Here is a 57671-nt window from a genome sequence, read left to right as displayed (position 1 = left end):
CGAACCCCGAGGCCCGTGACTTCCTGTGGTCGCGCGTGAAGGACAACTACCTCGATCCGTACGGCATCTCGGCCTTCTGGCTGGACGCCTGCGAGCCGGAGCTGAAGCCGGGCTTCCAGGAGAACCTGCGCTACCACGCGGGCCCGGGTCTGGAGGTCGGCAACCTCTACCCCCGCGAGAACGCCCGCACCTTCCACGAGGGCATGCTCGCGGCGGGCGAGACCGAGATCGTCACCCTCAACCGCTCGGCGTGGGCGGGCAGTCAGCGCTACGGCGCCGCCCTGTGGTCCGGCGACATCGGCACCGACTTCGCGACCCTGCGCCGCCAGATCGCCGCGGGCCTCAACACCGCGCTCTCCGGCATCCCCTGGTGGAACACCGACATCGGCGGCTTCCACGGCGGCGACCCCGACGACCCGGCGTACCGCGAGGTGATGGTCCGCTGGTTCCAGTTCGGCGCGCTCTCCCCGCTGATGCGCCTGCACGGCTTCCGCGACCCCGGTATGGCGCTGGGCCCCGACATGACCGGCGGCCCGAACGAGGTCTGGTCGTACGGCGAGGAGGCCGGCGCGATCCTGGAGAAGTACCTGCGGCTGCGCGAGCGTCTGAAGCCCTATGTGCTGGACGTCATGCGGGAGGCCCACGAGGAGGGGCTGCCGGTGATGCGCCCGCTGTTCCTGGAGTTCCCCGAGGACCACACGGCCTGGTCGGTCGACGACTCCTACCTCTTCGGCTCCGACCTCCTGGTCGCGCCGGTGCTCACGGCGGGCGCGACGGTGCGTACGGCGTACCTTCCGGCGGGCGCCCGGTGGACCGACGCGTGGACCGGTGAGACGTACGAGGGCGGCACGGCCGTCACCGTCGACGCCCCGCTGGACCGCATCCCGCTGTTCCTGCGGGACGGCGCTCGGCTGCCGGTGACGGAGTAGCCACGCGCGGGTGCGGGGGGCCGGGCGGGCCTCCCCCACCGCCCGTGACGACACTGTTGCCGGAACTGTGGGTTCCATCACAGCCAAGGCGGCCTTGGGCTGCTGGAGTCACCGGATGGTGTACCTGCTCCTGCTACTCGTCCCGGGGGGACTGGTCGCGGCCTTCGCCTTCGTCGGGTACTGCTTCGGCACCCTCGGCCGGATCGGCCTGCGGCGGGCCGACCGCATGGTGTGGCTGCGCGTCCTCGCCGCCCTCATGGGAGCCGCCACGGCCGTCCTGTACGTGTGGGGCCTGGTCCATCTGGTCGGCGCGGTCATGGACGTGGGGGAGAACGGCGCCGACTCGGCACTGCTGCGGCCCTGTCGTGCGCCGGACTGGGAGGAGCGGGCGCAGGACTCCGGCACCGTCGACTACACGGTGCGCTACCTGCCCATCCGGTTCGTCTGTGCGACGGAGGACGGTGACAGCCGTGTCACCGACGCCGTTCCCGACTACCTGAACCCCAGCGTGCTGGGGTTCGCGCTGGCCGGCGCCGGGTGCGCCGGTGCCGCGCGACTCGTATCGCGACGACCCGGCCCCCGCGCGACGCGGGAACCGAGCCACTGATACCCCTGGGGCGTCGGCACCCCTGGGGCGTCGGTCAACTACTGCTGACCGACAGGCTGTTGGTCGCGAAGTCCAGACCGCCGGACGAGGACGTGATCTCGAAGCCGAACTGGAGGTCGCCGATGGTCACGTTGCCGAACCATCCCTTGGTGTCCTTGATCCACTTGAGGATCGGCAGGACGTCGACGGTGCCGGAGCTGGAGTTCGAGGTGCGCACGAAGGAGAAGACGTCGTTGGATCCGTTGTTGCCCTTGTAGACGGTCCAGGTGTGGCCGCCGAGGGTGAGGGTGCCCTGCGAGGTGCCGAGCGGACCGACGGCTCCGGTCTTGTTCACCCAGAGCATGACCTCGTACTTGTAGCCGGTGTCCCAGATGTCGTACGACGTGTTGTACGCGCCGGACGACGGGACCGTGACGTTGTAGCCGCTGCTGAGCGAGCCGAGCGAGGTGATCGACTTGTTGATCACCTTCTTGGCGTTCGGGTACGACTTGATGCCGCCGGTGTTGGGGTGGTTGGCCCAAACTCCCCAGTTTGTACCGGAGTTGGCCCAGATGCACTGGCTGCCCGCGCCGGAGCCCCAGATGTTGTTGTAGAGCGTGTACCCGTTGAGGCTGGTGTTCCCGTACTGCTCGCAGGAGCTCCAGACGGCCGCCTGGGCGGGGGCGGAGGCGAGGCCGACGGTGGCGCCGAGCGCGAGCGCGGGGGCCAGCAGGGCCTTGGCGGCCCTGCCGAGTGTCCGTGTTGCCATGGTGTCCCTTCCATGGGTGGGGGGAACTGCGGGTGCTACTGCGGCCCCAGGGTGAGGACGCAGTCTTCGCCGGCGCTCAGGGAGAGCGGTCGCGCGCCGGCGGAAGTCCTGAGATCGATCCGAGTGGTGCGGGTGGGGCGGATGACGGCCGTGCGCTCCTGGGGGCTCCAGGTCAGGTCGATCTCGGCGCCGAACCGGGTGCGGATGCCGTGGAGCCGGCCGCTCGGGTACGCCGCGGGGAGCGCGGGGAAGAGGACCAGCCGTCCGGGCGTGGACTGGACGAGCATCTCGATGAGCACGGCGGGGAGCGTGTGGGCGGCGTCCGCGTTGTAGACGTGCCGGTTCGGGTAGTGGCCGCTCATCAGGGAGACATGGAAGAAGTCCCCGGTCAGGACGTTGTCGAGGGCCCCCGCCACCCGCTGGGCGTCCCGCAGCCGGGCCGCCACCAGGGCGTGGTGGAGGTGGCCGTGCGCGGAGTCGTTCTCGGCGCCGCGCAGTACGAGGGCGCGGTGGGCCGCCGCGGCGAGCTCGGGGGTGTCGTACGGGTTGATCTCGTCGAGCGGCCAGACGCCGTAGAGGTGGCTGAGGTGCCGGTGGTCGTAGGTGTCGTCGAGACCGGGCCGGGCCCACTCGGCGAGCGCCCCGTCGGCGTTGACGCGGTGCGGCGGCAGCCGGTCGGCGAGCGCGCGCCAGCGCTCGGCGTCGGGTCCGGGGTGGTGGTCGGCGGCCGTGCGCAGGGCGTGTCGCGCCGCGGAGAGGTCCATGGCGGCGTTGAGGGTGATCCAGCCCGCGCCCGCGGGCCGGTTCTCCGGTGAGTACGACGGCACGATCACGACGTGGCCGTTCTCGTCGGTCCGGGTGAGGAAGTCCTCGTAGAAGTACGCCACTTCGGCGAGCGCAGCGGCCAGGCGCGGGTCGCGTGCGCCGCGCGTCTCGTCGTGGTCCAGGAGGGGTTTCAGCAGCCAGTCGGCGCCCGCGGTCCACACGTGCAGCGGGTACTCGCGGCTGAGGTGGTAGATGTGCCCGGACTCGCCGTCGGTGTGCGCGGGGGCGACGACACCCCGGGTGCCGAAGATCGCCCGGGCGTTGTCGCGCCAGTGCGGCAACTGGCCGTGGACCAGGGCGGCGTGGGCCTCGGACACCTCCGGGAGCGCCGCCGCGGCGGCCGACGCCGTCTGGAGATTGACGTTGGCGTCGGTGGTGAAGGCCCCCGACCAGGCGGTGTCCCAGTCGCCGGTCCACAGCCCGGTCAGCCGTGGCGGCAGCATTCCGGCGGCGGACAGCAGGTGGTGACGACCGGCCGCGAAGAGCCGTTCGAGCAGGGCGGAGCTCTTCGGACGACGGACCAACTCCGAGCCGGCCAGCGCCCGTTCGGTCGGATCGGCGCCCAGCTCCAGTCCCGCCCGGAGGTAGGCGGGGCGGTGCAGGGCGGTGTGCCGGGCGAGGAGACGGGCGTACGCGTCCTCGTCGCCGTCGGGCAGCAGGGCGCGCAGCTCACGGGCCTCGGCGAGCGCGTCCCACTCCCCCGTGTGCCGCCGTACCCGCGTGAGCAGCAGCACCGAACGTGCGCCCTCGGCCCGCATCCCGGGCGGCGCGGTGCGCGTCCGGCCCCCGGTGACCACGGCGAGCGTCACCCCGGTGTATGCCCGCTCGCTGCCCGGATAGCGGGCCCGCAGGGTGAGGAGGGCGCCTTCGGGCGTGCGGACGCAACCGTGCCCCACCGCCAAGTCGGCGGGCACACCCGGCAATCGGTGGTCGAGCGTCACGTCGACGGTGAGGCCGGCCTCGGTCACGTACTGGACGATGACGTCGTCCGCGCGCGACACGAAGACCTCGCTGCGTCGGCCCCCGCACTCGGCGCGGACGACACCGGTGGTGAAGTCGACCTCGCGCCGGTACGCGCGCGACTCCCTTGGCGCCCGGCGCAGCCGCACCTGGAAGGCCGGGTGGAAGGGCTGCACCCACAGCAGCGGTCGCCCGTCGGTGAAGTCCTCCCCGGCGGTGACGTCGCCGGCCAGCAACCGGTCCTGGACGCTCCTCAGCCGTTCGGCCAGCTCGGGCGGCCGGGCGTCCTCACTGCCGTTCGGGCGGACCAGGCTGTGGTGGTTGACGATGACCTGGTCGTCGTTCGGATCACCGAACACCATGACGCCGTGTCGGCCGTTCCCGCTCAGGAAGGCGTCCTCCCAGCGGGCGGCGGGGGCGGGCTCCCAGGTGCCGTGGACGGGAGCGTCGGTGGAGCCGTGGACGGGAGCGTCCGAGGGGCCGCCCGCGGGCTCGCTCATGGCGCCGCCTCCAGTACGACGACCCCGTACCGCCCCAGCTCCACGGCATCGACGACGTCCTCGCCGGTCAGCAGGTCGCGGTGGTGTCCCGGCACCGGCACGGTCACCGTGTCCCGCCCGTGGTGGAGCAGGAAGAGCAGTTCGCCCCGGCGTACCGCCTCCACGTCGGCCGGGAGGTGGTCGAGCGGCGGCCGTACGCCCGCGTCCTCGGCGATCCCGGCGAGCAGCGGCCACAGCGCCTCGGGTTCGGGGAGGGTGGACAGGTACCAGGCGCGGCCCTTGCGCAGTACGGCCGGAAGACCGTCCAGTTCACCGCCCTTGTACGGGACGACCGCGTAGGTGTCGTCCGCGGCCTCGATCTCCTCGGACCACAGCGTGCCGCGAAAGCCCTCGGCCTCGACCTTCTCGTCGGCGTCCAGCGGCCACCACTCGTGCAGGGTGCGGATGCCGAAGAGTTCGCGCAGCCGCTCGTCCATGCCGCCGGGCCGCACCCGGTCGTCCTGGTCGGCGACGCCGGTCAGGAAGCCGGAGACGAGGGTGCCACCGCCGCGTACGTACCCGACGAGGTTGTCGATCGCCCTGTCCGTCAGCAGGTACAGCTGCGGGACGACGACCAGCTTGTACGCGGACAGGTCGTGCTCGGGGTGGGCGAAGGAGGCGGTGGTGTTCGCCTCCCACAGGGCGCGGTGCCAGGCGCGCACGACGCCGTGGTGGTCGGCCTCGCAGGACAGCCGCCCGTCCTGCTGACTCGCCCACCAGGCGTTCCAGTCCAGCAGTACGGCGACGTCGGCGCCGGTGACCCGGGTGCCCGTCACCTTGGCGCTCAGCAGGGCGAGTTCCGCCCCGATCCGTTTGACCTCCTGGAAGGTGCGGCCCCGCTCCCCCGCGTGGCTGACCATCCCGGAGTGGAACTTCTCGGCCCCCTGCCGGGACTGCCGCCACTGGAAATAGCAGACGGCGTCCGCGCCGCGCGCGACGGCCTGGAGGGACCAGAGCCGGTTGAGCCCGCGGGGCTTCGGGTGGTTCACGCCACGCCAGTTCACGGGCCCCGCCGCCTGCTCCATGACCATCCAGGGGCCGCCGCGGGCCTGCGAGCGCGTCATGTCGTGGATGAGGGCGCCGTACTGGGCGCCGAGCGGGTCGCGCGGGTCCGGATAGATGTCGACGGAGACCACGTCTTCCCGCTCGGCCCACGCCCAGGCGTCCTGGCCCTGCCAGAACGGCATGAAGTTGGTGGTCACGGGGATGTGCGGGGTGTGCCGGGCGACGATGTCGCGTTCGGCGAGGAAGCACTCCAGGAGGGCGTCGGAGGTGAAGCGTTTGAAGTCGAGTACCTGGGTGGGGTTGTTCATGTAGTGGGCGTGGCGCGGCGGGAGGACGCCCTCCCAGTCGTCGTAGCCCTGGCTCCAGAAGGCGGTGCCCCAGCCGGTGTTGAGGGCGTCGAGCGTGCCGTACTTGTCCTGGAGCCAGCAGCGGAAGGCGGCGGCCGCCTCGTCGCCCCAGTCGTAGGTGCAGTACTCGTTGTTGATGTGCCACATCGTGAGGGCGGGATGGGCGCCGTAGCGGGCGGCGAGGTCCTCGGTGATGGCGGCGGCGTAGCGCCGGTAGACGGCGCTGGAGTGGGCGAAGTGCTGGCGGCCGCCCCACCACTCGACACGGCCGTCCGCGTCGCGGGGCAGGGTCTCCGGGTGGAGCCGGCCCATCCAGGGCGGGGGCGAGGAGGTGGGGGTGGCGAGGACGACCCCGATGCCGTTCTCGTGCAGCAGGTCCATGAGCCGGTCGAGCCAGCCGAACTCCCGTGCGCCTGGCGTCGGTTCGAGCTTGGCCCAGGAGAAGACGCCGACGGTGACGGAGTTGACGCCGGCCTCCTTCATGAGCCGTACGTCCTCCTGCCAGAGCTCCTGCGGCCACTGCTCGGGGTTGTAGTCACCGCCGAAGAGGATGCGGCCGCGGGTGGCGTCGCCGAGGCTGGGTCCCTGGCGGGTCGGCGTCGGGTTCTTGTGTGCCGGCATCAGACCGGCTCCCCGTACTGGATGCCGCGCCCGTTCGTACCGAGGTACACACGGCCGTACACGCGCGGGTCTCCGGTGATGACCTCGCCGATCCAGCCCCACTGGTGGGCGTCGTCGTTGATCCGCACCCAGGTCCCGGCCGCGTCGTCGGAGCGGTAGACGGCGGTGATCGTCTCCGTGGAGCCGACCTGATAGACGGCCGGGTAGTCGGCGCCGTCGGCCGCCTTGCCGAAGCCGAGGGTGTACGAGGCCCAGCAACTGGCGACCTTGGCGAAGGTGACTCCACCGTCGGTGGACCGGTAGAGCCCGTTCCACTTCACGCTCAGCCACAGGTCACCGCTGCGCCCGGGCGCGGCGGCCAGCTGGAACTGGTCGTCCCCGGAGGGCAGTCCACCGGCACGGGCGATGAAGGACCGGCCACTGTCAGTGCTGGCGTACAGCGTTCCTGTGTCGGTGTCGTACGCGTAGAAGAGCGTCGGGTCGGCCGGGTCGGCGACGGGCGTGGCGCCCTTCGGGAAGGAGGGGACCTCTGACCAGGTCGCGCCGTTGTCCGCCGAGCGGTGCGCCGCGTACTTCGTGCCGTCCCAGTGCACGAAGGACCACAGCAGCGTGCCGCCGTCGGCGCTGGTGGCGATCGGCCCCGGTGCGTTCTTGGCGATATCGGGCTGGGCCGTGAAGGGCGCCCAGGTCCGCCCGCCGTCGTGGGAGTACGCGCCGTTGCCGTGGTCGCCCCAGCCCGCCCGGACGACGTACGACGGCTTGGCCGCGGCCTGCGCGAGTCCCGTCGCCGACCCGAACACGGGGTTCGTCGCCATGCCGCGTGACGGAGACGCCGTGAGCCGCTCGTGGTACATCACCCCGATGTCCCCGAGTCCGCTGATCAGATGCGCCTCCCCGGCCGGGGGCGAGATCAGCCGGCGCACGGCCGTCTCCTCCAGACCACGGATCCGTGGCGCCCAGCGTCTGAGGTCGCGGGTGCCGTAGAGGGTCGCGCCGGTCCCGTACACGAGGTGCTTCGAGTCGTACGGGTCGAGTGCGAGCGCCTGGATCCACCAGCCGAACTTCGGCTGGTCCTCACCCCAATCGAGGAAAGGAGTCTCGGACACGTCGAAGACCGCCACGTCCTTGAGGGACGCCCAGGTACGGCCACCGTCGGTGGACCGGAACACGGTGTCGCCGTCGGACCACCGGTTGTTGGTGGAGACGACGACGGTGCCCGCGCGGCGGGCGTCGACGGCGACACCGCCGTAGCCGAAGGTGTCGCCGCCGCCGGGCTGGACGGGGGTGACGTCCGTCCACCGGTCGGTGGCGGCGGCGAGCTTGTGCACGCTGCCGGCCGCCTGGCCGTTGGGCCCGGGGGCGTCGGCGTACGTCACGTACAACTCGCGGGTGTGCCGGTCGTGGGCGGCGCGGATCGGGACCTTGGCGGAAGTACCGGTGGGCTGCCCGGGGACGGGTTCCCAGGTGGTGCCGTCCGTGGTGCGGTAGAGGTTGACGGCGGTCGCGGTCCCGTCGCCGTCACCCCACCCGGCGTAGACGGCACGGCCGACGGCGACGAGGAAGGTGACACCCTGCCCGGAGGCGCTCGCGGTGGCCGGGAAGCCGCTCACGACCGCCCAAGTGGCGCCCCGGTCGGACGACTTGAGCAGTCCGTCGTGCCGGGAGCCGAGCCAGAGAGTGCCACTGTCACGCGGGTCGACGAGCAGCCGTTCCCCCGCCCCGCGTCCGTCCTCGTTGCCGCCCAGCTTCACGGTGAGATCGGTGCGGGTCCAGGTGACGCCGCGGTCCTCGGAGCGCAGGACCGCGCCGTTGCCCGCCCACGACTGGGCGTAGGTGCCGAGGGCGAGGTAGAGCCGGTCCGGATGCGCGGGGTCGACGGCGAGCGACTCCACACCGAGCAGGTTCCAGTCGTCCCAGCCGAGGTGGTCGGTGAGCGGGGTCCAGCGGGCGGCGCGCTCGTCCCAGCGGTAGGCGCCGCCGATGTCGGTCCGGGCGTAGGCGAGTCCTCGTACGGCCGGATGGAACAGCACACCGGTGATGAATCCGGTACCGCCGATGACGGCGTTGCGCCAGCGGTAGGAGGGGGTGGCGGCGGTGACCTCGGCGGCGTGCGCGCGGGCCTGGAGGGGCGCCACGGTGGTGAGAGCGGCGGCGGCCGCGGTCCCGGCGAGAACGGCCCGGCGGCTCAGTCGGGACGCATGCATGACATACCTCGTTCTACGGAGAGACGGTCAGGGTCAGGGGAGTTGCCTGAGGGGCGCGGGACTGCATCGACATGCGGCTCCGCCGCGTGGGCACGGCCGGCCACGGACGGCCCGCGGTCGCCGGACCACCGGAAAGCCCTCTTCAACAGGCGCGGGTCAGCCCTTCACCGCGCCCGTCAACATGCCCTTCTTGAAATGCCGCTGCACGAACGGCGACAACACGGCCACCGGCAGCAACGCCATCACCATGACCGCCATCTGTACGGCCAGGCCCGACAGTTGGCCGGTCTTGATGGCCTGGCCGAGGCCCACGGGGGCCTCCTGCTTCTGCACGAGCTGGATCATGACGTTCTGCAGCGGCATCATGTCCTGGTCGTTGAGGTAGAGCGAGGCGTTGAACCAGGCGCTCCAGTACCCGACGGCGTAGAAGAGGGTGATCACCGCGAGGACCGCGCGGGAGAGCGGCATGACGATCCGCACCAGAATGCGGAGGTCACCTGCGCCGTCGATGCGGGCGCTGTCGATGAGTTCCTGCGAGATGCCCATGAAGAAGCCGCGCAGCACGAGGATGTTGAAGACACTGATCGCGCTCGGGAGGATCAGCGCGAGATAGCTGTCGGTCAGGCCCAGTGACTGCACCAGCAGATAGGTCGGGATGAGACCGGCGCTGAAGAACATGGTCGCCAGCAGCGCCAGCAGGATCCAGCGGTGGCCGAGCGAGCCGATGCGGGAGAGGCCGTAGGCGCACAGGACGGACACGGTCATGGAGAACAGCGTGCCGACGAGGGTGACCAGGATGCTGATGACCGAGGCGCGGGTGACCTGACCGCCGCTGAGGAGTTCCTTGTAGGCGACGAAGGTGATGCCCTTGGGCACCATCACCAGACCGCCGGCCTCGTCGATGGTCCTCCGTGAGGAGAGGCTGGTGACGATGACGATCCACAGCGGGAAGAAGATCCCCAGGCAGGCGAGGGTCAGCACGAGTCCCTTGCCCGCGAGGCCGGCCTTGCTGGGCTCTTCCTCCCACACCGGCCGGGGCGGCGCGGCCAGGCGCCCGGGGCCGCGCACGGGTTTGTCGATGACGGCGGTCACTTCTTGTACACCCCCTGCTCGCCCATGAGATGGGCCACCTTGTTCGCGGCGAGGACCAGGCCGAGGCTGACCACGCCCTTGATCAGTCCGGCGGCCGCCGCGTAGCCGAAGTCCTGATTGCGGACGCCGTTCCACCAGACGAAGGTGTCGAGGACCTCCGCCGCTCCTGGTCCGACGGCGTCGCGTTGGAGCAGGATCTGTTCGAAGCCGACGGTGAGGGCGTCACCGACGCGCAGCACCAACAGCAGGGCGATCACCGGGCGCAGCGCGGGCAGCGTGACGTGCCACATGCGGCGCCAGCGACCCGCGCCGTCCATCGCGGCGGCCTCGTACAGGTCCGGGCTGACGGAGGACAGCGCGGCGAGGAAGACGATGATCCCCCAGCCGGCGTCCTTCCACACACTCTGCGCGGTGATCAGGAACTTGAAGGTGTTGGGGTCGGTCATGATGTCGAGACCGTCGTACCCGTGCTGTCGCAGCAGCTGCGAGAGGATTCCGGCGCCGCCGAAGAGCTGCTGGAAGACGGCGATGACCAGCACCCAGGAGAAGAAGTGCGGCAGGTAGAGGATCGCCTGCGAGAGCGCCCGGACCCTGGGCCTGACCACGCTGTTGATGAGCAGCGCGAGCGCGATCGGGATCGGGAAGTACAAGGCGAGCTGGAGGAAGAACAGCACGAGGGTGTTCTGCACGGCATCCCAGAACGCCGAGTCCGCGAAGACCCGTTGGAAGTTCTCGATGCCCACCCAGGGACTGTGCAGCATGGAGACGATGCCGTTGTCACTGATGTACGGGTCGTAGTCCTGGAAGGCGACGACGTTGCCGAGGATCGGCACATAGTTGAAGAGCAGGACCAGCAGGACCGCCGGCAGCGTCATCAGGAGCAGGACGCGGTCGCGTCTGAACCTGAGCCGCAGGCTCACCTTCCCGGAGGGGCGTTTCTCCCGGGAGCCGGTGGCGCCGCCGGACGCCACCGGGGTCTTCCCTGTCGTGTCGGCCTCGGTCCCGCTCCGAGGCACCGTGCTGTGGGACACGGCCGTTCTCCTTGCCTCGGTGCCCGGTCAGCTCGCCGCCGGGCCGTTCTCGTCGAGCAGCTTCTTGTACCAGTCGCGGAGTTTGTCGCCGCCCTTGCTCTTCCAGTCGGAGACGGCCTGCTGCATGTCGCTGATCTTCTTGCGGCCGCGGACGACGTCGTCCTCCAGCTGCTCGAAGTCGTTGGAGAGGTTGGTGTACCGACTGGGCTCGGTGATCTGCATGCCGTAGAAGGAGGACTTCTTGGTGAAGGCGCCCATCCGCTGCTGCCACTCGACCTGCGCCTTGGCGACCTCGGGGAAGTCGGGGTGGGCGATGGTCGCGGTGGGGCTCGCGACCATGACGTAGGCGTTGATGACCTCGTTGTTGCCCTGGTCGGTCTTGGTGGGAACGCCGTTCTTGACGGTGTAGTGGGTGCCCTCGACGCCGTAGTTGGTGAGCATGTACTCCTTGGTGCCGTACGGCGCGGCGGTGACGTTGGCGACGGCCAGCACGTCACGGATGACGGACTCGGAGGCCTTCTTGCTGACGAAGGCGAAGATGCCGGCCGGCTGCTCGGCCCAGAGGGTCGGGGAACCGCCGTCGTGGCCGAAGATGTCCATGCCCCAGATCTTGTAGTCCGGGTTCTGGGTGGCCTGTTCGGCGGTGCGGCTCCACCACTGCGAGATGTTCTGGGCGTAGATGAGGAACTCGCCCGCCGCGAACTTGGGACCCGGGTCGGTGGCCGCGCTCTTGCCCAGCTTGGCGTCCGGGTGGACGTATCCGGCGGCGAAGAGCTTGCGGGTCCACTCCAGCGCTTCGAGATACTCCTGGGTCTCGATGCGGTAGACCATCTTGCCGTCGACGAGGTTCCAGCCGAGCGGCTTCTCACTGCCCGAGAGCACACCGAAGGACTGGAAGGCGGTCCACTTCATGTCGAGGCAGGCCCACCGCTTGGCCCTGGCGTTGGTGATCTCCTTGCACAACGCCGTGAACTCGTCGGCCGAGGTGGGGACTTCGTACCCCTCCTTGTCGAAGATGTCCTTGCGGTACAGGGGCACGATGCCGGTGACGTACGGGGCCGGCTGCGGCAGGCCGCGCAGCTTGCCGCCGAAGAGGGAGCGCTGCCAGGCGTCCGTCGGGATCGCCGCGAGGTTCGGGTACTGCTTGATCGCGTCCCCGGAGAGGTACGGGCCGAGGTCCGCGAACTTGCCGATGATGGCGCTGGGTATCTTGCCGCCCATGTTCCAGCCGGGGATGACCACGACGTCCGGGATGTCGCTGGAGGCCAGGACCGCGCCGAGCTTCTGGTCGTAGGTGTTGCCGTCCTGGTTCTGCCACTGGACGTCGACACCGATCAGGTCGTTCATCGCCTTGTAGTAGGCGTTGTCGCCCTTCGGCGGGGAACCCCAGAACGGCGACATGATGCTGACCTTGCCGCCCTTGCCGAGCTTCTTCGGCACCGAGGTCTTCAGGGAGGCGATGTCGAGCTTGCTGGTGAAGCCGACCGCGGAGCCGTTCTTGGCGGCGATGTCAGGGGTCACCACGTTGGTCGCGACGTAGGCCGGCAGCAGCTTCTTGGCGCCCTTGCCCGCCGACGTGCCCCCGCCCGAGCCGCTGTCCGAGCCGCCGCAGGCGGCGAGCAGCGGCATTCCTCCCGCGACCGCCGCGGCGGCGACCGCCGTGGAGGCGAGGAAGCTTCTCCGGCTGGGAGCGGAGGGGGCGGAGGTGGCGGAGTTCGGCGTCATTGCGTCAACCCTTCATGGCGCACAGCAGGACACCCGGCGGTGGAGCCGTCGGCTGCGGTGTCTTGAGTGGAACTGGCTGAGCCGAAGCGGTCCTCGGGGGACTGCGTGGAGGACTGCGTGCCTCGAGGGAGCAGTCCACTAGTCGAAGCGCTTCGATGTTGCTGCGAGGTTAAGTGAACACCTGGGGGCGCACAAGAGCCGATTCCAAGATTCCTCGGACGTGTGAAGGACTGGAGCGGACTCGGTGGGCGCTTGAAATGCCAATGAGTAAACGGAGTTGTTGCGTTGAGGTGTCTTGACACCCACCCCTCGGGCGAACCAGCATCGAAGCGCTTCGAAAGTGCCCCGTCGCTCCACCGCAAAGGGATCACCACGTGACCGCACAAACGCCGCCTACGCCCCCTTTTCGCGATCAGCGACTGCCGTTCGCGAAGCGCATCGACGATCTGCTGGCGCGGCTCACGCTCGACGAGCGCATCGCGTTCCTGCACCAGTACGCGCCCGCCGTGGAACGGCTCGGGGTGGCCGCGTTCCGCACCGGCCAGGAGGCGCTGCACGGTGTGGCCTGGATGGGCCCGGCGACGGTCTTCCCACAGGCCGTCGGCCTCGGCGCGACCTGGAACGACGAACTCGTGCGCCGCGTCGGCGAGGCGGTCTCGGCCGAGGTCCGCGCGATGCGCGCCCGCGACGACCGGGTGGGCCTCAACGTCTGGTCCCCCACGGTCAATCTGCTGCGCCACCCGCTGTGGGGCCGCAACGAGGAGGGCTACTCGGAGGACCCGAAGCTCACCTCCGCGATCGCCACGGCGTACACCCGGGGCCTGCGCGGCGACCACCCCGACTACTGGCGCACGGCCCCCGTCCTCAAGCACTGGCTCGCCCACAACAACGAGACGAACAGGGACACCACCTCCTCCTCGGTCCGCCCGCGCGTGCTGCACGAGTACGACCTGCGGGCCTTTCACGCGACCGTCGAGGCGGGCGCGGTGGCGGGTGTGATGCCGGCGTACAACCTCGTCAACGGCCGCCCCAACCACGTCTCCCCGTACCTCCGGGAACACCTGCGCACCTGGACGGACCAGGACCTCCTGGTCTGCTCCGACGCGGGCGCCCCCTCCAACCTGGTCGACTCCGAGCACTACTTCGACACCCACGAGGAGGCCACCGCCGCCGCGATCCTCGCCGGGGTCGACAGCTTCACGGACCACGGCACGGACGGTTCGAAGATCGTGGAACGGGTCCGAGGGGCCTTGGAGAAGGGCCTGTTGAGCGAGGCGGACATCGACGCGGCGGTCCGCCGCCAGCTCGCGATCCGCTTCCGGCTCGGCGAGTTCGACCCGCACGCGGACCCCCATGCCGGCGCCTCGGACTTCGACACCCCGGCCCACCGCGCGCTCGCCCGGGAGGCGGCCGAGCAGGCGATCGTCCTCCTCAAGAACGACGGCCTGCTGCCACTGCGCCCAGGCGTGCGCGTCGCCGTCGTGGGCCTCCTCGCCGACGAGTGCAAGCTCGACTGGTACAGCGGCACGCTCATCCACCGCTCCACACCGCTGGAGGGCCTGTACGAGCGCTTCGGCGCCGAGCACGTCGACTTCGCCGAGGGCGTGGACCGCGTACGCCTGCGGACCTCCTCCGGTACGTATCTGTCGGTGCCCCTCGCCGGGGACGCGGCCGACGAGACGCGCGGCGCCGAGGGTGCGCTGGACCCGGCCCTGCTCGCGGGCCGCACGGACCTGCCGCCCCTCACCACCGACGCCACCGGCACCGACCTCGCGCTGATCGACTGGGGCGAGGGCCTGCTGACCCTGCGGGCCCCCGACGGCCGCTACCTCTCGGTCGCCGAGGACGGTTACCTCCGCGCGTCCGCCGACCAGCCGGGTGGCTGGGTCGTCCAGGAGACCTTCCGCCTCGAACCGGCGGGTTCCCGCTCCGGATCCCATGGGAGCGGCCACCTCCTGAGACACGTCGGGACGGGTGGGCATCTCTCTGTCGCCGCCGACGGCGTCAGGGTTGCCGACGACGCCCCGGAGATTTTCGAGCTGGACTTCACCGAGCGCGGCGAGGACGCCGTGGCACGCGCGGCGGAGGCGGCCGATGTCGTCGTGGTCGTGGCGGGCAACGACCCGCACATCAACGGCCGCGAAACGGAGGACCGCACCACCCTGCGGCTCCCCGCCCACCAGGAGCGCCTGCTGCGCGCCGCCCGCGCCGCGAACCCGGACACCGTCCTCGCCCTGGTCTCGGCGTACCCCTACGCGGTGGACCCCATCGGCCTGGCCGCCGTCCTGTGGACCGCGCACGGCGGTCAGGCGGCGGGCACCGCCCTGGCCCGTGTCCTGGCAGGCGACGTCTCCCCCGCGGGCCGCCTCCCGCAGACCTGGTACGCCTCCGACGCGGACCTGCCCGATCCGCTGGACTACGACGTGATCGGCGCCCGCCAGACGTATCTGTACTTCGAGGGCACCCCGCTGTTCCCGTTCGGCCACGGCCTCGCGTACACGACGTTCGGGTACGAGGATCTGGAGGTCACCGAGGCGCAGGGCGTGCTGAAGGTCTCCTTCACCGTCACCAACACGGGCGAGGCGCCCGCGGACGAGGTGGCCCAGCTCTACGCGCGCGCCGTGGACCCGTCGGTGCCGCGCCCCCGCCGCGAGCTGCTGGCCCACCGGCGCCTCCACCTCACTCCCGGCGCCTCCGAGCGGCTGACCTTCGAACTCCCTCTCTCCGCGCTGGAGTTCTGGGACGTGGCAGTCGGCCGACCCCGTCTGGAGCCGGGCGCGTACGAACTTCTCGCGGGCGCGTCCAGCGAGGACATCCGTCTGCGCACCACGATCGGCCTCGCCGGCGAGCCCGCCACTCCCCGCCCGGTGCGCGAACCGGGCCTGAGCGCGGTCGACTTCGACGAACAGCGGGACATCGACATCGTCGACCGTACGAAGGTGTCGGGCGACGCGGTGACGCCGCGGGCCGGCGCGACGGGCGAACTCGTCTACCGGGGCTGCGACTTCGCGGCCGGTGTCACGCGCATCGACGTCGAGGCGTCGGGCGAGGGAGTCGTCGAGGTGTCGCTGGACGGGGGCCCGTCACTCGCGACGGTCACCTTCGGCGGGACGAAGGACCCGTACGACTACAGCACCACTGGCGTCGAGTTCGCGGCCGACGGTGTGCACGACCTGCGTCTCAGGCTGCGCGGCCCGCTGCGGCTCGCGCGGGTCGGCTTCTCCGGTTGAGGGTCCGGACAGCCGACCAGCAGGGCCCGGCACCGGAAGGCATCGGTGCCGGGCCTTTCGTGCGAATTCCTACGCGGACAGCGGCCCACCCTGTGCAACCTCTGTACGGCGGGAACGCCCTGCGATAGCTTCACGTCGCCCCCCGAGATTGAATCGTTTCAATCAATGGCGACGAGAGATGAGGCAGCATGAGCCCGAGCGACGAGCAGGCTTCGCGGCCAGGCCCCGGCCGGCGCGCAGTGGTGGTGGCGGGAGCCAGTGCCGTGGCACTGTCCGTCACTGTTTCCGGAACGGCCGCTGCGTCGGTCGCCGGGACTCCCCCGGAAAAGGCCATGCCCGGGGCGGCCGGGGGGAGCAGATCCTGGCACCGCTATGTGCAGGCACCCTCCTCCCCCACCGTGCGGCCGGTCCGGATCGTCGCCACCACCGGCGATGTACGACGGCCCGAAGCCCTGCTGCGAGCGGGCGGCGCCGCGGCCGTCCTGCACCGCGAGAAGCCGGCGGTCCCGCCCAGGTGGCCCGGGGGAACGGTTGCCGAGGCGTCCTCCGCCCACGCCGGCAACAACGGCAACGACGGGAAGCCGCGCACCTACGTGGCCGACAACGCCATCGACGGAGACCCGGACACGTTCTGGAACGACGACACGATCGCCGCCGGACCCGACACGCTGACCATCAAACTGCCTGCCCCGAAGGAGCTGTCCGGTCTCACGCTCGTCTCCGACAGCGATGGCGTGCCGACCGATTTCACTGTCGAGGCCTGGCAGGACGAGCAGTGGCGGACCGTCGCCACGATCGCGGACAACGATGTCGTCCAGTGCGCGGTGCCGTTCGCGGCGGCGGTGACCACCACCCGCGTCCGTATCACGGTGACCGCGGTGCAGGACACGCCGCACGGTGCTTTCACCCGTGTCAACGAGGTGTGGCCCGAGCCGATCGCGGTGGTCGCCGCGCCGAGTGTGACGCTCGACTTCGGCAAGGTCGTCGTGGGGTATCCGCGTCTCCGCTTCGCCTCGGCCTCCGACAACTCTCCCGGGGTGCGCCTGGCCTTTTCGGAGACGAAGCAGTTCCTGACCGACCGCTCCGACTTCACGCGCTCCGACCAGGCCGGCGGAGCGGGCCAGGGGACCGACCAGTTCGCCGTTCCCGCCCAGGGCGCCGACTGGCTCGACCGCAAGGGCTTCCAGGCCGGGGACAAGGTCTACGCGGACGGACTGCACGGATTCCGGTACCTGAAGATCACTCTGGACGCCCTGGCCGCCGACGCCCCCGCGGCGCAGCCCTGGGGCACGGTCGCGGTCGATTCCGTCGCCCTGGAGTTCAGCGCCTATCTGGGGACACCGGATACCTACCGTGGCTGGTTCGAGTGCTCCGAGGAGGACCTGAACCGCTACTGGTACGGCGCGTCGTACACCAACGAGCTTGTCACCGACACGTTCCGCCGTGACGACGTCGATCCTCGCAACGCCTGGAGCGAGTCGCTCGAGGGAAGGCTGGTTCTGCAGGACGGCGCCAAGCGGGACCGCGACCCCTACGTCGGCGACCTCGCGGTGTCCGCGCGGACCCTCTACCTCACGCACGACGACGCCGCGGTCGCGGCGCGCAACGTCCTGGCGGACCTCGCCGACCACCAGCGCGCCGACGGCTGGATCCCCCCGGCATCCATCGCCCATTACGACCTTCACCTGTTCGACTATCCCCTGTGGTGGGTGACCTGCAGCTGGGACTACGTCCTGTACACCGGGGACCGGGCCTACGCCGCCCGCTACTACCCGAACCTGCTGAAGGTCCTGGACGCGTGGTACCCCAGCGTCACCGACACGGCCGGACTGCTCAGCAAGGGACTCAACGACACCGCGAGCTATGGCGACTACGCCTTCCTGGACCGCACCGGCCGGATCACCTACTACAACGCTCTCTACGTCCAGGCCCTCAACGACGCGGCACGTCTGGCACGGTGGCTCGGGCACGAAGCGGACGCGACACGATGGGCACGACGTGCCGACGACGTCACCCAGGCCGTCAACACCTGTCTGTGGGACGAGTCGGCGGGCGCCTACCTCGACTCCGCGACCGGCCCGGTCCGGCACGCCCAGGACGGCAACGCCATCGCCATCACCGCGGGGGTCGCCGACTCCGAGCGTGCCACCAGCGCTCTCGTGCATCTCGATGCCACCACACAGCTGCGTTACGGCAACGCGTTCATGGACAACGACACCATTTTCGGCGGCGCCTCGCAGCGCGTGTACGCGTTCACCTCATACCCGGAGATCGTCGCCCGCTTCCTGACCGGGCGCGCGGACTCCGCACTGGACCAGATCCGGCGCACCTACGGCTGGATGGACAGCCATGACCCGGGCGTCACCAACTGGGAGGGCATCGGTCCCAACGGGTCGCTCTACGAGGGCGGTTTCACCAGCATGGCCCACGGGTGGTCGACGGGTGTGCTGCCGGCTTTGACGCACGAGCTGCTGGGCGGCCGCCCGACCTCGCCGGGATACACCGAATGGAAGGTGCGTCCCCAGCCGGGGAGCGTTGCCTGGGCGCAAGGTGAACTGCCCACTCCGCACGGTCCGCTGGGGGTCGCGTGGACGAACTCCCGCGCACGGTTCAGGCTGACCGTCCATGCTCCGAAGCACACCGTCGGTGTGGTCGTGCTCCCTCAATCGGCCAAGGACGTGGTGGTGCGCGTCAACGGGGACAAGGTGTGGGACGGACATCGCGCCGCACGTGGTGACGTGAAGGTCGTCGACGGCTTGTTGACGATCACCGCTCTGCACGCCGGTGCTCACCACTTCACCGTGACGCCTCGGTAGCCGGCGGTCTGCTGTGCCGGGCGGATGAGGATGCCGACACCGACGGCCAAAACCCCCGCACAGTGGGTTCCGGCCGTCGGCTGTCGCGCCTGTGAAACTCTTTGTGTCCTTAGAGCGCGAGGCCCGTCAGCACGAGGACCCGCTCGTAGGTGTAGTCGTCCATCGCGAACTTGACGCCCTCGCGGCCGACACCGGACTGCTTGACACCGCCGTACGGCATCTGGTCGGCGCGGTAGGACGGCACGTCGCCGACGACCACGCCGCCGACCTCCAGCGCGCGGTGGGCGCGGAAGGCGACCTGCAGGTCGTGCGTGAACACGCCTGCCTGGAGGCCGTACTTGGAGTCGTTGACGGCGGCGAAGGCCTCCGCCTCCCCGTCCACCCTGCGCACGGTGAGGACCGGTCCGAAGACCTCCTCGCAGGAGATCGTCGCCTCGGCCGGTACGTCGGCGAGCACGGTCGGCGCGTAGGAGGCACCGTCGCGCTTGCCGCCGGTGAGGAGGGTGGCGCCGGACCGGACGGCCTCGTCGACCCAGGACTCCACGCGCTGGGCGGCGTCCTCGCTGACCAGCGGGCCGACGTCCGTCTTGTCGTCGGACGGGTCGCCGGTGACCTGGGCCTCGACGGCGGCGACGATGCGCGGCAGCAGCCGGTCGTACACCGACGCGTCCGCGATCACGCGCTGCACGGAGATGCAGGACTGGCCGCCCTGGTAGTTGGAGAAGGTGGCGATGCGGGTCGCGGCCCAGTCCAGGTCCTCGTCACTCGCCCAGTCGGCGAGGACGACGGCCGCGCCGTTGCCGCCGAGCTCCAGGGTGCAGTGCTTGCGCGGCACCGAGTCCATGATCGCGTAGCCGACCTTCTCGGACCCGGTGAAGGAGATGACCGGGAGCCGCTCGTCCTGGACGAGCGCGGGCATGCGGTCGTTGGAGACCGGGAGGATCGACCAGGAGCCGGCCGGCAGCTCCGTCTCGGCGAGCAGGTCACCGATGATCAGGCCGGAGAGCGGGGTCGCGGGCGCCGGCTTCAGGATGATCGGCGCGCCGGCGGCGATGGCCGGGGCGATCTTGTGGGCGCACAGGTTGAGGGGGAAGTTGAAGGGCGCGATGCCGAGGACGACGCCCTTCGGGAAGCGGCGGGTGAGGGCCAGGCGGCCCTGGCCGCCGAGGTCGGTGTCGAGGCGCTGGGCCTCGCCGCCGTTGAAGCGGCGGGCCTCCTCGGCGGCGAACCGGAAGACGGACACCGCGCGGCCGACCTCGCCGCGGGCCCACTTGATCGGCTTGCCGTTCTCGGCGGAGATGAGCTGCGCGATCTCCTCGGTGCGCTCGACGAGGCGCTTGCTGACGTGGTCGAGGGCGGCGGCGCGGACGTGGGCGGGGGTGGCGGCGAACTCGTCACGTACGGCGTACGCGGCGGCGACGGCCTCCTCGACCTGTGCCTCGGTCGGGACGCTGACCTGTCCGACGACCCGGCCGTCCCACGGCGAGGTGACATCGAAGGTGGTCTCACCGGTGGCCTGGCGGCCGGCGAGCCAGAAGGCGTGGGTGGAAGTCATGTCGAGTCCCGGCCCTTCCGAGGTTGAGGAGTCCTTGGCTTTCGTGGTCCACGGTAGGGCCGGGGTGGCGGGAGGTCGTTTGTCCGGGACGTACCAGTGCCGGGGCGTAGCACTCCGCTTTGGCACGATCGTGGTGGGCGCCCGTTTTCCCTCGCCCCCGCCGCCCCTACCCGTTCCATCCCCGGGTGCTCCGCCCCCGGACCCCCCAAAAGACCGCGCGGTTCCCCGCGCCCCTGAAGAGTGGGCGCGCGGGGAAACCCGGGGCGCGGGGAACCGCGCGACCAGCCACAGACGGCCCGCGGACGAAGAACCCACCAAGGGGGTCTGGGAGCGGAGCACCCAGGTCGGCGTGACAGCTCCCGCCGGCCCCCACCGCCCCGCGGAAGAAGAACTCACCCGACGTTCCTACTCCCCCGTCGCCGTCGCCTTCAGCGCCAGCCAGAGTTCCATGCGGACGTCGGGGTCGTCGAGGGAGCGTCCGAGGATCTCCTCGACGCGTCGCATCCGGTAACGCAGGGTGTGCCGGTGCACACCCAGGTCCGCGGCGGCGGCGTCCCACTGCCCGTGCCGGGACAGCCACGCCCGCAGCGAGGCGACCAGATCCCCCCGCCCGGTGGCGTCGTGCTCGTGCAGCGCGCGGAGCAACCCGTCCGCGAACGCCCGCACCGCGTCGTCGGCGAGCAACGGCAGCACGGACCCCGCGGCCAGCTCCTCGTGCTCGACCAGCGACCGCCCCCGCCGCCGGGCCACGGACAGCGCCTGCTCGGCCTGTTTGTAGGCGGCGGCCGCGGCGATCGGCCCGGCGGGGGCCGACAACCCGACGACCAGTTCGTCCTCGTCGCCCACGGGCCGCTCCCGGGTGGCGATCCGCGCGGCGTCCAGCGCGGCCGCGTACTCCCCGCACGCCGTCACCGCCGCGCCTCCGTCCACGGCGAGCACGACCAGCCGCTCCCCGTCGGGCACGACGAGCACGGACTCGCCGGAGCGGGCGGCGGCGGACTCGACGATCTCGGCGAGGCCGCCGAGCGGGTCGCCGTTCGTCGGGTCCGGGACCACGACGGGGGCCGTGGACGGTTTCGCGGCGGCCACGCGCGCGTGCCCGTCCGCGTGCGCCCGCGACGCCGACGCGGACGCCGACTCGGCGAGGATCAGCCGGAAGGGCGCGTCGAGCAGGTCCCCGTAGAGGTCTCCGGCCACGGTCCGCGCGTGCTCGGGCTGCCCGGCGAGCAGCATGCGCAGCACCGCCGCCCCGATGCGCTGCTCGGCGGCGTGCAGCGACCGTGAGCGTTCGGTGGTGAGGGTCAGCAGTGCGATCGCGGAGTGCACGGCGTAGCGCTCGGCGGTGCCGAGGGCGGCGGCCGTTCCGACGGCGAGCGCGGCGCGGGGGCGGCGGCCGGTGCCGAGGGAGTGGAGTTCCACGCGGTCCTCGCCGCCGACGACGGAGCTGGCGGGCGCGGGGCGCTCCCGCAGCCGTTCCACGTCGGGGGTGAGCCGCGCGGCCCGCCGCCCGGCCCACTCGGGCGCGGTGGCGACGACGGCGCCGGACGCGTCGTACAGGGCCGCCCAGCCGTCCACCTGTCCCGCGAGCGCCGACAGCAGCCCCTCGGGGCCGTCGGTCAGGGCCTGCTTCGTCAGTTCGCGCTGCGCGGCGAAGCCCGCCGTCACGGCCCGGTACTGGTCCGCGGCGATCGCGGCCGACACCGCCTTGCTGATGGCCAGGAAGGGGGTGCGGCGGGGTACCTCCAGGAGCGGCAGGCCCTCTTCCTCCGCCGCGTCGACCAGAGCCTTCGGGATCTCGTCGTAGTTGACCCCGACGGCGAAACCGAGCCCGACGACTCCGGCTCCCACCAGCCGCTTCACATAGCGCCGCATGACGTCCGGATCCTCCGCGTCCAGCTGGAGGGCGGTGATCAGCAGCAGTTCCCCGCCCTCCATGTACGGCACGGGGTCGGCGAGCTCGCTGACGTGGGCCCAGCGGACGGGTACGTCCAGACGGTCCTCGCCCGCCCGCACGGTCAGTTTGAGCGCGGAGTGGTGGACGATCGAGGCGAGCGTGGGGCGCATGGGACCTTCAGGTCTTCACAGGATCTTCGACGGTCACGGGCAGTGTGATCTTTTGGCCGCTACGTATGAACGACCTATGTCGATTCTGCCTCACCGTACGGTAAGCCGGTGACCTTGTGTCCGGACGCCTAGCTCCGCAGATCCACCAGCAACGGCGGCGCGTGTTCTCCCCCCACCGTGGTGAGCGACAGCACCGCGTGCCCCGGCGGCACCTCGTGCGCCAGCTCGGACGCCGACCACCGCTCCCGCTCGACCTTCCTTATGGTCACCGCGTCCGTGGTGACGGCCTTTCCGGTGACCAGCTTGCGCAGGGCGTGGATGGCCCGGGTCATCGGCTGGTCCGCGAAGACGGTGTGCTTGGCCACGTCACGGGTCTCGACCCACTCCGTGCCCCAGGCGTGGGCGAAACGGCTGCCGTCCCAGGTCGTGACGCCGGAGAACGCCATCCGGCAGCCCACGGCTCCGTACAGCGGCCCGTGCAGCGCCTCGGGGATGTCGCCGATCGTGCGCAGGGCGAGTACCACCCCCGCGTTCTGGGAGCGCAGACGCTGGATGCGGCGTACGGAGTCGGAGGTCAGCGTTCCGGTGGCGTCGTCGAGGACCAGGCAGGCGAAGTGCGGGCGCTCGCCGCCGCGTACGACGGCGGTGAACTGGGCCAGTACGAGCCGGGCGAGCAGCCGGGCGGCCTCCTCGTGTCCGTGCTCGGGCAGGTCGATCCGCACCCGCAGCGGATGGTGGGCCACGGCGCGCAGCGAGAAGGCGCGGGTGGTGCCGCCCGCGCCGAAGAAGTCGGCGAAGGCCGGCCGGTCCAGAAGCGCCAGCCGGTCGGCGAGCGCCGGGCCCGCGTCGGCCGGGCTGCCGGCCTGCCGCATGCGGGCCTCCAGTTCGCGTCGCATCCCGGCGTGCTGCGGTCCCGAGAGGTCTTCGTGCAGGGCGGTCAGGGCCGTCGGTACGCCTTCCAGGAGTTCCCGCAGGACGGGCATGGGCGGGAACGTGCCGTGCACCGCCCGGTAGGGGCCGAGGAGTTGGACGAGCGCGGTGGTGGCCCGCTGGCCGGCCACCGCGTCGAGGTCCCCGGCCAGCCCTTCGGCGAGGAAGGAGGCCGCTTCGTCGGGGTCGTCGGAGTCCGCGTACAGATCGAGGTCGTGGACGGAGGCGGGGTCGCCGATCTTCACCACGACGTCGAAGGCCGAGTCCGGGCCGAGCGGCGTCCCGGCGGCGGCGACCGCGACGACGGCGCACCGCCCGGTGAGCGCCTGCAGGGCGAGCGACTCGACGACGGGTCCGACCAGGTGCCGGGTCTTCCCGGAGCCGGAAGGACCGACGGCGAGCAGGGAGGTGCCCAGGGCCTCCGGGTCGAGGGCCGCGCCCCCGCCGTCGTAGGCCTCCGGGGTACGGTCCCCGGTCGTCCACCGTCCGATGCGCACCTGTCCCACGAGCACGTCGTGCGCCGCGGTGCGCGCGGGCAGGTCCCGGGCCCCGGAGGGATGTGTCCAGGCCGCGCCGCCCCGTCGCAGCACGGTGTCGACGAAGGCGGCCAGGCGCGTGGCGTCCCACTTCGCCGTGGTCCACGCGCGCCGCACCCGGGCGCAGTCCACGTCGTTCATCCGGCCGCCGAGCACTTCGGCGGTGAGCAGCTCCGCCGCCTCGTGCTGTCCGGCGTCACGGAGTTCGGGCCACTGGGCGGCGGGCAGGTCCGGCGCGAACTTCGCGGTGCCGGCCCCCTGTGCCTCGTTGCGCGCGGCCCGGGCGGCGAGCCACTCCCTGGCGTATCCGCGCCAGGCGCCGATCCGGGCGAACGGCCACAGCACGAGCAGGGTGATCAGCGTGTAGAGCCCGTCGGTGATCAGCTGCGACTGGAACAGGTCGTAGCCGCCGGAGACCAGGGCGACGAGGGAGAACAGCGGGGCGACGACCGGCAGGGCGTCCCAGCCGACTCCGGGGAAGGCGTTCGGGAAGACGAACGTCAGGGCGATCAGTGCGCCCAGCGCGGCGAGGGTGGCGCGCAGGGGCTGGGGCCGGGCGGTGACGTAGTGGCGGACGACCTCGGGCCAGCTCCCCAGCCGGCCCATGGTGTACACCAGCACGCCGAAGAAGACCCCGTTGTAGACCTCGATGGCCTCCGCCCCCTGCCACACCTTGGGCGAGGTGGTGCCGCTCCACCACCAGTCGTCCGGTGTGAACACCTTCAGCACGACCCACATGTACGGGACGCTGCCGTGGCGCCACAGCGACCAGACGACGAGTGCCACCACGAGCGGGACGGCGAGCCCGACGATCGTGACCGGCGAGAGCCGCTCCCGCCCCTTCGACGGGCGACGCACCCGGTATCCGTATCGCCAGATCCCGGGTCCGGCGGCGGGTCGCGGCTTGTTGAGCCAGTCGACGACGGTGGGCCGGGGAGCCGGGGACTGCTCCGGTACGGACGGCAGACCCGCAGGCCGCGGCGGTGTCCCCCTCGGCACGGGGGGTACTCCGAGTGGCGGAGGCGCGGGTGCCGTACCGGGTGGCGGCGGCACGGCGGGTCCCGGCACGGCACCGGTATGCCCGCCCCGCGCGTCCTGCGTCCCGTCGCTGTCCATCGCCCTGCCCCCTGACCAGCCGCTCCGTGCTTCGTCCGCGAGTCAATCTAGTGCCCCTGCGTGGGGAGTTCACCGTTTACGCGGCCGGGTCCGCGCCTTGCCCGGGCGGAGCGGCGGCCGACCGGCGGCGGCACGCGACCAGCGGCCTCTCGCCCCTCTATGTCCACCGCGGACAACGGAATCCTCCGACAACGCCCACATGGAGCATGCCGACCCTCCGTTCCCGGCCCTAGCCTGCGAAGAAAGAAGTCAAGAGTCCGAAAACACCCCGCCCGGCGCACCCCGTCCGCCGCGGGGACCGTCCGGTTCGCAAGATCATCAGGGAGCCCCTCATGACCGCACTTCCGCAGGAGCGCCGCGTCGTCACCGCCATCCCCGGCCCGAAGTCGCAGGAACTGCAGGCCCGACGCATCGCCGCGGTCGCGGCCGGTGTGGGTTCGGTGCTCCCTGTCTTCACCACGCGCGCCGGCGGCGGCATCATCGAGGACGTCGACGGCAACCGTCTGATCGACTTCGGCTCCGGCATCGCCGTGACCTCCGTCGGCGCGAGCGCCGAGGCCGTCGTACGCCGCGCCTCCGCGCAGCTCCAGGACTTCACCCACACCTGTTTCATGGTCACGCCGTACGAGGGCTACGTCGCCGTCGCCGAGGCGCTGGCCGAGCTGACCCCGGGTGACCACGCCAAGAAGTCGGCCCTGTTCAACTCGGGCGCCGAGGCCGTCGAGAACGCCGTCAAGATCGCCCGTGCGTACACCAAGCGCCAGGCCGTCGTCGTCTTCGACCACGGCTACCACGGCCGCACGAACCTCACGATGGCGCTCACCGCCAAGAACATGCCGTACAAGAACGGCTTCGGTCCGTTCGCTCCCGAGGTCTACCGCGTGCCGGTCGCCTACGGCTACCGCTGGCTGACCGGCCCGGAGAACGCCGGCGCCGAGGCCTCCGCCCAGGCGATCGACATGATCAACAAGCAGATCGGCGCCGACAACGTCGCCGCGATCATCATCGAGCCGGTGCTCGGCGAGGGCGGCTTCATCGAGCCCGCCAAGGGCTTCCTTCCCGCCATCAGCAAGTTCGCCAAGGACAACGGCATCGTCTTCGTCGCGGACGAGATCCAGTCCGGCTTCTGCCGCACCGGCCAGTGGTTCGCGTGCGAGGACGAGGGCATCGTCCCGGACCTGATCACCACCGCCAAGGGCATCGCGGGCGGTCTGCCGCTCGCCGCCGTGACCGGCCGCGCCGAGATCATGGACGCCGCGCACGCGGGCGGCCTGGGCGGCACCTACGGCGGCAACCCCGTGGCCTGCGCGGGCGCCCTCGGCGCCATCGAGACGATGAAGGAGCTCGACCTCAACGCCAAGGCGAAGAACATCGAGGCCGTCATGAAGGCCCGCCTCGGCGCGATGGCCGAGAAGTTCGACGTCATCGGCGACGTCCGTGGCCGTGGCGCCATGATCGCCATCGAGCTGGTCAAGGACCGCGCGACCAAGGAGCCCAACCCGGAGGCGGCCGCCGCGCTCGCCAAGGCCTGCCACCAGGAGGGCCTGCTGGTCCTGACCTGTGGCACCTACGGCAACGTCCTCCGCTTCCTGCCGCCGCTGGTCATCGGCGAGGACCTGCTGAACGAGGGCCTCGACATCATCGAGCAGGCCTTCGCCCGTATCTGACGCCCCACCCGTCCCAGCCCCGGACTCCGGACGACCGCCCCGAGCGGATTCCGCTTGGTTCCGGGGCTGCGGCAACCGGGGTCAGAGGGTGTGAAGAACGTGTGCGAGGTGCATGACGGGACGCGATTGCGTCTGTCGGAGCCGGATCCCCTGCCGTAGGTTCTACCCAGATGAGAGATACACCCCGCCCACAGGGGACTGTGGGTGACACCGGGTCGAGGCCTCCCCAGCTTCGCCCTGGTCGTGCCCTCGCGCACACACCCGGAGCTTCCGGCTCCGGATCTCCTCACCGATCGGACAGTCGCTCGCCCCAAACCCCCCGGGGCGCGCGACGACCCGGTCTGGACGGCCGCCTCGGAACTACCCCCCCTGTTCCGGGGCGGCCGACCTTCCTCCTCGGGCGTCACGGACTTCTCGGCCTTCCGGCCCTCCTCTTCGCGCTGATCACCTGGCAGGTCGCGGCCCACGGCCCCCTCGCCCGCGCGGACGAACGCCTCAGTGACCGTCTCGTCCATCCCGACCGCGTCTGGGAACTGCTGGCCGACCTGGGCAATGTCACCGTCGCGGTGCCGGTCCTGGCCGTCGTGCTCGGGTATGTGGCGTGGCGGGCCCGCGCGGCCGGGCGGGAGCGCTGGTGGCTGCCGTCCCTCGCGGCGGCGGCCTTGATGGCGGTCGTACCGGCATTGATCGTGCCTTTGAAAGAACTGGTCGCCCGGCCGGGCCCACCGGTCATGGGCCCGGGCACGGGTTTCTATCCCTCGGGTCACACCGCCACCGCCGTCATCGCGTACGGCGGTGCGGCCCTGGTGCTGATGCCGTGGCTGCGGCGCGCCGGGGCCCGCCGCGCTCTGCTCGTCGGCTGTCTCGCCCTCAACCTGGGCGTCGCCTTCGGCCTGGTCCGGCGGGGCTACCACTGGCCGCTGGACGTGGCGGCCAGTTGGTGCCTCTGCACGGTGCTGCTGCGCACGCTGTGGCTCCTCCTCCGCCGAAACAGCCGTCAGCCGAAACAGCCGCTGGCCGAAACCGCCGTCAGCCGAAACCGCCGTCGAAGGTCCGCTGGAACTCCCAGCTCCCATAGCGGTCCCAGTTGATCGACCAAGTCATCAGGCCGCGCAGTCCCGGCCAGATGCCGTGGGTGGTGTACGAGCCGCAGTTGGTCTTTTTGGTCAGCCAGTCCAGGGTCTTGGTGGCCTCGGACGGCGCCACGTATCCGTGATCTTCGAGACGGAGGACACGAAGGTGTCGCGGGCGGCCGTCGTGGTCAGCTGCACCTGGCCGTTCTGGCCGCCGATCGAGATCAGCACCTTCTTGCCCGCGGCCTGCTTGGCCTTGATCGCGGCCTTGAAGTCGGCGTCGCTCTCGACGGTCGGACACTCGGTGACGGGGCAGCGGGTGAAGCGGATGTCGCCGGAGGTGGTGGAGGTCGGCTCGCCGAAGGCCAGGTCGATGATGTCCCAGCTGTCGGGGACGTCGGCCATACGGGTGTAGCCGGAGCCGTTGGCGAAGCTCGCGTGGAGGTAGCCGACGAGGGCGTGCCCGGTGGAGCCTCCCGAGCCCGTGGACGTCGTCGCCGTGACCGTCGCCGACTTCGCCGACTCCCCCGCGTCGTTCACCGCCGCGACCTGGAAGGCGTACGCCGTCGAGGGCGCGAGCCCGCTCACGGTGGTCGAGGTGCCGGTGGCCGTCTGGACCTTCGCCCCGTCGCGGTAGACGGCGTAACCCGTCGCGCCGGTGACCGGTGACCAGGACAGGGCGACGGTGCAGGACGTGACCGTGCCGGCGGCCAGGCCGGTGGGCGCGGCCGGGGGCTGTCCCGGGTCGGCGCCGGGGCCGACGAGGGAGACGTCGTCGGCGTAGTACGCGCCGGTGCCGTACCAACCGAGGGTGTAGAGGGTGACCTTGGTGGTGGAAGGGCCGGTGCGGAAGGTGGAGCTGAGCTGCTGCCAGTCGGGAGCGGACTGGGTCCAGGTGGAGACGTCGGTGGTGCCGGTGCCGCTCGCACCGAGGTAGACCTAACTGCCCCGGACGTGTCCGGCGAGGGTGTATTGGGAGTCGGGTTTGACGGTCACCGTCTGGGAGCACTGCGCGAGTCGCTGCCGGCCGGGGTCGCCCGCAACGCCGAACTGCCGCTCCGTACCGGTGAGTTGACGACGGCGCCCGCCGTACAGGTCCAGCCGTCGAGGCCCGCCTCGAATCCGCCGTTCCTGACCAGGTCCGCGTCGGCCGCGCGGGCGGCCGAAGAGAGCGCGGCGAGGCCGAGTACGGCCAGCACGGTGGCCGTGCACACGGCGAGCAGCCTTTGCCGCGTGGACGGTCTGGTGCGTTCGGTGCGCTCCACAACTGCCTCCGGGCATGGGGGGATTCAGGAGGGTGGAGCGCGCCAACTTGGTCCAGACCAATCCTGTTGGTCAAGACCTTTGGCCGTGACCGGGGTCCGTCCCCGGGGCGGCTATCGGCCCTCACTTCCGGCGATGCCCGCCGCCGCCTCGTGCATGGCCAGTTCCAGCAGCGCCGGATCGGTGAGCGTGCCGGTGCCGTCCGGCGGGATCAGCCAGCGGGCCCCGCCGGTGGTCCGTCCCGGGTACGGCACCACGATCCACGTACCGCGCCCCGCCGTGCGCACGCCCGTGCCGAGCCAGCGCGCCGCGGTGCCGGGCGGCACGAAGAAACCCATCCGGGCGTCGCCGAAGTCGACGAGCACCGGGCCGAGTCGGTCGATCACCCGGGTCAGCACGTCGAGCGTGGGAAAGCCGAGGTCGCCCGGCAGGATCAGTACGTCCCAGAGCCTGCCGGCCGGCAGCAGCGCGACCCCCAGCGGATTGCGCTCCCATTCCCAGCGGCAGGCCTCGGGATCCGGTGCCACGGATGCCAGCCACTCGACCGCCGTCTTGGCCCCTGTCATGGCGGAACCTCCCTCTCTCCTCGTGTCGACGCTGGTCGCGTCACAGAGGGGAGGGAGGTTCGGGCCGGGCGTTACGCGGGTTCCGCCACTTCTTGGTGGTGAGCCGGCTCACAGTGGATGAGCTGGGCGTACGCCTGTGGATCAGCCACTGCGGCGCACGCCCCGGCAACTCGGCTCAGCTGTCGAAGCCCAGTCCCAGCTTGTCCATCGTCTTCAGCCAGAGATTGCGCCGCCCGCCGTGGGCGTCCGCCCGTGCCAGCGACCACTTGGTGAGCGCGATGCCGGTCCAGGCGAAGGGCTCGGGCGGGAACGGCAGGGGCTTCTTGCGGACCATCTCCAGTTCCGTGCGCTCGGTGCGCTCCCCCGCCAGCAGGTCGAGCATCACGTCCGCGCCGAACCGGGTCGCGCCCACGCCCAGACCCGTGTACCCGGCCGCGTACGCGACCCTCCCCTGGTGCGCCGTGCCGAAGAAGGCCGAGAAGCGCGAGCAGGTGTCGATCGCGCCGCCCCAGGCGTGGGTGAAGCGGACGCCCTCCAGCTGTGGGAAGCAGGTGAAGAAGTGCCCGGCGAGCTTCGCGTACGTCTCCGGGCGGTCGTCGTACTCGGCGCGCACCCGGCCGCCGTACGGGTAGATCGCGTCGTAACCGCCCCACAGGATGCGGTTGTCGGCGGAGATCCGGAAGTAGTGGAACTGGTTCGCCGAGTCCCCTAGGCCCTGCCGGTTCTTCCAGCCGACGGACGCCAGCTGGTCGGCGGTCAGGGGTTCGGTCATCAGCGCGTAGTCGTAGACCGGGACGGTGTACGCGCGCACCCGCTTGACCAGGTTCGGGAAGATGTTGGTGGCGAGTGCCACCTTGCGGGCGCGGACGGAACCGTACGGGGTGCGTACGGCCATGCCGGCGCCGTACGCCTTCAGGGCGAGCGCGGGCGTGTGCTCGTGCACCCGCACCCCGAGCCGCAGGCAGGCCCGCTTGAGACCCCAGGCGAGTTTGGCGGGGTGGAGCATGGCGACGCCGCGGCGGTCGTGCAGGCCCGCGAGGAAGGTCGGCGAGTCGACTTGTTCGCGGACCGCGTCGGCGTCCAGGAACTCGATGCCGTCCGCCAGGCCCCGGTCCCGCAGCTCCTCGTGCCACTCGCGGAGTTCGGCCGCCTGGTGCGGCTCGGTGGCGACGTCGATCTCGCCGGAGCGCTCGAAGTCGCAGTCGAGGGAGTAGCGGGCGACGGCCGCCTCGATCTCGTCGAGGTTGCGGGCGCCCAGCTCCTCCAGCTTCCTGATCTCGTCCGGCCAGCGGGTGAGTCCGTTGGCCAGGCCGTGGGTCAAGGACGCGGCGCAGAAGCCGCCGTTGCGGCCCGAGGCGGCCCAGCCCACCTCGCGGCCCTCCAGGAGCACCACCTCACGCTGCGGGTCGCGCTCCTTGGCGATCAGCGCGGTCCACAGTCCGCTGTAGCCGCCGCCGACGACGAGCAGGTCGCAGGTCTCGGCGCCGGTGAGGGCGGGCTCGGGGTGGGGCTTGCCGGGGTCGTCCAGCCAGTACGGAACCGGCTGGGCTTCGGAAAGAGACGTGGTCCAACGGGTCATGGCGCTTGGGGCCATGATTTCAACTCCCTACAGCTGAATTACCCACCGAAATTTCTCTGTGGGTTATGCCTTCCGCTATGCCTTTTGCTTGTTGCGGCGGTTGCTGATGACCATTCCGGCCAGCACGAACAGTACGGCGACGATGAACATGGTCGTACCGATGACATTGATCTGAACGGGTGTTCCGCGCTGCGCCGAGCCCCACACGAACATGGGGAAGGTGACGGTCGATCCCGCGTTGAAGTTGGTGATGATGAAGTCGTCGAAGGAGAGCGCGAAGGCGAGCAGCGCGCCCGCCGCGATTCCGGGGGCCGCGATGGGCAGGGTGACGCGCAGGAACGTCTGCGCCGGGCCGGCGTAGAGGTCCTGTGCCGCCTGCTCCAGGCGCGGGTCCATCGACATCACACGCGCCTTGACGGCCGTCACCACGAAGCTGAGGCAGAACATGATGTGGGCGATCAGGATCGTCCAGAAACCCAGCTGAGCACCCAGGTTGAGGAAGAGGGTGAGCAGCGAGGCGGCCATGACGACCTCGGGCATCGCCATCGGCAGGAAGATCAGCGAGTTGACCGCGCCGCGCGCCCGGAAGCGGTAGCGGACGAGCGCGAAGGCGATCATCGTGCCGAGGACCGTGGCGCCGAGGGTCGCCCAGACGGCGATCTGGAGGCTGAGGGAGAGCGAGCCGCACATGTCGGCGACGCCGCACGGATCGCGCCAGGCGTCCAGGGAGAACTGCTGCCACTCGTAGTTGAAGCGCCCCTTCGGTTTGTTGAAGGAGAACACCGTGACGATGACATTGGGCAGCAGCAGGTATCCCAGCGTCAGCAGTCCCCCGATGACGACGAGATTCCGCTTGAACCAGCGTACGAAGGCCATTTAGACCAGATCCTCCGTCCCGGACTTGCGGATGTAGAGGGTGACCATGATGAGGATCGCGGCCATGAGGATGAAGGAGAGCGCGGCGGCCGTCGGATAGTCGAGGATCCGCAGGAACTGCGTCTGGATGACGTTGCCGACCATCCGGGTGTCGGTGGAGCCGAGCAGGTCGGCGTTCACGTAGTCACCGCTGGCCGGGATGAAGGTCAGCAGCGTGCCGGAGACCACGCCGGGCATGGACAGCGGGAAGGTGACCTTGCGGAAGGTCGTGAAGGGCTTCGCGTACAGGTCGCCCGCCGCCTCGTGGAGGCGTCCGTCGATGCGCTCCAGCGAGGTGTAGAGCGGCAGGATCATGAAGGGCAGGAAGTTGTAGGTGAGGCCGCAGATCACCGCCAGTGGTGTGGCCAGGACGCGGTCGCCGGAGGTGAAGCCGAGCCAGTTGGTGACGTCCAGGACGTGCAGGGCGTTGAGGGCGCCGACGACCGGGCCGCCGTCCGCGAGGATCGTCTTCCAGGCGAGTGTGCGGATCAGGAAGCTGGTGAAGAACGGCGCGATGACCAGGATCAGCACGACATTGCGCCAGCGGCCCGCGCGGAAGGCGATCAGATAGGCCAGCGGGTAGCCGAGCACCAGGCACAGGATCGTCGCGGCGCCCGCGTACAGCACCGAGCGCAGGAACTGGGGCCAGTAGTCGGCCAGCGCGTTCCAGTACGTCTGGAAGTGCCAGGTGACCTTGAAGCCTTCCTCCAGGGAGCCCGTCTGCACGGACGTGGAGGCCTGGTAGACCATCGGCAGTGCGAAGAAGACCAGCAGCCAGAGGATGCCGGGCAGGAGCAGCCAGTACGGGACGAGGCGGCCGCGCTTGCGGGGCGGCTTCCTGTCGGGCTGCGGCGCGAGGAGTGGCGCCTCGGTGACGCTGGCCATCAGGCGGCTTCCTCCTCGACGGTCTCGACGCCCGCGTCGATGTCCTGCGCCGCGTCGAGGCCGAAGGTGTGCGCCGGGCTCCAGTGCAGGACCACCTCGGCGCCGGGGGTGAGCCGGGCGTCGCGGTCGATGTTCTGGGAGTAGACCTCGAACTCGGGGCAGACGGCGCTGTCGATGACGTACTGGGTGGAGACGCCGATGAAGCTGGAGTCGGCGATCCTGCCGGTGATCCGGTTGCGGCCGGCCGGTATCTCGCCCGCGTCGTCGACGTGTGTGAGCGATATCTTCTCGGGGCGGACTCCGACCAGGACCTTGCCGCCGGTCGTCGTGGGCGCCGAACATCGCGCCTGCGGCAGGATCAGCTTGCCGCCGCCCGCCGCCAGGACGATGTCGTCGCCGTCCTTGCCGTCGACGGCGGCCTCGATGAGGTTCGAGGTGCCGAGGAAGTTGGCGACGAACGTGGTCTGCGGGTTCTCGTAGAGGTCGGCGGGGGCGCCGAGTTGCTCGACGCGGCCCGCGTTCATCACGGCGACCGTGTCGGCCATCGTCATGGCCTCCTCCTGGTCGTGCGTGACGTGCACGAAGGTGATGCCGACCTCGGTCTGGATGCGCTTGAGCTCCAACTGCATCTGCCGGCGCAGCTTGAGGTCGAGGGCGCCGAGCGGTTCGTCGAGGAGCAGCACCTTGGGGTGGTTGATCAGGGCGCGGGCCACGGCGACGCGCTGCTGCTGGCCGCCGGAGAGCTGGTGCGGCTTCTTGCGGGCCTGCTCGCCGAGCTGGACGAGCTCCAGCATGTCCTCGACCTGCTTCTTCACCGACTTGATGCCGCGCCGGCGCAGGCCGAAGGCGACGTTCTCGAAGATGTCGAGGTGCGGGAAGAGGGCGTAGGACTGGAAGACGGTGTTCACCGGCCGCTTGTACGGCGGCAGGTTGGTGACCTCCTGGTCGCCGAGGAAGACGGTGCCGGAGGAAGGTTCCTCCAGGCCCGCGATCATCCGCAGGGTGGTGGTCTTGCCGCAGCCCGACGCCCCGAGGAGGGCGAAGAAGGAGCCCTCGGGGACGGTCAGGTCGAGCGGGTGGACGGCCGTGAAGGAGCCGTACGTCTTGCTGATCCCGGAGAGGCGGACGTCGCCGCCGTTGTCTGTCGTCATGGTGTGGTCCCTGGATGTCGGGGTCGTCTTTGGTTCCAGGCGGGGGCGCGGTCGCCGCGCGGGTCGCGACCGCTCGGCCGCCGGAGGCGTCACGCCCCTGTGAGCTTCGCGAACTTCTGCTGGTAGGCCGTCTCTTCCTTCGAGCTCAGTGAGCGGAAGGCGTGGGACTTGGCCTGCATGGCCTTGTCGGGAATGATCAGCGGGTTGTCCGCCGCCGACTTGTCGATCTTGGCGAGATAGGGCTGCACTCCCGCGACCGGGCTCACGTAGTTGATGTAGGCGGCGAGTTCGGCGGCCGGTTCGAGCTCGTAGTAGTAGTCGATGAGCCGCTCGGCGTTCGTCTTGTGGCGCGCCTTGTTGGGGATCAGCATGTTGTCGGTCGACGTCATGTAGCCGCTGTCCGGGATCACATAACCGACGTTGGGGCTGTCCGCCTGGAGCTGGACGATGTCACCGGCCCAGGCGACGCATGCGGCGAAGTCGCCCTTGGTGAGGTCCGACGTGTAGTCGTTGCCCGTGAAGCGGCGGATCTGGCCCTTGTCGACGGCCTTCTGGAGGCGGGCGATCACCGCGTCGTAGTCGTCGTCGGTGAACTTCGCCGGGTCCTTGCCCATGTCGAGCATGGTCATACCGATGCTGTCGCGCATCTCGGTCAGGAAGCCGACGCGGCCCTTGAGCTTGGGGTTGTCGAGCAGGTCGGAGATTGACTTCACTTCGACGCCGTCGAGCGCCTTCTTGTTGTACGCGATGACGGTCGAGATGCCCTGCCACGGGTACGAGTACGCCCGGCCGGGGTCCCAGTCGGGGCTGCGGAACTGGTCCGACAGGTTGGCGAAGGCGTGCGGCAGGTTGGACGCGTCCAGTTTCTGGACGTAGCCCAGACGGATCATGCGGGCGGCCAGCCAGTCGGTGACCACGATGAGGTCGCGGCCGGTGTCCTGGCCCGCGGCGAGCTGCGGCTGGACCTTGCCGAAGAACTCGTCGTTGTCGTTGATGTCCTCGGTGTACTTGACCTGGATACCGGTTCGCTTGGCGAAGGCCTCGAGCGTGGGACGGTGCTTGCCGCTGTCGTCCACGTCGATGTACTCGGGCCAGTTGGAGAAGTCGATGACCTTCTCCTTGGCCGAGTGGTCATCGGCGGAGACGCCGCCCTGGCTCTTGCCGGCGGCCGGGATCCCGCAGCCGCTCAGCGCGCCGAGGCCGCCGACGGCGAGCGCGCCGCCCGCGGAGGCGCGCAGCATCGAGCGGCGGCTGAGCGCGGCCCTGCCGTTCCTGAAACTGCGCCGCATGGCGGCCACTTGGGCCGGGGAGAGGCGGTCGGGCTCGTACTGCTCCATGCTCGTGATGCCCTTTCGGAAGGGTCGCGGCCGTGGTCTCGCGGCCTGGTCTGCCACTCGGCGACAGTCGGAAGCCGACGCGCGGTCGACTGCGGACCGACTAGGTCCTGTCGTCACATTCCCGTCGTCCGCCCGGAGGGCAGACGTGATGTGACGACAGGGCCTAGGTCCTGTCCCCGAAGATCGTGCGGTGCCAGTCCTTCCTGGCGACCGCGGTGTTGTCGAACATGACGTGCTTGATCTGGGTGTACTCCTCGAACGAGTACGCCGACATGTCCTTGCCGAAGCCGGACGCCTTGTAGCCGCCGTGCGGCATCTCGCTGATGATCGGAATGTGGTCGTTGACCCACACGCAGCCCGCCTTGATCTCGCGGGTCGCACGGTTGGCCCGGTACACGTCCCGGCTCCACGCGGAGGCGGCGAGACCGTACGGAGTGTCGTTGGCGAGCCTGATTCCCTCGTCGTCGCTGTCGAAGGGGAGCACCACCAGGACGGGACCGAAGATCTCGGACTGCACGATCTCGCTGTCCTGGGGAGCGTCGGCGACGAGCGTGGGCCGGTAGTAGGCGCCGTCCTTGAGCTCGTCGGGGATCTCTCCGCCGGTCACCACGCGCGCGTAGCCGCGGGCCCGGTCGACGAATCCCGCCACACGGTCACGCTGGGCGTGCGAGATCAGCGGGCCGAGGTCCGTGCCGGACGCGAACGGGTCGCCGAGGCGGACGCTCGCCATCAGGGCGGCCGTCCTGGACACGAACTCTTCATAGAGGGGCCTTTGCACGTACGCGCGCGTGGCGGCCGTGCAGTCCTGCCCGGTGTTGATGAGCGAGCCCGCGACCGCGCCGTTCACGGCCGCGTCCAGGTCCGCGTCGTCGAAGACCACGAAGGGGGCCTTGCCGCCCAGCTCCAGATGGAGCCGCTTGACGGTCGAGGTGGCGATCTCGGCGACGCGCTTGCCGACCGCGGTGGACCCGGTGAAGGAGGTCATCGCCACGTCGGGGTGGCCGACGAGGTGCTCACCGGCGTCCCTGCCGGCCCCCGTCACGATGTTGATCACGCCGTCCGGGATGCCCGCCTCGGTGGCGGCCATGGCGAAGAGCAGCGACGTCAGCGGGGTCAGCTCGGCGGGCTTCAGCACGATCGTGTTGCCCGCGGCGATCGCCGGGAGGATCTTCCAGGCGGCCATCTGGAGGGGGTAGTTCCAGGGCGCGATGGAGCCGACGACACCGATGGGCTCGCGGCGTACGTACGAGGTGTGGTCGCCGGAGTACTCGCCCGCGGACTGCCCCTGCAGATGCCGGGCCGCGCCCGCGAAGAAGGCGGTGTTGTCGATGGTGCCGGGCACGTCGAACTCGCGGGTCAGCTTGAGGGGCTTTCCGCACTGGAGCGACTCCGCCCGGGCGAACTCCTCGGCACGGTCGGCGAGCACGGCGGCGAAGCGGTGCAGGGCGTCGGAGCGCTCGCCGGGGGTGGCGCCCGCCCAGCCGGGGAACGCCTCACGGGCGGCGGCCACGGCCGCGTCCACGTCGACGGTGCTCGCCAGCTCGTACGTGTAGACCTCGTCGCCGGTGGCGGGGTCGACGACCGCGTGCGTACGGCCCGAGGTTCCCTTGGTCAGCCGGCCCGCGATGTACTGCGCGCCGTCCGCGAAGCGGTCCTGCGCCTGGAAGCGATGGCCCGGATTGTGCATGTCGCTCTCCTCCGCCGTTCTCCCCGCTGCCGCGGGGGTGGGCGTAGCTCCAGCTCGATTTGAGTGCCGATCCTGACAGAGCAGAGGGACTCCAACAAGTGATTCCGTTGTTGCCTTTTGGTTACGCGACGGAATCTGTCGACCAGGTGTCGAGTCCCCAAGGAAAAGGCGGGACGGAATGTCAGTGGTGCGTGCCAAAGTGGCGTGCATGGCGAAGATGGATTCTTGGGAAGCGCTGGTCAGCGCGGTCCGCTCGGGGGCGAGGGTCAAGTACCTGCACTTCTGGGGGCACCGTCCGCGACCGGACGGTCAGGTGAGTGCGAGCTGCCTGAGCCAGTGGTGGCCGTCACCGTTCGTGGTGGACGGTGTCTCCTACGCGACCGCCGAGCACTGGATGATGGCGGGCAAGGCACGGCTCTTCGGCGACGCGGAGGCGCAGCGGCGCGCGATCGAGGCGTCCAGCCCCGCGCTCGCCAAGAAGGCGGGGCGGCTCGTGCGCGGCTTCGACGAGGCCATATGGGAGCGCGAGCGCTTCGGGATCGTCGTCGAGGGCAGCGTGCACAAGTTCGCCGCCCATCCCGAGCTGCGGGCGTTCCTGCTGGGCACGGGCGCGCGGGTGCTGGTGGAGGCCAGCCCCATGGACCGGGTCTGGGGCATCGGGCTCGCGGCGGACGACGAGCGGGCGGCGGATCCCGAGCGGTGGCGGGGGCCGAACCTGCTGGGATTCGCCTTGATGGAGGCGCGGGAGCGGCTCCTCCGGGATGGCTGGTTCTAGCGCGGGAGCGGTTGGTGATCTAGCCGAGGTGCGGCACGACGAGTGAAGTGGAGTAGCCGTCGCCTCCGCTGAACGGGTCGCTGTTGCCGCTGTCGTCCGGGAGGGCGAAGAAGACCACGATCATCGCGATGCCGAGCGCGATGCCGACCGCTCCGCAGATGATCCCGGCCAGCGCCTGACCGGGGTTGTCCGCCTCGCCGCGGCGCGCCTTGCGGCGCCCCAGCACGCCGAAGGTCACCGCGAGGATGCCCAGGATGATCGCGACCGGCCACAGACAGAAGACGACGGCCGAGATGATGCCGAGCACCAGCCCGGCGGTGCCCATGCCGTTGCTCGGCACCGGGTGCATCATCGGCCAGCCGTAGCCGGGGGCGCCCGGGTAGCCGGCCCCTGGCGAGGGGTAGGCCGGATAGCCGTATCCGTAGCCGTACGGGATCTGGCCGGGGCCCTCGGGAGCGATGGGCGGCGGGGGAACCGGCTCTCCGGAGGCGGGCTGGGGGTGGGGCGGGGGCGCGGCGGCGGGGGACGCGAAGGGGCTGTCCCAGGACCGGGGCGGGGACTGGGGGTGGGGCTGGGGGTAGCTCGGTGTGCCCGTTCCGGGGAGGGCGACGACCGTCGGCTGATTGTGCACCGAGGGGGCCTGGTCCGCGGGCGGGGCCCAGGGGTTCGGCTCGGGTCGCGGTCCGGCGGCGCCGTTGTCCAGGGGGCCGCCGGGCGGGGAACCCTGCTGGGGGTTCCCGCCGGGTATCGCGTCCTCGGGACCGACGGGCGACGGCACGTCGATCTGCGTCGGCGGCGGAACCGACTGGTCCGGGGATGCCCACGGGGTCGCGGCGGCGTTCTGCGGCACCTGTGGCGCCTGCGCGTCGTCGGACATGCGTGAGGTCCCCTCCTCTGTCGTACCTGCCGTCATGCTACGGCCCGGGGCTTCACCCCGTGAGGGGCGGCCTACGATGATCCCCGAATCACCGATCAGCCGATCACCCGCGTCCCCCGACCACGGTCCGAGGGCGCCGTTCCGGGGAGGAATCCTTGACCGACCAGCTCAGCATCCGCGAGGACGTCCGCGACCTGCACGCCTTCATCGCCGGACTGCCCAAGGCCGAACTGCACGTGCACCACGTCGGATCCGCCTCCCCCCGCATCGTCTCCACCCTCGCCGCCCGCCACCCCGACTCCCAGGTGCCGACGGACCCCGAGGCCCTCGCGGACTACTTCACGTTCACCGATTTCGCCCACTTCATCCAGGTGTACCTGTCCGTCGTCGACCTGATCCGCACCCCCGAGGACGTACGGCTGCTGACGTACGAGGTCGCCCGGGACATGGCCCGCCAGCAGGTCCGTTACGCCGAGCTGACCATCACCCCGTGGTCCTCCACCCGCCGCGGCATCGACGAGCGCGCCTTCATGGACGCCATCGAGGACGCCCGCAAGGCGGCGGAGGCCGAGTTCGGCGTCGTCCTGCGCTGGTGCTTCGACATTCCCGGCGAGGCGGGACTCAAGTCGGCCGAGGAGACCCTGCGGCTCGCGACCGACGACCGGCTGCGGCCGGAGGGGCTGGTCTCCTTCGGACTCGGCGGCCCCGAAATCGGCGTACCGCGGCCCCAGTTCAAGCCGTACTTCGACCAGGCGATCGCGGCCGGACTGCACTCGGTGCCGCACGCCGGTGAGACGACCGGGCCGGAGACCGTCTGGGACGCGCTCAACGAGCTGCGCGCCGAGCGCATCGGGCACGGCACCAGCTCCGCGCAGGACCCGAAGCTGCTCGCCCACCTCGCCGAGCACCGCATCGCGCTGGAGGTCTGCCCGACCTCCAACATCGCCACCCGCGCGGTCCGCGCCCTCGACGAGCACCCCATAAAGGAGTTCACCCGGGCCGGAGTCCTCGTCACGATCAACTCCGACGACCCGCCGATGTTCGGCACCGATCTCAACAACGAGTACGCGGTCGCCGCCCGTCTCCTCGACCTCGACGAACTCGGCCTCGCCGCGCTCGCCAAGAACGCGGTGGAGGCGTCCTTCCTCGACCCGGCCGGCAAGAAGCGCCTCGCCGAGGAGATCGACACCTACGCCTCGGCGTGGCTCACGCCCTGAGCGACCAGCACAATGGGCCCATGCGCACCGTGACTGCCGTGGCCCACCGCGGCGACCCCTATCGCGTCCGCGAGAACACCCTCGACTCGCTGCGTTCCGCGCTCCAACTGGGCGCGGACGCGGTCGAGATCGACGTACGGCTGACCCGCGACAAGGTGCCCGTGCTGCTGCACGACGAGACACTGAAACGGCTGTGGGAGCTGGAGCGGCCACTCAGGTCGCTCTCCTCCACCGAGGTGCGCGGGCTCACGGGCGGCGGGGTGCCGACGCTCGCGGAGGCCCTCGAGGCGACCAAGGACAGCCGGATCCTGGTCGATCTGCCGGGTGAGCCCGACGGCGCGGCCGTACGCAGGATCGTCGACGTCATCCGTGAGTGCGGGGCCCAGGACCGGGTGTACTACTGCGCGGGCGCCCCGGCCATGCTGGCGGTGCGCGCCGCCGACTCCTCCGCCGAGATCGCGCTGACCTGGACGAGCCTCGCACCACCCCGCCCAGCCCTCCTCGAAGCCGTGCGGCCGCGCTGGCTCAACTACCGCTTCAGCCTGGTCGACCGCGCCCTCACGGCCCGCGTCCACCGCGACGGCCGGCTGCTCTCCGTCTGGACGCCCGACACCCGCCGTTCCATGCGCCGGCTGCTGGACATGGGGGTGGACTCGATCACCACGAACCGCATCGACGCGCTGTGCGCGCTGCGCAAGGCCTGAGGGGGAGTGCGGACGTCCTCGGTCGCCTTGTCCCAGGTCGAGGTCTGGACGAAGAGGTTGTAGTCGGCGGGGCCCTCGTTCTGGTGGAGGGTGACGGTGCCGTCGATCCAGAAGTACTCGTTCTGCCACATCTGTTGGATGCCGGAGGGCAGGACGGCGTAGCCCACGGACGGGCCGCCCATCCAGGTCGTGCCGTCCGTCGAGCCCGACTGCACGTCGTCCATGCGGTGACCGCCGCCCGAGGCGACGTGGAAGAGCTTGCCGCTCAGCCCGGTCCACGTCGGCATGAGCAGGGCGCCGGTGCGCTGCTGGGGCAGGACCTGCCAGCGGACCCGGAAGTAGCCCGAAGGTGGTCACGGCGGCGGTCGTGCTGCAGCTCGCGCGGGTGACGGCTTCGGCGACTCCTTCGAGGACGTGTACGCGCACCGCTTCGACACACTCACGCCCGGGCAGGTCGTCGCCTCCGCGGTGGCGAAGGGGCCGGCACACGTACTTCCCCGGTACCGATCCGCGCATCCGGGGGCCGCACAACCTCGGAGGAGATGTTCACGGTTCCGTCGGGCATCGACGGGGCCACCATGAGCGCCGGGCTCCAGCGCTTCGAGTACGGCGGGCGGGTCTACTGGCTCAAGTCGGGCGCGCGGTACGGATACACGGCGGTCCTCGCGGCCACTCGCGATCTCTCCCGCACGCTCGTCCACTCGGTCAACTCCACGGACGCGAAGGGCGAGGAGATGAACCCGGTCGCCCTGCGCATCGCGATGGCGGCGCTCAAGCAGTAGCGGCATCGGCCGCCGGATTGGTCGTCAGACTTGCCGCCGGATCCGTCGTCAGATTCGTCGTCACCAGATGGACGTTCATCCCGCACGGGACGACCCCGTTCGGCGCCGTGAGCTCCTTCGCCCCGGCGAGGAAGGCCGCACGCAGGGACTCCACGGTGGCCGCGTCGAGCGGGCCGACGTCATAGACACCCGCGAGGGCGTCCCACACCTGTTCCACCGGACCGCTCAGGTCGATGGGGACGGTCTCCCAGTCGACCGGGGCGAATCCGGCCGGCGCGAGGACGCTGTCGAGCCCCGCACGGCTGCGGGTCCTCCGGTCCCCTAGGGCGGGGATGCGCTGCCCGGCGGGAGCCCTCTCGATCGCGGACCGCAACAGCCCGATGAACAGCTCGTACGCCTCACCGCCCACGGCGCCGCCGCCGATCACGCAGGCCAGCATGCCCCCGGGGCGCAGCACCCGGGCCACTTCCGCGGCCACCTGTTCCACCTCGCCCATGAGCATCAGCGCCATGTGGGAGACACAGGCGTCGAAGGTGTCGTCGGCGAAGGGAAGGTGCTGGGCCCGGCTCTCCGACAGTGTCGTCCCGGCGGGCAGCGGTCGGCGTCGCGCCAGCGCCAGCGCTTCCGGGGAGAGGTCCACCCCGGCCGGCCGCCGTCCCTCGGTCCGGGCGAGCAGTTCGAGCAACAGGCCGTCGCCGCAACCGAGATCCAGCACCCGCCCGTGTCCGGCGACCCGGTCGCACAGCATCTCGTAGCTGGACCGGCCGTCCGCGGCGCGGCCACCGGCGAACGCGTCCGTGGTCACCGCCGGCCGCTCGGCGTGGAAGGCCCGCAGGAACGCTTCTTGCGATGTGGTCGTCATACCCGCGAACCTATCCGCCGAACGGAGGGGGCGGCCCCGGCCCGCAATCAAGGACAGGCACGGGGTACCTGGAGCGTCAGCCGCGAGCCGTGGCGGCGAGGGCCTCGGCCCGCTGGTCGAGCCTCCTCAGGACCGTCTCGCCCCACTGGAGGTTCGCCTGCTCCAGGGCCATGCCGCCGAGCAGGGTGAGGTAGGGGCCCACGCGTTCGACGGTGGCGAGGTACTCCTCCTCGCTGCGGCCGGCCAGCATGCGCTCCTGCGCGCGCCGGTAGCGGGCCAGCTTGGCGCCGGCCCGCTCCACACGTTCGACGACCCCGGCCCGTACCGCTTCGGCGTCTCCGATGTCGACGCAGCTCACCTTGACCATCAGCTCGTCCCGGATCGCCGTCGGCTTGCTGGGGACTTCGGCCGTGTACGCGCGCATCGCGTCGAGTCCGGCCTCGGTGAGCGAGAAGAGCCGCTTGTTGGGCCGACGTTCCTGCTGCACGACGCGGGCGGAGACGAGCCCTTCGCCCTCCATGCGCTCCAGCTCGCGGTAGATCTGCTGGGGGGTGGCCATCCAGAAGTTGGCGACCGAGGCCTCGAACCCCTTCGCGAGGTCGTATCCGGACGCCTCGCCCTCCAGAAGCGCGGCCATCACCGCGTTGCGCAGAGCCATTTCCCCAAATTAACACCCGGTATCGACCCTCCATTGATCAGAGCGAGGGTCGTCCGGTCAACGGCGGGGAGACCCGCTCGGCGCGATCGACGGCTGGGCGACGGGCGTGGTCGGTGTCGACGACGGTGCCGGGGTGGGGACGGCCGGCTGGGACGTGACGCGGCCGGTCGGCCGGGCCGTCTGGGTGGGGCCGGCCGTCCGGCTCCCGGGGGTGGGACTGGCCGTCCGGTTCCCCGGGGTGCGACTGGGGCCGACGGGCACGGGGGACGCCGACGGGCTCGGGGGCACGGCCGAAGGACGGCCCTCGGAGGGCGGGGCGAGCGGGACCGTCGGGGACGCGGGCGCCTGGGACGTCGACAGGTGGACCGGCAGCGCGACAAGGGCGGCGACCGCGCACACCGACCCGACCCCGACCGCGGTGCGCAGCAGCCGGCGGCGGGACGCGCCGCGGCGGATCGCCTGGTAGCGGCCGGGGGGTGGGCCGAGGTAGTCGGAGGCGGGCCGCAGGATGACGGCGAGCGGGTCGTCGGGGTCGAAGTCCGGACCCTCGTCAGGGTGTGTGATCAAGGCTTCTCCTCAGGTGGGCGCGGAGCAGTTCGCGGGCCGCGTGGAGGTCGGCCTTGATGGTTCCTTCCTTGCGTCCGGTCAGCACGGACACCTCCCGGATCGGCATGTCAGCGTAGTAGTGCAGGAGGATCGGGACGCGCAGTCGTTCCGGGAGCGACTGCACGAGCAGGCGTACGGACGGGTCGGACTGTTCGGTGTGCGGGCGGACGGCGGCCTCGGCGGTGGCACGGTGCACGGCTCTGCGTTCGCGCTCGAGCTTGCGCCAGTGGTCCCGGACGAGGTTGGCCGCGGTGACGTAGAGGAAGCCCCGGGGTTCCGCCACGGAGGTCCAGCGGGCCCAGAGCCGGGTGAACGCCTCCGAGGCGATCTCGTGGGCGGTCTCGTCGTCGTCGACGAGACGCCGGCACCAGCCGGCGAGGCGCGGATAGAGGGCGGCGAACAGCTCGGACGCGGCCTTCTCGCGGGACCGTTTCAAAGCTCTCCATGGTCGTGACGTCGTGCGGGCACTCGTGGGGAAGAGCCCGGGCCGACGGCGTGCGTTCCATCGGCCCGGGATCGGTCCCGGTGGGTCAGGGCGTCGCTGAGCTCAGCGCGGCGAAGACGATCACGTTGTCGAGGTAGCCCGTACCGGTACGGGTCCCTCCGCACGTGATGAGCCGCAGCTCGGGACGGTCCACGTCCCCGTACACCTCGTCCGACGGGAAGTCGGCCTTGGCGACCGTCCGTACGGTGGTGACGGTGAACGCCGCCGTCCTGCCGTTCTCCAGACGCGCCGCGATCCGGTCGCCCTTCCGCAACCGCGCGAGACGGCGGAAGACCCCGTCCCCGTAGGCACCGACCGTGACATGGCCGAGGATCACCGACGGACCGGTCTGACCCGGCGTCGGCGAGTTCCGGTACCAGCCCGCCCGGTCGTGCGCCTTGATCGGGGGCACCTGGACGCTGCCGTCCGCGGCCAGCCCCAGCTGCATGACCGGGGTGTCGACCCCGATGGCCGGGATCCGCAACCCGACCGGGACCGAACGCCCGAGGGCCTGCGCGGCCTTCGCGGAGGTCCGCGAGGGCACCGGCGTGCTCCCTGGGTGTGCGGGTGCGGTCGAGTCGGTCCCGTGGCCGCCGCAGCTCACGAGCAGCGAGGCCGTCGCCGCGGTGACGAAGGCGCGCCTGGAGAGCGAGGTCATTCCCCAGTCGCCCGCCGGCGACGTACGACGAGGACCGCCGCGCCACCCATGACGAACGCCGCGGCGGCACCCCCGCCGATCAGCCCGCCCTGGCCTCCGGACTTCGACGCCGCCGGCGCCACACCGGTGTCGGGCGCTCCCTTCGGCACGACGGCGACCTGACCCGGCGCCCGGGTCGGCGTGCCGACGCTCGGCGCCTGGGACGGGGTGCCGGAGGCCGGGCGGGTGGTCGGCACCGCGCTCGGGGCGGCGCTCGGGGTGGCACTGCCGGTCGGCGCCTGGGAGGGGGCGGCGGTGGCGGTCGGACGGACCGTCGGGACCGGGCTCGCCCCACTGGCGAACGCGGGCACCGTGCTCGCCAGCACGGCGGTACACGCGAGTGCCATGGAGCTGAGGACAGTTCGGCGCATGAATCGCTCTCTTTCGTCGGTCCGCCCGCCCGGTGACCCGGCGGGCTGAGGTACGGATCGTGCGAAGAGACGAGGCAGCGGGCGAACGGGTTGTAAAGAGCTGGCAAAGCCGCCGGAGCCCCCCTTTCGGTGGGCTCCGGAGCATCCTGCGTGAGAGCCCTGATCGACAAGGCCATGTCCGTGTCCTCGTGGAGGCCGTCCTCCAGGTCCCGCTGTTCGTCAGACGCCGAAGACCTGGAACTCCGAGACCTGCCCGGCCGGCCAGCCGCTGTTGGCGGTGAAGGTGAGTCGTACGTAGCGGGTGGTGACGGTGGAGGGGAGCGTGAGGGTCGCGGTGTTGCCGGTCGCCGGGTCGAAGGTGTAACCCGCCGAGGCGAGAAGCTGGGCGAAGGTGCCGCCGTCCGTGCTGCCCTGGACGGAGATGGTCTGGGCGCGGGTGCCCCAGGCGGTCGCCGGGGGGAGCCGGAGGACGATCCGTTTGACGCCGGTGGAGGCGCCCAGGTCGACCTGGACCCACTGCGGGAAGGCGTTGTTGGCCGACTCCCAGTAGGTGTTGGCGTCACCGTCGGTCGCGTTGCCCGAGGCGTACGTCTGGGTGTGACTGCTCTCCGTGGTGGGGCGGTGGAGGGCGAGGTTGACATTGCCGGAAGGGGCGTCGGTGGTGACGGTGACCTGGTTGGAGGGCTGCGACACGTTTCCCGCCGCGTCGAGGGCGACGACGTCGAAGGTGTACGCGGTGGCCGCGCCGAGTCCGGTGACGGTGAAGGAGGTGGCGCCGGTGGTGCCCACCTGGGTACTGCTCGAACCGGACACCTGAAGGACCCGGTAGCCGGTGACACCGACATTGTCGGCCGAGGCGTTCCAGGCCAGCGAGACGGAGTTGCTGGTGTGCCCGCTGACGGTCAAGGTACCCGGCGCGGCGGGCGGTGTGGTGTCGCCGCCGGTGGGAACGATGGGCTGGGTGGGGCGAGTTGCGGTCAGCGCGAGCTGGCCCTTGAGCATGCGGCCACCGTCGCCGGTCAGGCGCAGGTAGTAGTCGGCGGAGCAGGCGGTGCCGTCTTCGTCGAGGGCGAGGAATCCGGAGTTGGTGGGCACCCATGCCTGGGTCTCGGCGGTCTTGGCGATCTGGTTGCCCTCGTTGTACTCGTCGAACATCGAGATGTAGATGCCCTGCGCCCCGGCCCGGACCACGTTGTAGAACTGCCGCCACATGAAGTCTCCGTGCGCGCGCTGGCGTCCGGACAGGTCGCCGGGCAGCACGCACGGCTGGTAGTCGATGCCGTTGGCGTTGCAGTCGGCCTGGTCGCCGACGGTGTAGGTGTTGTAGGCGTTGTCGGCGTCGGCCACGTTGCCGATGGCGCCGACCATCCACGGCGAGATCATGTTGAAGGCGTGGTAGACGCCGAGATAGCCGGCCCGTGAGCCCCCGGTGCCCGTCCGCCATTCGCGCGGGACGCCGCCGATGACGTAACAGCCCTGGCTCTTGAACCAGTTGATGACGTCGAGGCAGGCGTCGGCGGTGAAGGGGTGGTTGTTGTCGTTGAAGCCGAAGCCCCAGATGCAGACGACCGGCTTGCCGTTCTGCGTCGCGTAGGCCGAGGACGCGGTGTGCGCGGACATCTTGTTGGTCCAGTCCGTCTTGATCTCGGACTGCATGTTCGTCCAGCCGGTGACGTCGTACATGAGGTAGAACTTCCGGCCGTACGACTCGGCGGCGCTGCGCACCTTGGTCGCCATGGCGTCGCGGGTGGGGCCCTCACCGCCGGTGGGATTGAAGCGCTGGAGTGCCGCGGTGTCGATGTTGTTCTGCTGCATCCACAGGAAGTGCGTGTTCACCGTCTGCTGGTCGTACGAGGAGAAGAGGGTGGCGGGCCGGCCGTTGCCGAAGGCGGCGTAGGACGTCTGGTACGTCCTCGTGTAGTCGCGCATGTCGGGCCAGCACTTGATGCCGGTGTTGGACGGGGACGGCGGCTGGCCCCAGTTCTGGGTCCAGTGCCACCAGCCGTTGATGGGTGCGCCGTCGCCGATGCACGCGAACCAGCCCTGGTAGCCGACGCTGATCTTGCCGACCACGTCGCCCGGCGAGCCGGCCGCCGACGCGGGTTCGGCGAGTACGGTCTCGGCGACTCCCATCGTTCCCACCGCGGTGGCCGCGATCGCGGCCTGCAGGAAGACCCTGCGCGTGACACCCATCTGGACTCCTCCGGTCGGCTGTCGACTTCCGTCGACCACGGGCGTGCGGACTTGGTTGACCGGCGCCGGCCGTGACCCTGTGGGGGGCCGGGCCCGTCGGATCGGGTGGGTGCCGCCGGGCACGAGCGCGCCCGGCGGCACCCACGGGTCGGATCAGGTGTTCCAGACCTGGAACTCGGAGATCTGGCCGGCCGGCCAGCCGGTGTTGGCCGTGAGGTTCACCCGGAAGTAGCGCTGGGTGGTCGCCGCGAACGTGATGGTGACCGTGTTGTTGGTGGCGGGGTCGAAGGTGTACGTGGCCGACGACTTGACGGTGGTGAAGGCGGAGCCGTCGGTGCTGCCCGACAGGGACAGCGTCTGGTTACGGGCGCCCCAGCCGGCCGGGAGCTGGAGGACGACTCGGCCTGCGCTCTGCGCGGAACCGAGATCCACCTGCACCCACTGCGGGAAGGCGTTGTTGGCGCTCTCCCAGTAGCTGCCCTGGTTGCCGTCCGTCACGTTCGACGACGCGTACACGTCGGTGTGGCTGGACTCGGTGGTGGGCTTCCCGGCCGCCAGGTTCTGGTTCGCCGCGCCGGCCCCGGTGCCGGTCAGCGCGACCGTGGTCGTGCCGTTCGACGCGTTGCTGGCGATGCTGAGGTCGCCGGTGCGGGTGCCGGACGCGGTGGGCGTGAACGTGACGGCCACCGTGCACGAGGCGCCCGCCGCGATCGACGTCCCGCAGGTGTTCGTCTGCGAGAAGTCGCCTGTGGCGGTGACGCCGGAGACGGCCGCGGCCGCGGTACCGGTGTTGGTCACCGTCACCGTCCGCGCGCTGCTGGCGGTGTTGAGCGCCTGGCTGGGGAACGACAGCGACGTCGGGTCGGCCGACAGGGTCGCCGGCGAGGAGCCGCCGCCGCTGGGGAACACCTGGAGGGCCGACAACTGGGCGGCGTTCCAGCCCGAGTTGGCGGTGATGTTCACGCGCACGTATCTCGCGGTGGCGGCGTTGAACGTGATCGTCGCCGTGTTGTTGTTGGCGTTCGGGTCGAAGGTGTACCCGGCCGAGGCCTTGATCGTCGAGAAACTGGAGCCGTCCGTGGATCCCAGGACCGACAGGGTCTGTGTGCGAGCCGACCATGCCGTCGCGGGCGGAAGCTTGAGCACGACCTTGCCGACGCTGAAGTTCTGGCCGAGGTCGACCTGGGCCCATTGCGGGAACGAGCCGTTCGTGCTCTCCCAGTACGTCGACGCGTCCGGGTCGGTGAGGTTCGAGGCAACGTACGGACTGCTGCTCGAACTCGCCGTGGCGGGCCGTCCGGCGGCGATGTCGGTGCCGCTGTCGATGCCGCTGCCGGACAGGGAGACGGTGGTCGGGCTGTTGTTGGCGTTGCTGGTGACGGTCAGGTTGCCGGTGCGCGATCCGCCCGCGGTGGGCTTGAACCCGACACTCACGGTGCAGGACGCGCCGACCGCGAGGGTGGAGCAGTTGTTGGTCTGGCTGAAGTCACCGGTCACCGCGACGCCCGAGATGTTCGCCGACGCGGTACCCGAGTTGGTCACCTTCACGGTCTGCGCGGCGGCCGACGAGCCGACCACCGTACCGTCGAAGGACAGGCTCGCCGGGTCGGTGTTCAGCACCGGGCCCGGCGCGGTGCCGGTACCGGACAGGCTGACCGTGTTGGTGGTCCCGCCCGCGTTGACGGTCAGGGATCCGCTACGGCTGCCGGTCGCCGTCGGCGCGAACTTCACGCTGACGGTGCAGGAGCCGTTCGCCGCGATCGACGAGCCGCACGTGTTGGTCTGGGAGTAGTCGCCGCTGGCGGAGATCGACGAGACGGACGCGGCCGTGTTGGTCGGGTTGGAGACCGTCACGGTCTGCGCGGCGCTCGTCGAACCGGTCGCGACGGAGCCGAAGTTGAGCGCGCCGGGGGTGGCCGTCACGCCTTCGGACGGGTAGGGCGGATACACCGGAGCCGGCCAACCACCGCAGTACGGCGTGCCGCTGATGCCGGAGTTGCCGCCGCCGTCGGTGACGACGAAGTTGCCGCCCGAGCAGTTGTACACCGGGGACGAGTAACCGACGCCGGTCGCCGTGACGTTGGTGAACTTCGCGGCGCCGCCGGTCTGCTCCTGCAGGGCGAAGGTTCCGGTGCCGGCGATGGTCACGTTGTTCAGGTTGACCCCGCTGATGGTGCCCTCGACCCACTGGACGGCTTCGTACGGACTCTGCTGGATCAGCGCGTTGGTCACGTTGATGGGGCCGGTGATCGCGCCCTGGCTGCCGTCGAACCACAGTGCGCCGACCCCGAACTGCCAGTTCGGGTCGAGGCTGCCGGCCCGGATCATGGTGTTGTCGGAGATCGTGGTGAGGCCGACCGGCGTCGACGTGAAGCGCTGTCCCACGTGGATGCCGCCGCCCTGGGCGAGGCCGGTGTCGACCACTCGGTTGCCGCTGACGGTGTTGTCGTGGCCGCCGTAGATCGCGATGGCGTTGGCGAGGATCTGCAGCGACACGGTGTTGTTGGAGATCGTGTCGTTGGCGTCGGCACCGATGCCGGAGTCCGCCCAGGTGGCGATGCCGTCGTCACCGGTGTTGCGGATGTCGCTGTTGGTCACCTTCGAGTTGGTGACGGCGCCGTGGAAGTTGATGCCGTCCGCGGTGGTGTCCCGGATGCGCATGCCGGTGAACGTCAGCCCGTCCATCGGCCCGTCCATCCAGGCGCCGACCTTCATGTGGTCGATCCACAGACTGGAGACGGTCGAGTTGCTCATCGCGCCGCCGATGCCGTTGACCTGCGCGCTGTCGTCGCGTTCCTGCACATTGCCGAAGATCGCGAAGTTCTGCAGGCGCACACCGGTGCTCGCGTTGGGCGCCGAGTTGCCGTAGAAGCCGGGGGCCGTGCCGGTGACGGTCGAGTACCACATGCCGGCGCCGGCGATCGTGACGTTGTTGACGCTGATGTGGCCGGGGATGTTGAAGGTGCCCGGCGGGATCCACACGGTGCCGCCGGGTCCTGCCGAGCTGATCGCGGCGTTGAACGCGCTGGTCGCGTCGTTCACACCGGTCGCGTCGGCGCCCTTGCTGGTCACCGACACCGACCCCGAGGGTGCGGTCAGGGCGGCGCCGACCTGCTCGAAGTCGGCGAAGTCGATCGTGTACGAGGAGGCGGTGTCGCCCGAGTCGACCTGCAGCTTGAAGGTCGTTCCCGCCGGATACGTGGTGGAGAACAGGCGGTGGGCCTCGTCGTAGAAGTGGTGCGGGTTGCTGCCCGGCGTGTTGGTGAAGGGGTAGCTGCCGTAGTACCAGCTGTAGGCGTTGGTCAGGGTGAAGTCGGGCTGCTTGACGCCGTCGATGTACAGGGACAGGGCGGCGGTGTAGACCGAGCCGTTCGAGGTGTCGGGGATGCTGTAGCGGAAGTTGATCGAGTTGGTCGCCACCGGCGTGGTGAACGTGACGTACTTGCCGGTGCCCTGCAGCGTCGTCGCCTTGCGGTACGACGCCTCGTCGGCCAACTGGCCCTGGGTGTAACTCGGTCCGATGGGCGTGCCGTTGGTGGCGGAGTTCTCCGCCTGCACCTCGACGTACGGCAGGCTCGCGCCGCTGCCGCCGGTGGCGGTCGCCGCCCAAGCGGGCTGGACAGCCAGAGCCAAGACGCCGACGGCAGCCACCATCGCGGTGCTGACCACCCAGACGAGGGCTCGTCTCAGATCTCGGATGGAATGGAACACGTGCCACTCCTTTCATCACGAAATGCCGGAACTGTGCCGCTGACGCCGCCAGGAAGGGAGGGACGGGCTCAAAGGGAGAGGGGGGAGACAGGGGGCGGTAACGACGCGAGGGGGACCGTAATATCGTCGACATGGACACGCAAGAACTAGACAGAACATTGCAACAATAAAAATTCAGCCCGCAAGATCTAATGTTCCGCCCTGAGGCCGCATCCAGCACCGGGCCGCGCAGGCCGCGCACATGGCGGTGCCGCCGGACGGAGTGTCCGGCGGCACCGTGGGCCGGGTGGCGTCAGGAGGCCCAGATCTGGAACTCGGAGACCTGGCCCGCGGGCCAGCCGTTGTTGGCGGTGATGGTGACGCGGTAGTAGCGCTGGGTGGCGGCGGGGAAGGTGAGCGTGACGGTGTTCTTGGTGTTCGGGTCGAAGGTGTAGGCGGCCGAGGACTTCAGGGTGGTGAAGGTGGTGCCGTCCGTGCTGCCGCTGAGAGTGAGGGTCTGGGTGCGGGCACCCCAGGTGGCGGGCAGTTGCAGGACCACGCGGGAGGCGCTCCGCGCCGAGCCCAGATCGACCTGGACCCACTGCGGAAACCTGTTGTTGGCGCTTTCCCAGTAGGAGCCCTGGTTGCCGTCCGTCACGTTCGACGACGGGTATACGTCGGTGTGGCTGGACTCGCTGGTGGGCTTGCCGGCGGCGAGGTTGGTCCCGGTGGTGTCGGTGCCGGTGCCCGACAGGGCCACCGTGGTGGGGTTGTCGGACTGGTTGCCGGTCACGCCAAGGGTGGCGGTGCGGGTGCCGGAGGTGGTGGGTCTGAAGGTGACGGAGACCGTGCAGCTCGCTCCGGCGGCCAGCGAGGTGCCGCAGGTGTTGGTCTGGGCGAAGTCACCGCCTGCGGTGACTTGGGTGATCGAGGCGGTGGCGGTGCCGGAGTTGGTGACGGTGACGGTCCGCGCGGCGCTGGTCGTGTTCACCGCCTGGTCGGCGAAGGTCAGTGAGCCGGGAGACGCGGTCAGGGTGGCCTGCGGTGAGCCGCTCCCCGCGATGAAGCCGAGATGGTTGATGTTCCAGCCGCCGCTGTCCTGGTCGAGAGTCAGAATCTGCCGGCCCGCGGGCAGGACCAGATGCGTGGTCACGGTGGCCCAGGTCTGCCAGTCGCCGGTGGCGGGCAGGTCGACGGCTCCGGTGAGGTCGGCGCCGGAGGCGTCCGACAGGTGCAGCGCGCCTGTCACCGCGGACGGGGCCGCGACCCGGAGGCCGAGGGTGTAGGTGCCGGCCGTGGCGACGTTGACGGTGTAGCGGAACCATTGTCCGCCACCGGTCCAGCCCAGGTTGTAACCGCCGCCGGTGTCCGAGGCGTTGTCGAGGTCCACCCCGTCGGCGCGGTAGGAGTTGGCGTTGCCGTTGACGGAGGTGACGTTGTAGGCCACCCCCTGGCCGCCGGTGTCGTAGTCCTCCGCCTGCACCGTGCCGGGCACGGCGGCCGCGGTGCCGCCGTAGGGGCCCTCGGGAGCGGCCGGCGGCCAGTGGTTGTCGCTCAGCGTGGCGACGAACCCGCTGGAGTTGTTGACGAAGGCCGAGGCACCGGCACTGAGCCCGGTGACCGTGTTGCCGGTGATCGTCGCGGAACCGGTGGGCGCGGGGTAGAACGACGGTGAGATCGCGATGCCGTTGCGGCCGGGGCCGCTGACGGTGTTGTCCTGGAGCAGGGTGTTGGTCGAGGTGGAGAAGGCGATCCCGTCGTAGAGGGAGTCGGTGACGGTGTTTCCGGTCACCGTGACCTTGTCGACGGTCCCGGTGTTCTGTCCGTCGCCGCCGTTGCCGATGTGCAGGGCGGGCTGGCCCTGGCTGTAGGCGTTGCCGCCGGAGCGGACCACGGTGTTGCCCGTCACGGTCGCGGACAGCAGGTCGCTGCCGTTGACACCGAAGCGCCCGGCTCCCAGACCGATGTAGCGGGCCGTGTCGCTGATGTAGTTGTCCTTGACCTGGTGGCCGCTGCCCCCGTAGATCCCGACACCCTTGCCGCCCCACGGTGCGATCGAGGTGTTGTCGCTGACGGTGACATTGTTCATCGGGTTGTAGTACGTCTTGGAACCGTCGCCGTTGGTGTTGTAGTCCACCGAGTTGATGGCGATCGCGTCGTCCCCGGTACCGCGGACGAAGTTGCCGGTGACCGTCAGGTCGTTGCCGGTGTCCGCGCCCAGCGACACGTTGTTGACGTTGATCCCGTCCGCCCAGATCGACGTCAGCCTGCTGCTCTTCACCGTCCCGCCGGTGCCGGAGGCCCAGAAGCCCGACATGGTGTGCTGGGTCCAGATGCCGTCGGCCAGCCAGCCGGTGCCGGTGGTGTCCATCGCGCCGCCGTCCCCGCCGATGGTGCTCCGGCTGACGGCGTTGGCGTCGATGTGGAAGTTCCGCACGGTGCAGGAGGTCAGGTCGAACAGTGCCGCCAGCGGCGTGCTGTTGGGGACCGGGACGTCACGGTAGACCGTGCTGTACCACAGGCCCGCGCCCGCGATGGTGATCCCCTGTGCGTTCAGCCCGGCGGTGCCCTTCACGTAGAAGGTGCCCTGGGGTATCCACAGGATCTTGCCCTGCGACTGCGCCTGGTCGATGCAGTTCTGGATGGCGGCCCGGCTGTCCACCGACTGGCTGTCGGCCGCGCCGTTGGTCGGATTGTTGTCCGCCACCGCGCCGCAGCTCGTGATCGAGATCGAGTTCGCCGGCTGTGTCAGCGGCGCCGGCGGGTTCTCCACGTCGACGGAGTCCACGTCGTAGAAGGACGCGCTGTTGTCGGAGTCCTTGCGCAGCGAGAACGTGGCGCCCGCCGGGATCGGGGACCCGGTGACGAAGGTGTGCGACTCGTCCCAGAAGACCCTCGGGTCGCCGTCGGCCGGGTTCTGGTTGTCGCTCGTGTTGTAGTTGCCGTTGCCCTCGTACACCCAGCTCTGCCGCGAGTTGAGGTTCAGCGCCTGCCGGAACACCCCGTTCACGTACAGGTCCAGCGTCCCGGTGACACCACCGCCGGATGCCGAATCCGGGATGCTCGCGCGGACGTTGAGAAACGAGATCGGCTGCCCGGTGGTGTTCGTCCACTGCACCGACTGGCCCGTGTCGCCCAGGTGGACATAGGAATGACCCGAAGCCTCCAGGGCGGCGCTCGAGTACTGCGTCGTCGGCGCCGAGGTCAGCGACCGTACGGCCGCGCCTCCGCCCGGCGTTCCCGCCTCGGCCTCGTAGACCGAGAACGGCGTCGTCGCACCCACCGCCGCGTGCGCCTGCCGGGGAGCGGAGGCCGTCGGGCCGGCCCGGAGCGCCTTGGACGGCGGCGCTCCCTGGGTGGCGGCGGCCGGTAAGACGGACACGCACATCGCGCCGACCGCGGCGACGACTGCCACCGCCAGTCGGCGCCCGGCGCGGCGGATGCCGCGCCACGGTCTGGGGATCGTCAGCATCTGATGCTCCTTCAAGGAGAGCGGGAAACCGGCGCCCCGACCGTACAGAGCCCCCATCCACCCCGCTAGATTCTGACGAAGCAAAGAATGAACCACGCAAGATTTCGCAAGTTTCTTGCTGAAGTCCGCAAATCCCGGATGGAACGCGGCGCGGTCCCTCGGCGGACTTCGTCTTCTCCCACCAGCCTTCCGCTGCCGCCAGAGGCGCACGGCTCCTCGGTGAACAGCGGGAGGGGCCTCTTGGACGTTCGGACCAGCGCCGACGGCCACCCGGTGTGGAAGCTTCGGGCCCTCGGCCGGGGCTGCGCCTGGTGCGTCGACTGGGCACGGGTGGCCCTCACCGCGCTCCGCTCTGCGGGGCGGGCCAGTATCTGGCACCCGTCACAGGGTGCAGTTGTTGCATTGTCGGTGCTGAAGGCCGGCGCGAGTACGAGCACCCCGCCCACGGTGGCGAGTGTCGTCTTCACGGCCAGGCAGGCGTCGTTCGCGACCGCGTTCCCGGTCGCCGTACTCAGCACGTATTTCCCGAGCATCACCTCGTAGTCGCAGAACGCACCAAGAGATTCGGTGACCCACTCGGCTGCGCCGCACACCTGACACGAGGTGATGTCTGCGGCGAGGTTGGTTTCGGGGTCGTTCAGCCAGTTGTTGAGGACGCGCGTCCCGGACTCGCTGACGTAGTAGGTGCAGCCAGTCACGCCGCACTTCTGGATGGCACGCTCGGGATTGGGTGCTTGCCGGGGGTCAGGGTCCGGGTGCGGCGCGTTGGCCCATCGATCCAGCGCCTTGATGGTCCGGGGCCCCGCGATTCCGTCCTCGGCAAGGTGATAGACGCGGCGTTGCGAACGACGCCGCGCGCGCCCCCTGGCGGCGCCTTCCAGGCGCCTAACCGGAGGAGGCCGGTCAGAGTCCCGCGATCGTGTTCCAGCGCTTGGCGAACTCCGTGCGTTCCGTGGACGTGATGTCGCGGGCGATCGCCAGCCGCTTCCGCATGGTGGCGTCGGGGAAGATCAGCGGGTTCTCGGCGAGGGCGGCGGTGTCCTCGTCCTTGGAGGAGGCGAGGATGTGCTGGGCGGCCGGGACCGGGCAGACGTAGTTGACCCAGGACGCCAGTTCGGCGGCGACCTCGGGCTCGTAGTAGTAGTCGACGAGCTTCTCGGCGTTGGCCTTGTGGCGGGCCAGGTTGGGGATCATCAGCGAGTCGGACCACAGCTCGGCGCCCTCCTCGGGGACGACGAAGCGGATGTCCGGGTTGTCCGCCTGGAGCTGGATCACGTCTCCCGAGTACGCCTGACAGGCCAGTACGTCACCGCTGACCAGGTCCTTGGTGTAGTCGTTGCCCGTGAAGCGGCGGATCTGGCCGCTGTGCACGTACTTCTCGACCTGGTCGCAGATCTCGTGGAAGTCGTCGGCCTTCCACGAGGTGATGTCGACGCCGTTGCCCTGCATGAGCAGCGCGAACGCCTCGTCGAGGCCGGAGAGCAGGGTGACCCTGCCCTTGAGGTCGGAGGCCCACAGGTCCGAGACGTGGCTGATCTCGCGACCGAGCTTGCGGTGGTTGTATGCGATGCCGGTGATACCGGACTGCCACGGCACGGTGGACCTGCGGCCGGGGTCGAACGCGGGACGACTCAGCAGCGGGTCAAGGTACTTGGCCACGTTCGGCTGCCTGGCGCGGTCCATCTCCTGCACCCAGCCGAGCCGGACGAAGCGCGCGCACATCCAGTCGCTGATGACGATCAGGTCGCGGCCGGTCTGCTGGTGGTTCATCAGGGACGGGCTGATCTTGCCGAAGAACTCGTCGTTGTCGTTGATCTCCTCGATGTAGTCGACGGAGATCCCGGTGCGCTTGCGGAAGGCGTCCAGCGTGGGCCGCTTCGTGTGGTCCTTGTCGTCGGTGTCTATGTAGAGCGGCCAGTTCGCCCAGGTCAGCCGCTTGTCGCGGGCCGAGAGGTCGGCTCCGGCGCGATCACCGGGTGACACATACGCGGCGGGCACCCCGCAGCTCGCGAGGGCCCCGAGCGCCGCACCCCCGCCCAGGGCGCGCAGCAGGGACCGGCGGGACAGGGGCGAGGTCTTCCGAATCTCTGGCACCCCGGCAGCATGCCTGGTGCGACTCGGCGCGAACAATGGACGCTGCGTCGAGCGGTCGCGTGCCGACCCGACACCCTGTCAATCGCCTGGTTACCGGGCGGTTACCCAACTCCCCGCGCCTGCCTCACGGTTGTGACGTACGGCGTTGTCGGCATGGCTGACCACCAGGCGCTCCTTGAACTGCGGATCCCCGAGCACGGGCGAGTACGCCGTCGAAGGTGTCGGCCATGGCCTTGAGCTCGTCGTGGTGACCCGGGCCTCCCGTCGCTCACGACCAGCGGCAGCCGGCGCGCCTGACCATCGCGAGGGGGGAACACCGCGGCCCCGGACGGGGTCAACTCCCGTCCGGGGCCGCGCGGTTCACACCGTACGCATTACGCGTCCAGCGACGTCATCACGTGCTTGATCCGCGTGTAGTCGTCGAAGCCGTACGCCGACAGGTCCTTGCCGTAGCCGGACTTCTTGAAGCCGCCGTGCGGCATCTCGGCGACCAGCGGGATGTGGGTGTTGATCCACACGCAGCCGAAGTCGAGGGACTTCGACAGGCGCATCGCGCGGCCGTGGTCCTTCGTCCAGACCGAGGAGGCGAGGGCGTAGTCGACGCCGTTGGCCCACTCGATGGCCTGGGCCTCGTCCGTGAAGGACTGAACGGTGATGACCGGCCCGAAGACCTCGTTCTGGATGATCTCGTCGTCCTGCTTGAGGCCGGAGACGACGGTCGCGGCGTAGAAGTAGCCCTTGTCGCCGACCTGCTGGCCGCCCGCCTCGACCTTGGCGTGCGCGGGCAGGCGCTCGATGAACCCGGCGACCTGCTTGAGCTGGTTCGGGTTGTTCAGTGGGCCGTAGAGCACGTCCTCGTCGTCCGGCTGGCCGGTCTTCGTCTCGGCGGCGGCCTTGGCCAGCGCGGCGACGAACTCGTCGTGGATGGACTCCTGGACGAGGACGCGGGTGGCGGCCGTACAGTCCTGGCCCGCGTTGAAGAAGCCCGCGACCGAGATGTCCTCGACGGCCTTGGCGATGTCGGTGTCCTCGAAGACCACGACCGGGGCCTTGCCGCCCAGCTCCAGGTGGACGCGCTTGACGTCCTTGGCCGCGGATTCGGCGACCGAGATGCCCGCGCGTACGGAGCCGGTGATGGACGCCATCGCCGGGGTCGGGTGCTCGACCATCGCCCGGCCGGTCTCGC

The 57671-nt window shown here is 70.4% G+C and carries 38 protein-coding genes and 3 pseudogenes (2 of these 41 running past the window's edge); 11 read left to right on the top strand and 30 right to left on the bottom strand.

The window, feature by feature from the left end; all coding sequences use genetic code 11:
• Both ACIQTP_RS21865 and ACIQTP_RS21860 read left to right on the top strand, forming a co-directional pair.
• Positions 1–929 carry the 3' portion of a TIM-barrel domain-containing protein gene (locus ACIQTP_RS21865; protein ID WP_403401929.1) on the top strand. It extends 1123 nt beyond the left edge of the window, so only the last 929 of its 2052 coding nucleotides appear in the window; its start codon lies off the left edge, out of view; it ends in the stop codon at positions 927–929.
• Positions 930–1044: 115 nt separating this feature from the next.
• Entirely contained in the window at positions 1045–1536 is a 492-nt protein-coding gene (locus ACIQTP_RS21860; protein ID WP_403401928.1) for a hypothetical protein, read from the top strand.
• A 34-nt stretch (positions 1537–1570) separates the two neighbouring features.
• Here ACIQTP_RS21860 and ACIQTP_RS21855 read toward each other — a convergent pair whose 3' ends face one another.
• The 7 genes from ACIQTP_RS21855 to ACIQTP_RS21825 all read right to left on the bottom strand — a co-directional run bounded on the left by ACIQTP_RS21855 (position 1571) and on the right by ACIQTP_RS21825 (position 12633).
• Positions 1571–2284 carry a GH12 family glycosyl hydrolase domain-containing protein gene (locus tag ACIQTP_RS21855; RefSeq protein ID WP_168511683.1) on the bottom strand — a complete coding sequence of 238 codons (714 nt, stop codon included), beginning with the start codon at positions 2282–2284 and terminating at the stop codon, positions 1571–1573.
• A 35-nt stretch (positions 2285–2319) separates the two neighbouring features.
• Positions 2320–4569: a glycosyl hydrolase family 95 catalytic domain-containing protein gene (locus tag ACIQTP_RS21850; RefSeq protein ID WP_403401926.1), complete on the bottom strand. Its 2250-nt coding sequence runs from the start codon at positions 4567–4569 to the stop codon at positions 2320–2322.
• Complete coding sequence (locus tag ACIQTP_RS21845) at positions 4566–6581, bottom strand: beta-galactosidase (RefSeq protein ID WP_403401924.1); 2016 nt, start codon at positions 6579–6581, stop codon at positions 4566–4568. The genes ACIQTP_RS21850 and ACIQTP_RS21845 overlap by 4 nt, the downstream gene beginning before the upstream one ends.
• Positions 6581–8785 carry a 1,4-beta-glucanase gene (locus ACIQTP_RS21840; RefSeq protein WP_403401922.1) on the bottom strand — a complete coding sequence of 735 codons (2205 nt, stop codon included), beginning with the start codon at positions 8783–8785 and terminating at the stop codon, positions 6581–6583. Before ACIQTP_RS21840 ends, ACIQTP_RS21845 begins: the two co-directional genes overlap by 1 nt.
• A gap of 156 nt (positions 8786–8941) precedes the next feature.
• On the bottom strand, positions 8942–9877 hold the full coding sequence (locus ACIQTP_RS21835; protein ID WP_403401920.1) for a carbohydrate ABC transporter permease: 936 nt from the start codon (positions 9875–9877) through the stop codon (positions 8942–8944).
• Positions 9874–10908, bottom strand: coding sequence for an ABC transporter permease (locus ACIQTP_RS21830; protein ID WP_403401918.1), 1035 nt, complete (start codon positions 10906–10908; stop codon positions 9874–9876). Before ACIQTP_RS21830 ends, ACIQTP_RS21835 begins: the two co-directional genes overlap by 4 nt.
• Positions 10909–10935: 27 nt before the next feature.
• Entirely contained in the window at positions 10936–12633 is a 1698-nt protein-coding gene (locus tag ACIQTP_RS21825) for an extracellular solute-binding protein (protein WP_403401916.1), read from the bottom strand.
• Between the two features lie 374 nt (positions 12634–13007).
• Between ACIQTP_RS21825 and ACIQTP_RS21820 the strand changes: the two genes are divergently transcribed.
• Together ACIQTP_RS21820 and ACIQTP_RS21815 are read left to right on the top strand one after the other, a co-directional pair.
• The gene (locus ACIQTP_RS21820) at positions 13008–15863 is read left to right on the top strand and encodes a glycoside hydrolase family 3 C-terminal domain-containing protein (protein WP_403401914.1); all 2856 of its coding nucleotides are present in this window, start codon (positions 13008–13010) and stop codon (positions 15861–15863) included.
• Between the two features lie 263 nt (positions 15864–16126).
• Complete coding sequence (locus tag ACIQTP_RS21815; RefSeq protein WP_403401912.1) at positions 16127–18679, top strand: alpha-L-rhamnosidase C-terminal domain-containing protein; 2553 nt, start codon at positions 16127–16129, stop codon at positions 18677–18679.
• 109 nt (positions 18680–18788) lie between these two features.
• Here ACIQTP_RS21815 and ACIQTP_RS21810 read toward each other — a convergent pair whose 3' ends face one another.
• The 3 genes from ACIQTP_RS21810 to ACIQTP_RS21800 form a co-directional block, all read right to left on the bottom strand.
• Entirely contained in the window at positions 18789–20234 is a 1446-nt protein-coding gene (locus ACIQTP_RS21810) for an aldehyde dehydrogenase family protein (RefSeq protein ID WP_403401910.1), read from the bottom strand.
• Between the two features lie 405 nt (positions 20235–20639).
• A complete protein-coding gene (locus ACIQTP_RS21805) occupies positions 20640–22298 on the bottom strand; it encodes a PucR family transcriptional regulator (protein WP_403401908.1) in 1659 nt (552 codons plus the stop codon).
• A gap of 128 nt (positions 22299–22426) precedes the next feature.
• Positions 22427–24880 (bottom strand): ATP/GTP-binding protein, encoded by a 2454-nt coding sequence (locus ACIQTP_RS21800; RefSeq protein WP_403401906.1) that lies wholly within the window; start codon positions 24878–24880, stop codon positions 22427–22429.
• A 332-nt stretch (positions 24881–25212) separates the two neighbouring features.
• Between ACIQTP_RS21800 and gabT the strand changes: the two genes are divergently transcribed.
• Entirely contained in the window at positions 25213–26547 is a 1335-nt protein-coding gene (gene gabT, locus ACIQTP_RS21795) for a 4-aminobutyrate--2-oxoglutarate transaminase (protein WP_403401904.1), read from the top strand.
• A 200-nt stretch (positions 26548–26747) separates the two neighbouring features.
• The gene (locus ACIQTP_RS21790; RefSeq protein ID WP_403402029.1) at positions 26748–27638 is read left to right on the top strand and encodes a phosphatase PAP2 family protein; all 891 of its coding nucleotides are present in this window, start codon (positions 26748–26750) and stop codon (positions 27636–27638) included.
• Here ACIQTP_RS21790 and ACIQTP_RS21785 read toward each other — a convergent pair.
• The 8 genes and pseudogenes from ACIQTP_RS21785 to ACIQTP_RS21750 form a co-directional block, all read right to left on the bottom strand.
• Positions 27577–28885: pseudogene (locus ACIQTP_RS21785) on the bottom strand (carbohydrate binding domain-containing protein). The gene ACIQTP_RS21790 and the pseudogene ACIQTP_RS21785 sit on opposite strands and share 62 nt — an antisense overlap.
• 111 nt (positions 28886–28996) lie before the next feature.
• A complete protein-coding gene (locus ACIQTP_RS21780; RefSeq protein WP_403401902.1) occupies positions 28997–29449 on the bottom strand; it encodes a hypothetical protein in 453 nt (150 codons plus the stop codon).
• Positions 29450–29624: 175 nt separating this feature from the next.
• A complete protein-coding gene (locus ACIQTP_RS21775) occupies positions 29625–31043 on the bottom strand; it encodes an NAD(P)/FAD-dependent oxidoreductase (RefSeq protein ID WP_403401900.1) in 1419 nt (472 codons plus the stop codon).
• Between the two features lie 60 nt (positions 31044–31103).
• Entirely contained in the window at positions 31104–31904 is an 801-nt protein-coding gene (locus ACIQTP_RS21770; protein ID WP_403401898.1) for an ABC transporter permease, read from the bottom strand.
• The gene (locus ACIQTP_RS21765; protein ID WP_403401896.1) at positions 31905–32828 is read right to left on the bottom strand and encodes an ABC transporter permease; all 924 of its coding nucleotides are present in this window, start codon (positions 32826–32828) and stop codon (positions 31905–31907) included.
• The gene (locus ACIQTP_RS21760) at positions 32828–33979 is read right to left on the bottom strand and encodes an ABC transporter ATP-binding protein (RefSeq protein WP_403401894.1); all 1152 of its coding nucleotides are present in this window, start codon (positions 33977–33979) and stop codon (positions 32828–32830) included. Before ACIQTP_RS21760 ends, ACIQTP_RS21765 begins: the two co-directional genes overlap by 1 nt.
• A gap of 89 nt (positions 33980–34068) precedes the next feature.
• The gene (locus tag ACIQTP_RS21755; RefSeq protein WP_402049702.1) at positions 34069–35316 is read right to left on the bottom strand and encodes a PotD/PotF family extracellular solute-binding protein; all 1248 of its coding nucleotides are present in this window, start codon (positions 35314–35316) and stop codon (positions 34069–34071) included.
• Positions 35317–35479: 163 nt separating this feature from the next.
• The gene (locus ACIQTP_RS21750) at positions 35480–37003 is read right to left on the bottom strand and encodes a gamma-aminobutyraldehyde dehydrogenase (RefSeq protein WP_402049700.1); all 1524 of its coding nucleotides are present in this window, start codon (positions 37001–37003) and stop codon (positions 35480–35482) included.
• 178 nt (positions 37004–37181) lie between these two features.
• Here ACIQTP_RS21750 and ACIQTP_RS21745 point away from each other — a divergent pair, with 178 nt between their 5' ends.
• Positions 37182–37778 carry an NADAR family protein gene (locus ACIQTP_RS21745; RefSeq protein ID WP_403401891.1) on the top strand — a complete coding sequence of 199 codons (597 nt, stop codon included), beginning with the start codon at positions 37182–37184 and terminating at the stop codon, positions 37776–37778.
• Positions 37779–37797: 19 nt separating this feature from the next.
• On the opposite strand, the gene ACIQTP_RS21740 is transcribed toward ACIQTP_RS21745, so the two are convergent.
• Positions 37798–38655 (bottom strand): DUF4190 domain-containing protein, encoded by an 858-nt coding sequence (locus ACIQTP_RS21740; protein WP_403401889.1) that lies wholly within the window; start codon positions 38653–38655, stop codon positions 37798–37800.
• Positions 38656–38742: 87 nt separating this feature from the next.
• Between ACIQTP_RS21740 and ACIQTP_RS21735 the strand changes: the two are divergent.
• From ACIQTP_RS21735 to ACIQTP_RS21725, 3 genes and pseudogenes are all read left to right on the top strand, one after another.
• Positions 38743–39872 (top strand): annotated as a pseudogene (locus ACIQTP_RS21735) (adenosine deaminase).
• A 20-nt stretch (positions 39873–39892) separates the two neighbouring features.
• On the top strand, positions 39893–40576 hold the full coding sequence (locus ACIQTP_RS21730) for a glycerophosphodiester phosphodiesterase (RefSeq protein WP_402049694.1): 684 nt from the start codon (positions 39893–39895) through the stop codon (positions 40574–40576).
• A 378-nt stretch (positions 40577–40954) separates the two neighbouring features.
• A pseudogene (locus ACIQTP_RS21725) lies at positions 40955–41358 on the top strand (peptidase); the annotation flags it as partial.
• Here ACIQTP_RS21725 and ACIQTP_RS21720 read toward each other — a convergent pair.
• From ACIQTP_RS21720 to ACIQTP_RS21680, 9 genes are all read right to left on the bottom strand, one after another.
• Positions 41348–42220 (bottom strand): class I SAM-dependent methyltransferase, encoded by an 873-nt coding sequence (locus tag ACIQTP_RS21720; RefSeq protein WP_403401887.1) that lies wholly within the window; start codon positions 42218–42220, stop codon positions 41348–41350. The pseudogene ACIQTP_RS21725 and the gene ACIQTP_RS21720 sit on opposite strands and share 11 nt — an antisense overlap.
• 76 nt (positions 42221–42296) lie before the next feature.
• A complete protein-coding gene (locus ACIQTP_RS21715) occupies positions 42297–42878 on the bottom strand; it encodes a PadR family transcriptional regulator (RefSeq protein WP_403401885.1) in 582 nt (193 codons plus the stop codon).
• A 57-nt stretch (positions 42879–42935) separates the two neighbouring features.
• A complete protein-coding gene (locus ACIQTP_RS21710) occupies positions 42936–43445 on the bottom strand; it encodes a hypothetical protein (protein ID WP_403401883.1) in 510 nt (169 codons plus the stop codon).
• A complete protein-coding gene (locus ACIQTP_RS21705) occupies positions 43429–43920 on the bottom strand; it encodes an RNA polymerase sigma factor (RefSeq protein WP_403401881.1) in 492 nt (163 codons plus the stop codon). The genes ACIQTP_RS21710 and ACIQTP_RS21705 overlap by 17 nt, the downstream gene beginning before the upstream one ends.
• A gap of 94 nt (positions 43921–44014) precedes the next feature.
• Positions 44015–44626: a class F sortase gene (locus ACIQTP_RS21700; RefSeq protein ID WP_403401879.1), complete on the bottom strand. Its 612-nt coding sequence runs from the start codon at positions 44624–44626 to the stop codon at positions 44015–44017.
• Positions 44623–45036: a sortase-dependent protein gene (locus tag ACIQTP_RS21695; RefSeq protein WP_403401877.1), complete on the bottom strand. Its 414-nt coding sequence runs from the start codon at positions 45034–45036 to the stop codon at positions 44623–44625. The genes ACIQTP_RS21700 and ACIQTP_RS21695 overlap by 4 nt, the downstream gene beginning before the upstream one ends.
• A 219-nt stretch (positions 45037–45255) precedes the next feature.
• Positions 45256–47229 (bottom strand): discoidin domain-containing protein, encoded by a 1974-nt coding sequence (locus ACIQTP_RS21690; protein ID WP_403401875.1) that lies wholly within the window; start codon positions 47227–47229, stop codon positions 45256–45258.
• Positions 47230–47382: 153 nt separating this feature from the next.
• The gene (locus ACIQTP_RS21685; RefSeq protein ID WP_403401873.1) at positions 47383–50940 is read right to left on the bottom strand and encodes a choice-of-anchor D domain-containing protein; all 3558 of its coding nucleotides are present in this window, start codon (positions 50938–50940) and stop codon (positions 47383–47385) included.
• A gap of 292 nt (positions 50941–51232) precedes the next feature.
• Positions 51233–54391, bottom strand: coding sequence for a discoidin domain-containing protein (locus tag ACIQTP_RS21680; protein ID WP_403401872.1), 3159 nt, complete (start codon positions 54389–54391; stop codon positions 51233–51235).
• 240 nt (positions 54392–54631) lie between these two features.
• Between ACIQTP_RS21680 and ACIQTP_RS21675 the strand changes: the two genes are divergently transcribed.
• Positions 54632–54934, top strand: a complete 303-nt coding sequence (locus tag ACIQTP_RS21675; RefSeq protein ID WP_403401870.1) for a hypothetical protein — start codon at positions 54632–54634, stop codon at positions 54932–54934.
• Positions 54935–55294: 360 nt separating this feature from the next.
• Here ACIQTP_RS21675 and ACIQTP_RS21670 read toward each other — a convergent pair whose 3' ends face one another.
• Together ACIQTP_RS21670 and ACIQTP_RS21665 are read right to left on the bottom strand one after the other, a co-directional pair.
• On the bottom strand, positions 55295–56485 hold the full coding sequence (locus ACIQTP_RS21670; RefSeq protein WP_403401868.1) for a spermidine/putrescine ABC transporter substrate-binding protein: 1191 nt from the start codon (positions 56483–56485) through the stop codon (positions 55295–55297).
• Between the two features lie 374 nt (positions 56486–56859).
• Positions 56860–57671, bottom strand: partial view of a gamma-aminobutyraldehyde dehydrogenase gene (locus ACIQTP_RS21665; RefSeq protein ID WP_402049663.1) — the 3' portion only. Its footprint extends 628 nt past the window's final position; only the last 812 of its 1440 coding nucleotides appear in the window; its start codon lies beyond the right edge, outside the window — the gene reads right to left on this strand; its stop codon occupies positions 56860–56862.

It is taken from the genome of Streptomyces sp. NPDC090798 (assembly GCF_044768965.1).
Taxonomy (GTDB): domain Bacteria; phylum Actinomycetota; class Actinomycetes; order Streptomycetales; family Streptomycetaceae; genus Streptomyces.
This window is presented reverse-complemented; position numbering and strand designations above follow the sequence as displayed.

Bases quoted from the DNA above. Each gene is read 5' to 3' on its own strand.
- ACIQTP_RS21860 (WP_403401928.1), top strand. From the start codon at position 1,045: ATGGTGTACCTGCTCCTGCTACTCGTCCCGGGGGGACTGGTCGCGGCC.
- ACIQTP_RS21855 (WP_168511683.1), bottom strand. From the start codon at position 2,284: ATGGCAACACGGACACTCGGCAGGGCCGCCAAGGCCCTGCTGGCCCCC.
- ACIQTP_RS21850 (WP_403401926.1), bottom strand. From the start codon at position 4,569: ATGAGCGAGCCCGCGGGCGGCCCCTCGGACGCTCCCGTCCACGGCTCC.
- ACIQTP_RS21845 (WP_403401924.1), bottom strand. From the start codon at position 6,581: ATGCCGGCACACAAGAACCCGACGCCGACCCGCCAGGGACCCAGCCTC.
- ACIQTP_RS21840 (WP_403401922.1), bottom strand. From the start codon at position 8,785: ATGCATGCGTCCCGACTGAGCCGCCGGGCCGTTCTCGCCGGGACCGCG.
- ACIQTP_RS21825 (WP_403401916.1), bottom strand. From the start codon at position 12,633: ATGACGCCGAACTCCGCCACCTCCGCCCCCTCCGCTCCCAGCCGGAGA.
- ACIQTP_RS21810 (WP_403401910.1), bottom strand. From the start codon at position 20,234: ATGACTTCCACCCACGCCTTCTGGCTCGCCGGCCGCCAGGCCACCGGT.
- ACIQTP_RS21805 (WP_403401908.1), bottom strand. From the start codon at position 22,298: ATGCGCCCCACGCTCGCCTCGATCGTCCACCACTCCGCGCTCAAACTG.
- ACIQTP_RS21800 (WP_403401906.1), bottom strand. From the start codon at position 24,880: ATGGACAGCGACGGGACGCAGGACGCGCGGGGCGGGCATACCGGTGCC.
- gabT (WP_403401904.1), top strand. From the start codon at position 25,213: ATGACCGCACTTCCGCAGGAGCGCCGCGTCGTCACCGCCATCCCCGGC.
- ACIQTP_RS21780 (WP_403401902.1), bottom strand. From the start codon at position 29,449: ATGACAGGGGCCAAGACGGCGGTCGAGTGGCTGGCATCCGTGGCACCG.
- ACIQTP_RS21775 (WP_403401900.1), bottom strand. From the start codon at position 31,043: ATGGCCCCAAGCGCCATGACCCGTTGGACCACGTCTCTTTCCGAAGCC.
- ACIQTP_RS21770 (WP_403401898.1), bottom strand. From the start codon at position 31,904: ATGGCCTTCGTACGCTGGTTCAAGCGGAATCTCGTCGTCATCGGGGGA.
- ACIQTP_RS21765 (WP_403401896.1), bottom strand. From the start codon at position 32,828: ATGGCCAGCGTCACCGAGGCGCCACTCCTCGCGCCGCAGCCCGACAGG.
- ACIQTP_RS21760 (WP_403401894.1), bottom strand. From the start codon at position 33,979: ATGACGACAGACAACGGCGGCGACGTCCGCCTCTCCGGGATCAGCAAG.
- ACIQTP_RS21755 (WP_402049702.1), bottom strand. From the start codon at position 35,316: ATGGAGCAGTACGAGCCCGACCGCCTCTCCCCGGCCCAAGTGGCCGCC.
- ACIQTP_RS21750 (WP_402049700.1), bottom strand. From the start codon at position 37,003: ATGCACAATCCGGGCCATCGCTTCCAGGCGCAGGACCGCTTCGCGGAC.
- ACIQTP_RS21745 (WP_403401891.1), top strand. From the start codon at position 37,182: ATGTCAGTGGTGCGTGCCAAAGTGGCGTGCATGGCGAAGATGGATTCT.
- ACIQTP_RS21740 (WP_403401889.1), bottom strand. From the start codon at position 38,655: ATGTCCGACGACGCGCAGGCGCCACAGGTGCCGCAGAACGCCGCCGCG.
- ACIQTP_RS21730 (WP_402049694.1), top strand. From the start codon at position 39,893: ATGCGCACCGTGACTGCCGTGGCCCACCGCGGCGACCCCTATCGCGTC.
- ACIQTP_RS21720 (WP_403401887.1), bottom strand. From the start codon at position 42,220: ATGACGACCACATCGCAAGAAGCGTTCCTGCGGGCCTTCCACGCCGAG.
- ACIQTP_RS21715 (WP_403401885.1), bottom strand. From the start codon at position 42,878: ATGGCTCTGCGCAACGCGGTGATGGCCGCGCTTCTGGAGGGCGAGGCG.
- ACIQTP_RS21700 (WP_403401879.1), bottom strand. From the start codon at position 44,626: ATGACCTCGCTCTCCAGGCGCGCCTTCGTCACCGCGGCGACGGCCTCG.
- ACIQTP_RS21695 (WP_403401877.1), bottom strand. From the start codon at position 45,036: ATGCGCCGAACTGTCCTCAGCTCCATGGCACTCGCGTGTACCGCCGTG.
- ACIQTP_RS21690 (WP_403401875.1), bottom strand. From the start codon at position 47,229: ATGGGTGTCACGCGCAGGGTCTTCCTGCAGGCCGCGATCGCGGCCACC.
- ACIQTP_RS21680 (WP_403401872.1), bottom strand. From the start codon at position 54,391: ATGCTGACGATCCCCAGACCGTGGCGCGGCATCCGCCGCGCCGGGCGC.